The sequence below is a fragment of the Achromobacter agilis genome, assembly GCF_900496965.1.
GTDB lineage: Bacteria > Pseudomonadota > Gammaproteobacteria > Burkholderiales > Burkholderiaceae_B > Achromobacter > Achromobacter agilis.
Window position 1 is genome coordinate 165,088 of the sequence record NZ_UFQB01000006.1, and the last position, 53,917, is coordinate 219,004.

General features: G+C 65.7%; 56 protein-coding genes, 2 tRNA genes and 2 pseudogenes (2 of these 60 running past the window's edge). 33 read left to right on the forward strand and 27 right to left on the reverse strand.

Annotated features, from left to right (window positions below; all coding sequences use genetic code 11):
* Positions 1 to 9, reverse strand: the start of a protein-coding gene (locus AGI3411_RS09755; RefSeq protein ID WP_129527277.1) for a DMT family transporter. It extends 891 nt beyond the left edge of the window; the window shows 9 of its 900 coding nt (coding positions 1-9); the start codon lies at positions 7 to 9; its stop codon lies beyond the left edge, outside the window.
* Positions 10 to 300: 291 nt separating this feature from the next.
* On the opposite strand from AGI3411_RS09755, the gene AGI3411_RS09760 reads away from it, so the two are divergent.
* Entirely contained in the window at positions 301 to 1,569 is a 1,269-nt protein-coding gene (locus tag AGI3411_RS09760) for an MFS transporter (protein ID WP_129527172.1), read from the forward strand.
* Between the two features lie 5 nt (positions 1,570 to 1,574).
* Here AGI3411_RS09760 and AGI3411_RS09765 read toward each other — a convergent pair whose 3' ends face one another.
* Positions 1,575 to 2,447, reverse strand: coding sequence for an NAD(P)-dependent oxidoreductase (locus AGI3411_RS09765; protein ID WP_129527173.1), 873 nt, complete (start codon positions 2,445 to 2,447; stop codon positions 1,575 to 1,577).
* A 223-nt stretch (positions 2,448 to 2,670) separates the two neighbouring features.
* On the opposite strand from AGI3411_RS09765, the gene AGI3411_RS09770 reads away from it, so the two are divergent.
* The 8 genes and pseudogenes from AGI3411_RS09770 to AGI3411_RS09800 all read left to right on the forward strand — a co-directional run bounded on the left by AGI3411_RS09770 (position 2,671) and on the right by AGI3411_RS09800 (position 10,513).
* Complete coding sequence (locus AGI3411_RS09770; RefSeq protein WP_129527174.1) at positions 2,671 to 3,063, forward strand: Zn-ribbon domain-containing OB-fold protein; 393 nt, start codon at positions 2,671 to 2,673, stop codon at positions 3,061 to 3,063.
* A complete protein-coding gene (locus AGI3411_RS09775; protein ID WP_129527175.1) occupies positions 3,060 to 4,220 on the forward strand; it encodes a thiolase in 1,161 nt (386 codons plus the stop codon). The genes AGI3411_RS09770 and AGI3411_RS09775 overlap by 4 nt, the downstream gene beginning before the upstream one ends.
* 8 nt (positions 4,221 to 4,228) lie before the next feature.
* Positions 4,229 to 4,918, forward strand: a complete 690-nt coding sequence (locus AGI3411_RS09780) for a 3-oxoacid CoA-transferase subunit A (protein WP_129527176.1) — start codon at positions 4,229 to 4,231, stop codon at positions 4,916 to 4,918.
* Positions 4,915 to 5,577 (forward strand): 3-oxoacid CoA-transferase subunit B, encoded by a 663-nt coding sequence (locus AGI3411_RS09785; protein ID WP_129527177.1) that lies wholly within the window; start codon positions 4,915 to 4,917, stop codon positions 5,575 to 5,577. The genes AGI3411_RS09780 and AGI3411_RS09785 overlap by 4 nt, the downstream gene beginning before the upstream one ends.
* Positions 5,567 to 6,754: pseudogene (locus AGI3411_RS30360) on the forward strand (acyl-CoA dehydrogenase family protein); the annotation flags it as partial. The gene AGI3411_RS09785 and the pseudogene AGI3411_RS30360, both read left to right, overlap by 11 nt.
* Before the next feature lie 27 nt (positions 6,755 to 6,781).
* Positions 6,782 to 7,864 (forward strand): annotated as a pseudogene (locus AGI3411_RS30365) (acyl-CoA dehydrogenase family protein); the annotation flags it as partial.
* 24 nt (positions 7,865 to 7,888) lie between these two features.
* Complete coding sequence (locus AGI3411_RS09795; RefSeq protein ID WP_129527179.1) at positions 7,889 to 9,991, forward strand: 3-hydroxyacyl-CoA dehydrogenase NAD-binding domain-containing protein; 2,103 nt, start codon at positions 7,889 to 7,891, stop codon at positions 9,989 to 9,991.
* A 93-nt stretch (positions 9,992 to 10,084) separates the two neighbouring features.
* Positions 10,085 to 10,513 (forward strand): PaaI family thioesterase, encoded by a 429-nt coding sequence (locus tag AGI3411_RS09800; RefSeq protein ID WP_129527180.1) that lies wholly within the window; start codon positions 10,085 to 10,087, stop codon positions 10,511 to 10,513.
* 13 nt (positions 10,514 to 10,526) lie between these two features.
* On the opposite strand, the gene AGI3411_RS09805 is transcribed toward AGI3411_RS09800, so the two are convergent.
* Entirely contained in the window at positions 10,527 to 11,501 is a 975-nt protein-coding gene (locus tag AGI3411_RS09805; RefSeq protein WP_129527181.1) for a Bug family tripartite tricarboxylate transporter substrate binding protein, read from the reverse strand.
* 258 nt (positions 11,502 to 11,759) lie between these two features.
* On the opposite strand from AGI3411_RS09805, the gene AGI3411_RS09810 reads away from it, so the two are divergent.
* The 6 genes from AGI3411_RS09810 to AGI3411_RS09835 all read left to right on the forward strand — a co-directional run bounded on the left by AGI3411_RS09810 (position 11,760) and on the right by AGI3411_RS09835 (position 17,803).
* Positions 11,760 to 12,941: a CaiB/BaiF CoA transferase family protein gene (locus AGI3411_RS09810; RefSeq protein ID WP_129527182.1), complete on the forward strand. Its 1,182-nt coding sequence runs from the start codon at positions 11,760 to 11,762 to the stop codon at positions 12,939 to 12,941.
* Positions 12,942 to 12,960: 19 nt separating this feature from the next.
* On the forward strand, positions 12,961 to 13,932 hold the full coding sequence (locus AGI3411_RS09815) for a Bug family tripartite tricarboxylate transporter substrate binding protein (RefSeq protein ID WP_129527183.1): 972 nt from the start codon (positions 12,961 to 12,963) through the stop codon (positions 13,930 to 13,932).
* A 12-nt stretch (positions 13,933 to 13,944) separates the two neighbouring features.
* Entirely contained in the window at positions 13,945 to 14,736 is a 792-nt protein-coding gene (locus AGI3411_RS09820) for an enoyl-CoA hydratase (RefSeq protein ID WP_129527184.1), read from the forward strand.
* Between the two features lie 187 nt (positions 14,737 to 14,923).
* On the forward strand, positions 14,924 to 16,897 hold the full coding sequence (locus AGI3411_RS09825) for a hypothetical protein (RefSeq protein ID WP_129527185.1): 1,974 nt from the start codon (positions 14,924 to 14,926) through the stop codon (positions 16,895 to 16,897).
* An 11-nt stretch (positions 16,898 to 16,908) separates the two neighbouring features.
* Positions 16,909 to 17,379, forward strand: coding sequence for a type III secretion system chaperone (locus tag AGI3411_RS09830; RefSeq protein ID WP_129527186.1), 471 nt, complete (start codon positions 16,909 to 16,911; stop codon positions 17,377 to 17,379).
* 37 nt (positions 17,380 to 17,416) lie between these two features.
* Positions 17,417 to 17,803, forward strand: coding sequence for a type III secretion system chaperone (locus AGI3411_RS09835; protein ID WP_129527187.1), 387 nt, complete (start codon positions 17,417 to 17,419; stop codon positions 17,801 to 17,803).
* Positions 17,804 to 17,824: 21 nt separating this feature from the next.
* Here the strand turns inward: AGI3411_RS09835 and AGI3411_RS09840 are convergent, their stop codons facing one another.
* Positions 17,825 to 18,739 carry a LysR family transcriptional regulator gene (locus AGI3411_RS09840; protein ID WP_129527188.1) on the reverse strand — a complete coding sequence of 305 codons (915 nt, stop codon included), beginning with the start codon at positions 18,737 to 18,739 and terminating at the stop codon, positions 17,825 to 17,827.
* 32 nt (positions 18,740 to 18,771) lie between these two features.
* Positions 18,772 to 20,229 carry a cardiolipin synthase gene (gene cls, locus AGI3411_RS09845; protein ID WP_129527189.1) on the reverse strand — a complete coding sequence of 486 codons (1,458 nt, stop codon included), beginning with the start codon at positions 20,227 to 20,229 and terminating at the stop codon, positions 18,772 to 18,774.
* A gap of 184 nt (positions 20,230 to 20,413) precedes the next feature.
* On the opposite strand from cls, the gene AGI3411_RS09850 reads away from it, so the two are divergent.
* Positions 20,414 to 20,489, forward strand: a tRNA-His gene (locus AGI3411_RS09850).
* An 88-nt stretch (positions 20,490 to 20,577) separates the two neighbouring features.
* Here AGI3411_RS09850 and AGI3411_RS09855 read toward each other — a convergent pair.
* A complete protein-coding gene (locus AGI3411_RS09855; RefSeq protein ID WP_165359125.1) occupies positions 20,578 to 21,087 on the reverse strand; it encodes a tyrosine-type recombinase/integrase in 510 nt (169 codons plus the stop codon).
* Between the two features lie 54 nt (positions 21,088 to 21,141).
* Between AGI3411_RS09855 and AGI3411_RS30515 the strand changes: the two genes are divergently transcribed.
* Positions 21,142 to 21,273: a hypothetical protein gene (locus tag AGI3411_RS30515; RefSeq protein ID WP_279638346.1), complete on the forward strand. Its 132-nt coding sequence runs from the start codon at positions 21,142 to 21,144 to the stop codon at positions 21,271 to 21,273.
* 285 nt (positions 21,274 to 21,558) lie between these two features.
* On the opposite strand, the gene AGI3411_RS09860 is transcribed toward AGI3411_RS30515, so the two are convergent.
* Entirely contained in the window at positions 21,559 to 21,990 is a 432-nt protein-coding gene (locus tag AGI3411_RS09860; protein ID WP_129527191.1) for a hypothetical protein, read from the reverse strand.
* A gap of 436 nt (positions 21,991 to 22,426) precedes the next feature.
* Here AGI3411_RS09860 and AGI3411_RS09865 point away from each other — a divergent pair, with 436 nt between their 5' ends.
* Positions 22,427 to 22,633 carry a cold-shock protein gene (locus AGI3411_RS09865; protein WP_054453614.1) on the forward strand — a complete coding sequence of 69 codons (207 nt, stop codon included), beginning with the start codon at positions 22,427 to 22,429 and terminating at the stop codon, positions 22,631 to 22,633.
* Between the two features lie 660 nt (positions 22,634 to 23,293).
* A tRNA-Gly gene (locus AGI3411_RS09875) sits at positions 23,294 to 23,366 on the forward strand.
* A 366-nt stretch (positions 23,367 to 23,732) separates the two neighbouring features.
* Here the strand turns inward: AGI3411_RS09875 and AGI3411_RS09885 are convergent.
* Complete coding sequence (locus AGI3411_RS09885; protein ID WP_129527193.1) at positions 23,733 to 24,653, reverse strand: LysR family transcriptional regulator; 921 nt, start codon at positions 24,651 to 24,653, stop codon at positions 23,733 to 23,735.
* 129 nt (positions 24,654 to 24,782) lie between these two features.
* Between AGI3411_RS09885 and AGI3411_RS09890 the strand changes: the two genes are divergently transcribed.
* The 4 genes from AGI3411_RS09890 (at position 24,783) to AGI3411_RS09905 (ending at position 29,506) form a co-directional block, all read left to right on the forward strand.
* Positions 24,783 to 25,916 (forward strand): iron-containing alcohol dehydrogenase, encoded by a 1,134-nt coding sequence (locus AGI3411_RS09890; RefSeq protein WP_129527194.1) that lies wholly within the window; start codon positions 24,783 to 24,785, stop codon positions 25,914 to 25,916.
* A gap of 97 nt (positions 25,917 to 26,013) precedes the next feature.
* Positions 26,014 to 27,354 carry an MFS transporter gene (locus tag AGI3411_RS09895; protein WP_129527195.1) on the forward strand — a complete coding sequence of 447 codons (1,341 nt, stop codon included), beginning with the start codon at positions 26,014 to 26,016 and terminating at the stop codon, positions 27,352 to 27,354.
* Positions 27,355 to 27,402: 48 nt separating this feature from the next.
* Positions 27,403 to 28,989: an aldehyde dehydrogenase (NADP(+)) gene (locus AGI3411_RS09900; RefSeq protein WP_129527196.1), complete on the forward strand. Its 1,587-nt coding sequence runs from the start codon at positions 27,403 to 27,405 to the stop codon at positions 28,987 to 28,989.
* Between the two features lie 67 nt (positions 28,990 to 29,056).
* Complete coding sequence (locus AGI3411_RS09905) at positions 29,057 to 29,506, forward strand: GNAT family N-acetyltransferase (RefSeq protein ID WP_129527197.1); 450 nt, start codon at positions 29,057 to 29,059, stop codon at positions 29,504 to 29,506.
* A 21-nt stretch (positions 29,507 to 29,527) separates the two neighbouring features.
* Here the strand turns inward: AGI3411_RS09905 and pdxR are convergent, their stop codons facing one another.
* Positions 29,528 to 30,928 (reverse strand): MocR-like pyridoxine biosynthesis transcription factor PdxR, encoded by a 1,401-nt coding sequence (gene pdxR / locus AGI3411_RS09910; protein ID WP_129527198.1) that lies wholly within the window; start codon positions 30,926 to 30,928, stop codon positions 29,528 to 29,530.
* Between the two features lie 111 nt (positions 30,929 to 31,039).
* Here pdxR and AGI3411_RS09915 point away from each other — a divergent pair, with 111 nt between their 5' ends.
* The 3 genes from AGI3411_RS09915 to AGI3411_RS09925 are packed head-to-tail and all read left to right on the forward strand — an operon-like array spanning position 31,040 to position 32,242.
* Positions 31,040 to 31,459: a cupin domain-containing protein gene (locus AGI3411_RS09915; RefSeq protein WP_043547259.1), complete on the forward strand. Its 420-nt coding sequence runs from the start codon at positions 31,040 to 31,042 to the stop codon at positions 31,457 to 31,459.
* 18 nt (positions 31,460 to 31,477) lie between these two features.
* Positions 31,478 to 31,948, forward strand: a complete 471-nt coding sequence (locus AGI3411_RS09920; RefSeq protein WP_129527199.1) for a carboxymuconolactone decarboxylase family protein — start codon at positions 31,478 to 31,480, stop codon at positions 31,946 to 31,948.
* 33 nt (positions 31,949 to 31,981) lie between these two features.
* On the forward strand, positions 31,982 to 32,242 hold the full coding sequence (locus AGI3411_RS09925) for a hypothetical protein (RefSeq protein ID WP_129527200.1): 261 nt from the start codon (positions 31,982 to 31,984) through the stop codon (positions 32,240 to 32,242).
* Positions 32,243 to 32,761: 519 nt separating this feature from the next.
* On the opposite strand, the gene AGI3411_RS09930 is transcribed toward AGI3411_RS09925, so the two are convergent.
* The 12 genes from AGI3411_RS09930 to AGI3411_RS09980 all read right to left on the reverse strand — a co-directional run bounded on the left by AGI3411_RS09930 (position 32,762) and on the right by AGI3411_RS09980 (position 43,304).
* Positions 32,762 to 33,727, reverse strand: a complete 966-nt coding sequence (locus tag AGI3411_RS09930) for a Bug family tripartite tricarboxylate transporter substrate binding protein (RefSeq protein ID WP_129527278.1) — start codon at positions 33,725 to 33,727, stop codon at positions 32,762 to 32,764.
* A gap of 113 nt (positions 33,728 to 33,840) precedes the next feature.
* A complete protein-coding gene (locus AGI3411_RS09935; protein ID WP_129527201.1) occupies positions 33,841 to 35,019 on the reverse strand; it encodes a CaiB/BaiF CoA transferase family protein in 1,179 nt (392 codons plus the stop codon).
* A gap of 47 nt (positions 35,020 to 35,066) precedes the next feature.
* Positions 35,067 to 36,347 (reverse strand): TRAP transporter large permease, encoded by a 1,281-nt coding sequence (locus AGI3411_RS09940; protein WP_129527202.1) that lies wholly within the window; start codon positions 36,345 to 36,347, stop codon positions 35,067 to 35,069.
* A complete protein-coding gene (locus AGI3411_RS09945) occupies positions 36,344 to 36,937 on the reverse strand; it encodes a TRAP transporter small permease (protein WP_129527203.1) in 594 nt (197 codons plus the stop codon). Before AGI3411_RS09945 ends, AGI3411_RS09940 begins: the two co-directional genes overlap by 4 nt.
* Positions 36,938 to 36,940: 3 nt before the next feature.
* Entirely contained in the window at positions 36,941 to 37,963 is a 1,023-nt protein-coding gene (locus AGI3411_RS09950; RefSeq protein WP_129527204.1) for a TRAP transporter substrate-binding protein, read from the reverse strand.
* A gap of 85 nt (positions 37,964 to 38,048) precedes the next feature.
* Complete coding sequence (locus tag AGI3411_RS09955; RefSeq protein WP_165359126.1) at positions 38,049 to 39,020, reverse strand: SMP-30/gluconolactonase/LRE family protein; 972 nt, start codon at positions 39,018 to 39,020, stop codon at positions 38,049 to 38,051.
* Between the two features lie 10 nt (positions 39,021 to 39,030).
* Entirely contained in the window at positions 39,031 to 39,969 is a 939-nt protein-coding gene (locus AGI3411_RS09960; protein WP_129527206.1) for a hydroxymethylglutaryl-CoA lyase, read from the reverse strand.
* 185 nt (positions 39,970 to 40,154) lie between these two features.
* Positions 40,155 to 41,057, reverse strand: coding sequence for a LysR family transcriptional regulator (locus AGI3411_RS09965; RefSeq protein WP_129527207.1), 903 nt, complete (start codon positions 41,055 to 41,057; stop codon positions 40,155 to 40,157).
* A 99-nt stretch (positions 41,058 to 41,156) separates the two neighbouring features.
* A complete protein-coding gene (locus AGI3411_RS09970) occupies positions 41,157 to 41,585 on the reverse strand; it encodes a VOC family protein (RefSeq protein WP_129527208.1) in 429 nt (142 codons plus the stop codon).
* Between the two features lie 86 nt (positions 41,586 to 41,671).
* A complete protein-coding gene (locus AGI3411_RS09975; RefSeq protein ID WP_129527209.1) occupies positions 41,672 to 42,289 on the reverse strand; it encodes a YiiX family permuted papain-like enzyme in 618 nt (205 codons plus the stop codon).
* Positions 42,286 to 42,453, reverse strand: a complete 168-nt coding sequence (locus tag AGI3411_RS30080) for a hypothetical protein (protein WP_165359127.1) — start codon at positions 42,451 to 42,453, stop codon at positions 42,286 to 42,288. The genes AGI3411_RS09975 and AGI3411_RS30080 overlap by 4 nt, the downstream gene beginning before the upstream one ends.
* A 155-nt stretch (positions 42,454 to 42,608) precedes the next feature.
* On the reverse strand, positions 42,609 to 43,304 hold the full coding sequence (locus tag AGI3411_RS09980) for a DUF3313 domain-containing protein (RefSeq protein WP_129527210.1): 696 nt from the start codon (positions 43,302 to 43,304) through the stop codon (positions 42,609 to 42,611).
* 198 nt (positions 43,305 to 43,502) lie between these two features.
* Here AGI3411_RS09980 and AGI3411_RS09985 point away from each other — a divergent pair, with 198 nt between their 5' ends.
* Positions 43,503 to 44,135 carry an FMN-binding negative transcriptional regulator gene (locus AGI3411_RS09985; protein WP_165359140.1) on the forward strand — a complete coding sequence of 211 codons (633 nt, stop codon included), beginning with the start codon at positions 43,503 to 43,505 and terminating at the stop codon, positions 44,133 to 44,135.
* On the opposite strand, the gene AGI3411_RS09990 is transcribed toward AGI3411_RS09985, so the two are convergent.
* Positions 44,095 to 45,354: an MFS transporter gene (locus AGI3411_RS09990; protein ID WP_129527211.1), complete on the reverse strand. Its 1,260-nt coding sequence runs from the start codon at positions 45,352 to 45,354 to the stop codon at positions 44,095 to 44,097. The genes AGI3411_RS09985 and AGI3411_RS09990 overlap by 41 nt on opposite strands.
* 85 nt (positions 45,355 to 45,439) lie before the next feature.
* Here AGI3411_RS09990 and AGI3411_RS09995 point away from each other — a divergent pair, with 85 nt between their 5' ends.
* Positions 45,440 to 46,186 carry an ArsR/SmtB family transcription factor gene (locus AGI3411_RS09995; RefSeq protein ID WP_129527212.1) on the forward strand — a complete coding sequence of 249 codons (747 nt, stop codon included), beginning with the start codon at positions 45,440 to 45,442 and terminating at the stop codon, positions 46,184 to 46,186.
* A gap of 439 nt (positions 46,187 to 46,625) precedes the next feature.
* Positions 46,626 to 46,898, forward strand: coding sequence for a hypothetical protein (locus AGI3411_RS10000; protein WP_129527280.1), 273 nt, complete (start codon positions 46,626 to 46,628; stop codon positions 46,896 to 46,898).
* A gap of 8 nt (positions 46,899 to 46,906) precedes the next feature.
* On the opposite strand, the gene AGI3411_RS10005 is transcribed toward AGI3411_RS10000, so the two are convergent.
* The 3 genes from AGI3411_RS10005 to ypfJ all read right to left on the reverse strand — a co-directional run bounded on the left by AGI3411_RS10005 (position 46,907) and on the right by ypfJ (position 49,242).
* On the reverse strand, positions 46,907 to 47,671 hold the full coding sequence (locus AGI3411_RS10005) for a DUF1828 domain-containing protein (RefSeq protein WP_129527213.1): 765 nt from the start codon (positions 47,669 to 47,671) through the stop codon (positions 46,907 to 46,909).
* Positions 47,668 to 48,204 (reverse strand): hypothetical protein, encoded by a 537-nt coding sequence (locus tag AGI3411_RS10010; protein ID WP_129527214.1) that lies wholly within the window; start codon positions 48,202 to 48,204, stop codon positions 47,668 to 47,670. Before AGI3411_RS10010 ends, AGI3411_RS10005 begins: the two co-directional genes overlap by 4 nt.
* A gap of 183 nt (positions 48,205 to 48,387) precedes the next feature.
* Positions 48,388 to 49,242, reverse strand: a complete 855-nt coding sequence (gene ypfJ / locus AGI3411_RS10015; protein WP_129527215.1) for a KPN_02809 family neutral zinc metallopeptidase — start codon at positions 49,240 to 49,242, stop codon at positions 48,388 to 48,390.
* Between the two features lie 86 nt (positions 49,243 to 49,328).
* On the opposite strand from ypfJ, the gene AGI3411_RS10020 reads away from it, so the two are divergent.
* From AGI3411_RS10020 to bamC, 4 genes are all read left to right on the forward strand, one after another.
* Positions 49,329 to 49,955, forward strand: a complete 627-nt coding sequence (locus tag AGI3411_RS10020) for an L-threonylcarbamoyladenylate synthase (protein ID WP_129527216.1) — start codon at positions 49,329 to 49,331, stop codon at positions 49,953 to 49,955.
* Positions 49,956 to 50,024: 69 nt separating this feature from the next.
* Positions 50,025 to 50,672, forward strand: a complete 648-nt coding sequence (locus tag AGI3411_RS10025) for a site-2 protease family protein (RefSeq protein ID WP_129527217.1) — start codon at positions 50,025 to 50,027, stop codon at positions 50,670 to 50,672.
* An 87-nt stretch (positions 50,673 to 50,759) separates the two neighbouring features.
* On the forward strand, positions 50,760 to 51,665 hold the full coding sequence (gene dapA, locus AGI3411_RS10030; protein ID WP_129527218.1) for a 4-hydroxy-tetrahydrodipicolinate synthase: 906 nt from the start codon (positions 50,760 to 50,762) through the stop codon (positions 51,663 to 51,665).
* A 17-nt stretch (positions 51,666 to 51,682) separates the two neighbouring features.
* Positions 51,683 to 52,807: an outer membrane protein assembly factor BamC gene (gene bamC, locus AGI3411_RS10035; RefSeq protein ID WP_165359128.1), complete on the forward strand. Its 1,125-nt coding sequence runs from the start codon at positions 51,683 to 51,685 to the stop codon at positions 52,805 to 52,807.
* A gap of 187 nt (positions 52,808 to 52,994) precedes the next feature.
* Here the strand turns inward: bamC and AGI3411_RS10040 are convergent, their stop codons facing one another.
* Positions 52,995 to 53,192 (reverse strand): endopeptidase, encoded by a 198-nt coding sequence (locus AGI3411_RS10040; RefSeq protein WP_129527219.1) that lies wholly within the window; start codon positions 53,190 to 53,192, stop codon positions 52,995 to 52,997.
* A 217-nt stretch (positions 53,193 to 53,409) separates the two neighbouring features.
* Positions 53,410 to 53,917: the 3' portion of a ribosomal protein uL16 3-hydroxylase gene (locus AGI3411_RS10045; RefSeq protein ID WP_129527220.1), read on the reverse strand. The gene runs 686 nt beyond the window's last position; only the last 508 of its 1,194 coding nucleotides appear in the window; its start codon lies off the right edge, out of view; the stop codon is at positions 53,410 to 53,412.

Consider the following 53,917-nt stretch of genomic DNA (forward strand, 5'->3'; position numbering starts at 1 on the left):
GGCGAACATCGATGTCTTGGGTGTCACGGCTTGTTTCGAGTGCTACGAGTGTGGGCAATATACTGCGCCGCGCCAGCCTGGGTGGCCGTTCACCGAACAGGTTTTGGCGGCCTCCCTCTTTTCCGCATATAGCGGGGAGTAATATGACGCGTCCGGCGGTCGGTGGCCGCCGGAAAAAAAGCCGATTCGCGTCTTGTCCTTCCCGCTTGCCGTCAGCTGCGCCCTTGCGCGCGCTTCCGGCCTCGTTCACGAAGCCGGGCGCGCAAGCGGCCACAAAGAAGATATCGAGGAGAAGCACACGTGGACAAGCAAGAGTCGGGCGGCTGGTATTTCGGCTGGAATATCGTAGGCGCCGCTGCGGTACTCACCCTGTTGACCGTCGGCCTGCGCATGAGCATCGGGCCGTTCTTCCTGCCCATGGCGGAAAGCATGGGCTTCACGCGCAGCACACTGTCCGGCATCGTGGCGGTCGGCATGCTTTGCTATGGCCTGGGCATGCCGGTGGCGGGATACCTGGTCAACACGCAGGGAACGCGCTTCGTGCTGCTCGCGGGGACGGCCATCGTCGTCGCATCGTCCATCTGGGCTGTATTCGCCAGCGGGCCCATCGAGTTCCTGCTGTCCTTCGGCGTGGCCCTGTCGATCGGCCTGGCATTCACCAGCCCGGTGGCGCTGACGCCGGTGATCAGCCGCTGGTTCACGCGCCAGCGCGGTATGGCGCTGTTCTTCCTGTCCACCGGGTCCATGGCCGGCATCGCGCTGATGACACCCGCGCTGACCTTCTCCATCTCCGCGGTGGGGTGGAAGGAAACGCTGGTGGGGTTCTCGGTGCTGTTTGCCCTGCTGACGGTGCCGATGGCGCTTTTCGTCATGCGCGACGAGGCCCCTGAGCACACGGACCTGCTGCCTCACCAGATCGTGGGCAAGACGCGAGGCGCCAAGCCCGCTTCCAGGCAAGCCGCGCCCAATGTGCGCGCTGCCCTGCGTTCGCTGCCGTTCTGGCAGGTGGCGCTGGGGCTGTTCGCCTGTGGGTTCAGCATGAATCTGCTGGGCACGCATGGGGTGCCGATGCTGATGGACCACGGCTTCGACGCCACCACCAGTTCGCTGGGCATCGGCCTGATCGGCCTGGTGGCGATCTTCAGCACGCTGGTCCTGGGCCGGCTGTCCGACCAGGTCGAGCGCCGCAATATTCTCGCCACCATCTACCTGGTGCGGGGGCTGGGGTTCTTCGCGCTGGTCATGGTGGGCGCGCATTGGGAGCTCTACGCCGCGGCCACCATCGGCGGCGTCGTGTGGGCCGGCAGCATCGCCCTGTCGTCCGCGATCCTGGCCGACGTCTATGGCATCCGTCTGGTAGGGGTGCTGTACGGCCTGGCCTACCTGGGGCACCAGGTGGGCGGCATGATCAGTTCATGGCTGGGCGGATGGGCCTTCGAGGCCTTCGGCACGCATTGGGTCGCCTTCGGTTCGGCCGGGGTGCTGCTGCTGGCGGCGGCGCTGATTTCCCTGCGCCTGCCCGGGCGAGGCCTGCCGCGCGGGCAGGTGGCCGCCGCCGGCGGCAACTGATCCGGCTAGCGGTCTTTCAGCAGCGACACCAGTTCGGGCACGTAGCGTTCTCCGCCGCCCTGCGTTACGGCCTGGTCGAAGGTGTGCTGCACGGCCGCGCCGATTTCCCGCACCGCGCCCGTCTCGGCGGCCATGGTGTTGTAGTAGGACAGGTCTTTCTGCGCGTTCGACATGAAGAACCGCAGCGATGACGGGTCCTGCTCCAGCAGATAGGGCTTGATGCGCTCCAGCGCCACGCCGCCGCCGCCGCCCTTGGTCAGCACATCGGCGAACACGGCGGGATCGATATCCGCGCGCAACGCGCAGGCCGCGGCTTCCGACAGCAGGGCGACCACGCCCAGCGACACGTAGTTGTGCAGCAGCTTCATGCGGTGGCCGGCGCCGACAGGGCCGGCGTGCGTGATGTTTTCGGCAAAGCAGGCCAGCAGCGGCTTGCACTCCTCGAACAGGGCGGGTTCGCCGCCGACCAGCAGATTGAGCCGGCCTTCGGCGGCCTCTTTCGGGGTGCGCGTCATCGGCGCGTCCAGGAAGCGGCCACCGGCTTCGGTAACCGCCTGCGCCACCTTCACGGTGGAGGAGGGGATGGCGGTGGAGCAATCGATGATGACCGTGCCGGGGCGGATGCCTTCCAGCACGCCGCCCGGCGACAGCAGCACGGCTTCGACCTGCGGGCTGCCGGTGACGCACAGGATGATTACGTCGGACTGCGCGGCCAGCGTGGCGCCATCGGCGACGCTGGCCGCACCGGCGGCCTTGAGCGCGTCCAGAGGCTGGTTGCCCGGGTGCTCCAGTACTGTCAGCGCGTGACCGTGCTTGACCAGATTGCTTGCGATGCCATGGCCCATGAGGCCAATTCCAACCATGCCGACTTTCGCCATCTTCTAGTGCTCCTGCCATGTAAGGGTGCTTGTTATCGCGTAAATCTTACTCCGACTTGCGGGCGGCTCAGGGCCTGCTTCGAATATGCCGAAAGAAGCCTTCGAATCTTTCGGATGGTAAGGGGGGGGGACCCATTCCTAAAATCGTTCCACTGCCGCAGGCCTTGTCAGGCCCGGATCGAATAACAACGGAGACAGCTGCCCGCAGGGCGGACACATCAGCATGCCCAACACCGCAAACGAGCCGGCGTCCAGCGCCGAGCGCCACTATTTCGAGCAGCTCGCGCAGGGCCGCTTCGTCATCCCGCAATGCCAATCCTGCGCCCGGCACCATTTCTATCCCAGAGTGATCTGCCCGCATTGCGGCTCCGACGCCCTGCGATGGGTCGAGCCCAGCGGCCATGGCGAGGTTTATTCCACGACCATCGTGCGCAGCAAAGGCGGCGACTACACCGTGTGCCTCGTGGACCTCGATGAAGGCCCGCGCCTGATGAGCCGCGTCGTGGACATGCCCGTGGAGGCGGTACGCATCGGCCAGCGGGTCCGCGCCAGGATCGACGCCGTGGATGGCGCGCCGCTGCTGGTATTCGCGGGGCAACCGGAGGAACGGGCATGAGCCGGAGCTATCGCGGCGCGATCGCCGTCCTGGGAACCGGCATGGCCGGGCTGGGCGATTGCCAGGGCCGTTCCGAACAGGAAATCATCGCGCAGGCGTCCCACCGGGCCGTGACCGCCAGCGGCCTGAAGATGCAGGACATCGACGGCATCATCACCTCCAGCCTGACCTCGCCCTGGTGGGTGATGCGGATGGCGGAGTACCTGGGCATACGGCCGCGCTTTTCCGACAGCACTATGTTCGGCGGCTCATCATTCATTGCCGACCTGAAGATCGCGGCGATGGCCATCGAGGCCGGCCAGTGCGAACACGTGCTGGTCTGCTACGGCGCCAACCCGCGCAGCGCGCCCAGCAGCACGCAGATCAATCAGATGCGGGCCGCGCTGGACCCGCAGCCCTACGAGCACCCCTACAAACCGTTCAACCCGGTGTCCAGCTACGCCCTGGCGGCCGCGCGCCATATGCACCAGTACGGCACCACGCGGCGGCAGCTGGCCGAGGTGGCGGTGGCGGCGCGCAAGTGGGCGCAACTGAATCCGGACGCCTTCCTGCGCACGCCCCTGACGATCGACGACGTGCTCGGCGCGAAGATGATTTCGGATCCCTTGACCGTGCGCGACTGCTGCCTGGTGACCGATGGCGCGGGCGCGTTCGTGGTCACGCGGGCCGACCGGGCGAGCGATCTCCACCCGCGCCCCATCTACGTGCTGGGCACGGGCCATGCGCACTGGCACCGCCAGATATCGTGCATGCCGGACGTCACCATCACGCCCGCCGTGGATTCCGGCCGGGCCGCGTTCGCCGAGGCGGGCCTGACGCCCGCCGACATCGACCTGGTCGAACTCTATGACGCGTTCACCATCAACCCCATCCTCTTCCTGGAAGACCTGGGCTTCTGCGCCAAGGGCGAAGGCGGCGCGTTCATCGGCGGCGGACGCATCGAACCGGGCGGCGACCTGCCGATGAATACCAACGGCGGCGGGCTGTCGTTCACGCATCCCGGCATGTACAGCATTTTCCTCGTGATCGAGGCCGTGACGCAGTTGCGGCGGGAAGCGGGGGAACGCCAGGTGAGCAAGGCCGACGTCGCGCTGGTGCACGGCAACGGCGGCGTGCTGTCCAGCCAGGCCACCGCCATTCTTTCCCATACTTTGTGACGGACGCCATGATGAACAAGACTATCGATTCCGCCGCGCAGGCCGTGGGGGACATCCCCGACGGCGCCACCGTCCTGGTCAGCGGCTTCGGCCTGTCGGGCCAGCCGGTCGAGCTGCTGGACGCGCTGGTGGAGCACGGCGCCCGCGACCTGACCGTGGTGTGCAACAACAGCGGCGCCCGCGACAGCGGCCTGGCCCGCCTGATCCGGCTGGGCCGCGTGCGCAAGCTTATCGCGTCGTATCCGCGCGGCGCGGAGTCCCAGGCTTTCGAGTCGGCCTACGCCGACGGGCAGATCGAATATGAATGCGTGCCGCAGGGCACGCTCGCCGAGCGCCTGCGCGCGGCGGGCTCGGGGCTGGGCGGCTTCTTCACGCCCACCGGCTACGGCACGTTGCTGGCCGAAGGCAAGGAGACGCGAATCATCAAGGGCGTGGGCCATGTGTTCGAGGAGCCTCTGAACGCCGATTACGCGCTGGTGAAGGCCTATTGCGCGGACCCGATAGGCAATCTCGTCTACCGCAAGGCGGGACGCAACTTCGGCCCGCTGATGTGCATGGCGGCCGTCACCGCCATCGTCCAAGTCCATGCGCTGACAGAGACCGGCGGCCTGGATCCGGAGCGCATCGTCACGCCCGGCATCTTCGTGCAGCGCGTGCTGCGCATCCCCGACGCCCAATTGACCGGAGCCCTGCAATGATCCACCCCTATTCCCGCGAGGACATCGCGCGCCGCGCGGCGGCCGACATTCCCGCCGGTTCCTACGTCAACCTGGGCATCGGCCTGCCGGTCAAGGCGCTGGACCACTGGACGTCGGAGCACGGCGTCATCGTGCACAGCGAGAACGGCATCCTCGGCATGCGCGCCCGCACGGACGCCGATCCCGTCGATCCGGACCTGACCAACGCGGCCAAGCAGAACGTCGCCATGGCTGCGGGCGGCAGCTTCTTCAACCATGCGGATTCCTTTGCCATGATGCGCGGCGGCCACCTGGACTATTGCATCCTGGGGGCTTACCAGGTGTCCGAGACGGGCGATCTGGCCAACTGGTCGCTCGGGCAGCCCGGCGTGGCCGCCGCGGTGGGCGGGGCCATGGACCTGGCCGTGGGCGCCAAGCGCGTTCACGTACTGATGGAGCACCTGACCCGTGACGGCCGGCCCAGGCTGCGCCGCCAATGCGATCTGCCTCTGACGGGCGCGGCCTGCGTGGACCGCGTTTACACCGATCTCGCGACGCTGGACGTGACGCCCCAGGGCTTCCTGGTGCGCGGCATGGCGCCCGGCCTGACGCGCGAGGCCCTGCAGGCCGCGACCGATGCGCCGCTGCGTTTCGCGGAGGATCTTCTCGATGCCGCCTGACGTTTCGCTCGACGATTTCCGCGGCGAGGTCCGCGCGTTCCTGCGCGAGCGCCTGCCGGCCGACCTCCGGCGCAAGGTGATGGACCACCAGCGGCTGGACAAGCAGGATTTCCTGCGGTGGCAGGGCATTCTGCACGAACGCGGCTGGGCCGCGCCAAACTGGCCACCCGAGCACGGGGGCGCCGGCTGGAGCATCGGGCAGCGCAATGTGTTCGACGAAGAGTGCGCCCTGGAAGGCGCGCCGGAAACCGTGCCTTTCGGGCTGCGCATGGTGGCGCCCGTCATCATGGCCTACGGCTCTGCCTGGCAGAAAAGCCACTTCCTGCCGCGCATTCTGAGCGGGCAGGATTGGTGGTGCCAGGGCTATTCCGAGCCGGGCGCCGGGTCCGACCTGGCTTCGCTGGCCACCAGGGCACGCCGCGAAGGCGATACCTTCGTGGTGAACGGCCAGAAAACCTGGACCACCTACGCCCAGTACGCCGACATGATGTTCTGCCTGGCCCGTACCAACCCCGACGCCAAGGCGCAGGAGGGCATTTCCTTCCTGCTCATCGACATGCGCAGTCCCGGCGTGTCGCTGCGGCCGATCCGGACGCTGGACGGCGGCGAGGAGATCAACGAGGTCTTCCTGGACGAGGTGGTGGTGCCGGCATCGCACCTGATCGGCGAGGAGGACCGGGGCTGGACCTACGCAAAATACCTGCTGTCGCACGAACGCTTCGGCGCGGCGCGGGTCGGGCGCGCCAAGCGCGAGCTGGGCCACCTGCAACGGCTGGCGGCCCAGCGCAAGGTCGACGGCCGGCCGCTGGCCGAAGATCCGGTGTTCGCGCACCGGCTGGCGCAGCTGGAGATCGATACGCTGGCGCTGGAGCAGACCAATCTGCGGCTGATCGCGCGCGACCAGCGTGGCGCCGGACATGGCGCGGAAGCTTCAATCCTGAAATACCTGGGATCCACGCTGGCGCAGCGCATTAGCGAGGCGCTGGTCGACACCGCCGGCACGCATGGGCTCGCCTATTGCCCGGCGGCGCTGGAGCGCGGCTACGCGCAAGGCGGCCCGACTCCGGAGCAGGAGCTCGAAGCCATGCCCGGCTTCTATCTCAACCTGCGCAAGATCTCGATCTACGGCGGAACGGACGAGGTTCAGAAGAACATCATTTCCAAGCTCGCGCTGGGCGAAGCCGACGACTACACGGAAGACCAGCGTGCGCTCGACGACGCCGTCGGACGGTATCTGCAAGGGGAGTACCCGCTGCCCGCCGCCCGGGCGGCGCAGCCCGCGGATGCGGATCCGGCGGCCTCGCCGCACTGGCGCGCTTTCGCGGACATGGGGTTGCTCGGACTGGGGCTGCCAGCATCGGCGGGCGGCATGGATGCCGGGCTGGGCGACCTGTGCGTGCTGATGCAGCGCTTCGGCCGCCACCTGGTGGTCGAACCGTACGACGCCAGCGCGCTGCTCTGCGGCCAACTGCTGTCGCGCCTGCCGGACAGCGAACGGGCTCGCGCCCTGCTGGCAGGCATCGCGCAGGGGGCGGCGCCATTGCTGGCCCATGCCGAGCCGGATTCGGATTGGCCGCTGGACGGGCCCTGCGCGACGGCCGAACGCCAGGGCGGCGGCTGGGTGCTGAACGGCGCCAAGCGGCATGTTCCCTACGGCGCGGGCGCCCATCAATTGCTGGTCACGGCAAGAGACGCCGACGGGATGGCGGTGTTCCTGATCGAGGCCGGGGCGGCCGGGCTGCAACGCAGCGGCGCGCCCGGCCTGGACGGCCGCCCCTACGCGGACATCGTGTTGAAGGATTGCCGTGTCGACGCGGACGCCCGCCTGGGACTGGCGGGCGAGGCCCTGGAACAAGCGGCCGACGCGACGCGCGTTGCGTTGTGCGCGGAAGCCCTGGGCGCCATGCAGGCGCTTCTGAACGCCACCCGCGACCACGTGGCCGATCGCCGCCAGTTCGGCCAGCCGCTGGGCCGCTTCCAGGCCGTGCAGCACAGGCTGGTCGACATGCTGCTGGCGCTGGAGCAGGCGCGCTCGCTGACCTGGCTGGCCGCTGGCGTGGATCCGTCCGACGCGCGCCGGCGCGCCCGCCTGGTGTCGGCCGCCAAGGCCAGTTGCGGCACGGCGGCTCGTTACATCGGCCAGCAGAGCATTCAGTTGCATGGCGGCATGGGCATGACCGACGAGCTTCCCGTGGGGCACTACGTCAAGCGCCTGCTGGCCATCGAATACACGTTGGGCGATACCCGCCACCACCTCAACCGTTATCAGCGGCTGGTGACGGCCTGAGCCGCGCCGCCGAAAGGGTTCACCATGAGTCTGACCGCTACCTCGCCGTCCCGCGATCTTTCCAACACCGTCCGCTATGCCCTCCACGGGCGTGTCGCGGTGATCTTCCTCGACAATCCGCCAGTCAACGGGCTGGGCGACACCGTGCGCCGCGGTATCCATGAAGGACTGGCCCTCGCGCAATCCGATGCCGCGGTAGACGCCATCGTTATTGCCGGCGCTGGCAAGGCCTTCTGCGGCGGCGCCGATATCCGCCAGTTCAACACCCCGGCGGCGACCGCCAAGCCTATGCTGCGCGACGTGATCGCGGCCATCGAAGCCTCCGGCAAGCCGGTGGTGGCCGCCATTCACGGCTTTGCGCTCGGCGGTGGCCTGGAATTGGCCCTGGGGTGCCATTACCGCGTCGCCCAAGCGGGTTCCAGGCTGGCATTGCCCGAGGTGAACCTTGGCCTGGTGCCGGGCGGGGGCGGCACTCAGCGCCTGCCGCGGCTGATCGGCGTGATGCCCGCGCTCGACATGATCCATACCGGCAAGCCGCTGGACGCAGGGGCCGCGCTGGCCGCGGGCTTGGTGGATGCGATCGCCGAAGGCGATCTGCTGGCGTTCGCGCTGCCCTATGCCCTGGAACGCGCCGCGCAGGGTTCGCATCCGGTCGCCTCGCGCCGCGCCCTGAACGCGGACGGCGTGGATTTCGCCGCGACGCGCGCGCGGCTCAACCCCAAGGCCCGCAACGCGATTGCGCAGCGCGCCGCAATCGACTGCGTCGAGGCCGCGACACGGCTGCCGATCGAGCCCGGCCTGGACGAAGAGCGCCGGCTGTTCGACGCGTTGGTCGAGGGCGATGCCTCGAAGGCGCTGCGCCATCTGTTCTTCGCCGAAAAGGAAGCGCCGCGCGTTTCCGGCGGCGGCCGCGCCGGCCAGATCGGGCGCGTGGGCATTCTGGGTGCCGGCACCATGGGCGGCGGCATCGCCATGGCGTTTGCCAACGCGGGCTATCCCGTGACGCTGTACGAGCGCGATCAGGCGGCGCTGGACCGCGGTGTGGCGCTGATCCGCAAGAACTACGAGATCACCGCCGCCAAGGGCAAGCTCGACGCCGCTGGAGTCGAGGCGCGGATGGCGCGCATTGCCCCCAGCCTGGACGTCCAGGACCTCGGGCAGGCCGACCTCGTCATCGAGGCAGTGTTCGAGGACATGGCCGTCAAGCAGGCCGTGTTCCGGCAACTGGATGCCGTATGCAAGGCCGGCGCGATCCTGGCCACCAATACCTCGCGCCTGAATATCGATGAGATCGCGGCCTGCACGGTGCGCCCCGAGGCGGTGATCGGGCTGCATTTCTTCAGCCCGGCCAACGTCATGAAGCTGCTTGAGGTGGTGCGAGGCGCCGGCACCGGCGCCGATGTCATCGCCACCTGCATGGCCGTGGCGCAGAAGATCGGCAAGATTCCCGTGCTGGTGGGGGTATGCGAGGGTTTCGTCGGCAACCGCATGCTGACGGGCTATTGGCGCGAGGCGGGCTTCTTGCTTGAAGAGGGGGCCAGCCCGCAGCAGATCGACGGCGCCCTGACTCGCTTCGGGATGGCTATGGGGCCGCTGGCCATGGCCGACCTGGCCGGCATGGACATCAATTGGGCCACGCGCAAGCGGCTGGCGCCCACGCGGCCCGCGCACTTGCGCTATTCCAAGGTCGCGGACCGCATCTGCGAACTGGGCCGTTTCGGCCAGAAGACTCAGGCCGGCTATTACCGGTACGAGCCGGGCAGCCGCCAGCCGCTGCCGGATCCCGTCGTCGACGGCATCATCGAAGACTGCGCGCGCGAGGCCGGGATCGTGCGCAGGCCGGTAAGCGACGAGGAGATCGTCGAGCGCTGCATGCTGGCGCTGGTCAACGAAGGCGCGCTGATCATCGAGGAAGGCATCGCGCAGCGCGCCTCCGACGTGGACGTGGTCTATGTCCATGGCTACGGCTTTCCGGGCGCGCGCGGCGGCCCGATGTTCCATGCGCAGACCCTGGGACTGGCGGCGACGCTGGAGAAAATCCGCGCCCTGCGGCACGAGCACGGCGAGCATTGGAAGCCGGCGCCGCTGCTCGAGCGGCTGGTGGAGCAGGGCGCCACGGCATTCTGACGCGTCCGCGCCATGGCCAAGGCCGCGCCCGACGACATGCCGGCCGCGGCCTTCTTTGCGATACTGTAATTTCCCTAAACCTTGGCCCCAGCCATGACAGATTCCATTCCTTTCGGTTTTGCGCCCTGGCGCCCGAGCAGTCCCTTCATGACGCACCTGGCCGAGCTCGGCGCGCTCTACAAGCGCGACGCCGATAGCGTCCTGGCCCTGCGCGTGGGGCAGGCGCATACCAACATGCACTCCATCGCCCATGGCGGGCTGCTGGCCACCCTGGCCGACAGCGCGCTGGGCCATACCATCGCGCAGCAGGCGCAGGTGTCCGTCGTGACGGTGCAGATGTCGGTGGAATACCTGAATCCGGTGAAGCCGGGCGACTGGCTCGAGGCGCACGTACGGATCGACAAGCAGGGCAGGCGCCTGATCTACGCCACCTGCCTGCTGCAAGTGGAAGACCGCGTCATGCTCAAGGCCAACGCGGTCTTCGCCGTGCGGGCGGCGCTCACGCCGGCCTCGGACGGCTAGGAGCCCGCGGGGCTCACTCCACCTTGACGCCGGTGGTCTGGACCACGTTGCGCCACTTGGCCGTTTCTCCCGCCACGAAGTCAGCCACCTGCTTCGGCGTCATGGGGCCCAGCGGCTCGCTGTTCTGCCCGGCCAGCCGCTGCACCATTTCGGGCGAGTTCATGATTTCGTTCGTGGCCGCGTTCAGCTTGGCCACGATGGCCGGATCCGTGCCCGCCGGGGCGTAGAAGCCCAGCCAGGTGTAGACGTCCAGGCCCGGCGCTCCCGATTCGGCGAACGTGGGCAGGTCCGGGAACAGCTTGCTGCGTTCGGCGCTGGCGACGCCGATGGGACGGAGCTGGCCCGATTTGATGAAGGGCGCCACGCTCATCGCATCCTGCACGGCGACCTTGAGTTCGCCGGACACGACCGCGTTGGTGGCCGGCGACGCGCCCTTGTAGGGCACGTGCTCCATCGGCACGCCCGTGATCTTCTTCAGCCATTCCCCGCCCAGGTGGGTAGAGCCGCCGAAGCCTGCCGAGCCGTAGGGCACTCCCGGTTGCGACTTGCCCCAGCTGAGGAATTCGGGGATGGTCTTGATGGGCAGGCTCGCGTTGACCACCAGCAGGTTCGGCGCGCGCGCAAGAATGGAGATGGGCTCGAAGTCCTTGACCGGGTCATAGCGCACCTTGGCGTTGACCGCCGGGCCGATCACGTGGCCGGTGGCGCTGACGAGCAGCGTATAGCCGTCGTTCTTCTGGCGGGCCACCAGTTCGGTGCCTACCTGTCCCGCGGCGCCGGGCTTGTTCTCGACCACGAAGGTCTGATTGAAGCGTTTGCCCAGTTCGGCCGACAGCAGGCGGGAAACGATGTCGGTCATGCCGCCGGGCGCGAAGGCCACGACGACGGTGACGGGGTGGTCGGGGTATTCGGCGCGGGCGGCGCCCGCAGCCAGACTGCTCACGAGCAGCGCGCCGAGCGCGCCGTGTCGTAGGATGTTGCGGATCATGGTTTGTCTCCAGGAGTCTTATCGTGAGGGTGGCGCGACTGCCAGTGCGCCTCCGCGTGGGCAGTATGGCGGCGGCCCACGCATTACTCCATCCGAAATATTCGAACTCAACGTTCGCGATTCTCTAAAACACCGTGGCTGCACCGAGGGCGCGCCAGTCGCTTGAACGCCGGCGAACGCAGTGTTCGAAACATTCGACTCCTCACCGCGCAACGCGGCCCGCATAATTTTCCGGATCGTCTGAATCACGGAGACTCTATGCTTCACAATGCCCTGCGCGGCGTAAAAGTCGTGGACCTGTCGCGCATCCTCGCGGGTCCCTGGTGCACCCAGAACCTGGCGGATCTTGGCGCACAGGTCATCAAGGTGGAACATCCCGAACGCGGCGACGATACGCGCGGCTGGGGGCCGCCCGACCTGCGCTCGGCGGACGGCAGCGCATCGATGTCGGCCTATTTCATGGCCTGCAACCGCGGCAAGCAATCCGTCGCCATCGATTTCTCCACGGAGGAAGGCGCGGCCCGCGTGCGGGAACTGGTGGCCGACGCCGACGTCCTGGTCGAGAACTACAAGGCAGGCGGGCTGCGCAAGTACGGGCTGGATTACGCCTCGCTCGCCCGCATCAATCCGCGCCTCGTCTATTTGTCCATCACCGGCTACGGCCAGTCCGGCCCCATGGCCGGCAAGCCCGGATACGACTACGTGTTCCAGGGCATGGGCGGGCTGATGAGCTACACCGGGCAGCCCGACGGCACGCCCGGCGCCGGGCCGCTGCGCACGGGTGTCGCGGTGGTGGACCTGATGACGGGCATGTATGCCACGTCCGCCGTGCTGGCGGCCCTGCGGCAGCGCGACCAGACCGGGCAAGGCATGCCGCTGGATATCTGCCTGCTGGACGTCGCGGTGGCGTTGAACGCCAACCAGGGCGCCAATTACCTGGTGTCGGGCGAAGCGCCGAAGCGCAGCGGCAATGCGCATCCCAATTGCGCGCCGTACGAGGTCTTCGCCTGCGCCGACGGCCACCTGATCCTGGCCATCGGCAACGACGGCCAGTTCGCGCGATTCAGCGCCGCCGCCGGTCATCCGGAATGGGCGGCGGATGCGCGCTACACCACCAACAGCGCGCGCCTGGCGCACATGGACAGCCTGCGGCCGTTGATCGCCGCAACGCTGGCGGGCGCCGCGCGCAAGCGCTGGACGGACGCCTTCGACGCCGCGGGCGTGCCGTGGGGGCCGATTCACACGCTGGACGAAGTCTTCGCGCATCCGCAAGTCCTGCACCGCGGTTTGTTGCAGACCGCCACGCACCCTACGCTGGGCGCGCTGCGCCTGGTGCGCAACCCGCTGCTGGCCGGCTCGCCGCCCGAAGCGCTGGGCGCGCCGCCGCCGCTGCTTGGCGAACACACGGAAGCTGTGCTGCCGAACTCCGCCATTCTGTAAATCATCCGAGGAGACAATAATGAAACCCCTGCGATTCCATCTGGCCGCGGCATGCGCCTGCCTGGCCGTGCCGGCCATGGCCGCCGCCGAGTATCCCGACCGCCCCATCCGGCTGGTCGTTCCGTATGCCGTGGGCGGCACCACCGACATCATCGCCCGCGTGGTCGGCAACAAGCTCGGCGAGCGGCTGGGCCAATCCGTCGTCATCGAAAACCGGCCCGGCGCTGGCGGCAGTATCGGTTCGGCCTATGCCGCCAAACAGCCCGCCGACGGCTATACGCTGGTGATGGCCGTCGAAAGCTCCCATGCCGTCAATCCGAACGTTTATGCAAAGAGCGCCTACGACCCGGTCAAGGATTTCGCACCCATCAGCAACCTGGCCGACGTGCCCAACGTGCTGGTGGTGAACCCTGCGCTGCCTGCGCAGGACCTGGCCGGGTTCCTGCAGCTGCTGAAAGCCAACCCGGACAAGTACGCCTTCGGCTCGTCCGGCAACGGCGGCCTGAGCCACATGAACGGCGAGCTGTTCCTGAAGACCACAGGCACCCGCATGCTGCACGTTCCCTACAAAGGATTGGGGCCGGCGCTGAACGATCTGGTGGCGGGGCAGGTGCAGGTCGTGTTCGACAACATTCCTTCTTCCAATCCGCTGATTCAGGGCCAGCGCATACGCCCGCTCGCCGTGGCCGCGAAGCTGCGGCTCAAGGTGTTGCCCGACGTGCCGACCTACGCCGAGGCCGGCCTGCCGGCGATGAACAACCCTTCGTGGTTCGGCCTGGCCGCGCCGGCCGGAACGCCGGCTCCCGTGCTGGACAAGCTGAATGCCGCCGTGCGCGAAGCGTTGGCGGATCCTGCCACCGCGGCGGCCATCGAGAAGCAGGGCGCCGTGCCCAGTCCGATGTCGCGCGACGAGTTCGGCGCGCTGATCGCGCAGTCCTACGGCCACTGGAAGACCGTGGTCGAGGAAATCAAGTTCGAGAAAATGCAGTAACAAGGAACCCTTATGAGCACCAAGACCTTTACCGTTCCCCATGCCCACGCCGACATCGACGCGTCCGGCATCGCCACCCTGACCATGCAGGACGCCGGCGCGCTGAACATCCTGAGCACGCCGGTCATCGACGGCCTCCGGGAGGCGCTGGCGTGCCTGCGCGACGACGACTCGGTGCGCGTGCTGGTATTGCGCGGCGCAAGCGACCGCGCCTTCGTGGCCGGCGCCGACATCGCGGAAATGGCCGCGCTGGACGAACACAAGGCGCAGCGCTTCATCTCGAATCTGCGCGACCTCTGCAACGCGGTCCGCCATTTCCCTGTGCCCGTCATTGCGCGCATTCCGGGCTGGTGCCTGGGCGGCGGCCTGGAATTCGCCCTGGCGTGCGACCTGCGCATCAGCGCCGACCACGCCCAGTTCGGCATGCCCGAGGTGAAGGTGGGGATCCCCTCGGTGATCCACGCCGCGCTCATGCCGCAGCTGATCGGCGCCGCCAATAGCGCCTGGATGCTGCTGACCGGCGAACTGATCGACGCGCGCCGCGCGCTGGACTGGGGCCTGGTGAACGCCGCGGTGCCCCAGGCCGACCTGGACGCGGCCGTGCGCAAGCTGGCCGAAGGCTTCGCCGCGCTCGGCCCGGCGGCGCTGCGCCAGCAGAAGAAGCTGTTGCGCCGCTGGGAGACGATGTCGGTGGACGAGGCGATCGAGGACAGCGTGGCGGAATTCGGGGCCGCCTTCAATACCGGCGAGCCCCAGAAGTTCATGAACGCGTTTCTGGAAAGCAAGCGCCGCGCAAAAGCGTGATGGCGTCTCCGTCGCCAAGGCGCCGGCCTGGGTCCGTCCCGGGAGGGGGCTAATGGGGACGCATAAAGCCTGAACGATCAGGCGGGGACGCCGTTGGAACTTTCCTCGGCGTCCCGTTACTTAGACCATGAGCCTGGCGGGCCAGTCCGCGCCCGTCGCCCTTCGAACATTGATTCACGGGAACGCCATGGTTACGCAAGTGCAGGGAGCATCGGGTCAATTTCAAACGAGTCTGCTCGCCAGCATCGGGAATCAGTTCCAGAACTTCGCCGCGGCGATCGGGCAGGGGCTGAGCCGCGTCCTGGCCCAGGCGCAGGGCGCTCCCGTCCCCCAGTTCGGCCAGCGCTATGCTCCGGTCAATGGCAATGCTTTCCAGGGCAACGTGGCCGGGTACCGGGTCATGGGCGACAAGGCGAAGGGCGTCGAACCGGGTTTCATCGCCAAGCGCGACTGGACCCCTGGCGATGCTGCCAAGCTGCAGAATCCGCAGCACAAATTCCATGCCAAGGCCCTGGAGCTGGCGACGGGCTGGCTCGCCGCGAATCCCCAGCCGCAAGCGCCCAGCGACCAGGCCCTGGATGCCATGCTGCAGCGGGCGCTGGCGGTCATCGCCGGATCCGGTTCGCCCCATGCCGAATCCGCCGCCGAACTGCTGGAGCCCGATACGGACGGGGCCGCGCCGAACGTGTTGGCGGGCTTGCGGGCCAACAATGGCCTGGATGCCGGATTCGAGGCTGAGCTGGCCAGGGAACTGGTGCAGGAAGCCTTCGCCGGCAGCACGCAGACGGCCGACGCTACCCGCGCCGGCCAGGCCAACGAAATGCTGGACCGGCTGCGCCAGGGTGTCATGGACGCCATGCCGAAGTTCAACAAGAACCACTACATCAAGCTGGATTACTACGAAGCCGACAAGTCCGGGGACAAGTACCAGATTCCCCTCGACAAGTCGAAAGGCGTGCTGCACCGCTGGTACACGGGCGCTACCGCCAAGGACCGCAACGAAGGGGCGGTGCGCGAGGCGCTGGCCAACGACCTGATGCGCAGCCTGGGCATCCAGAGCCAGAAGCTCAAGATCGTGGAAGGCCAATACGCGGACGGCACGCCCAAGCTCATGCTGGACGGCACGCACGTGGACGGCGCGAACGGAAACTCTTTCAGCGACTTCGACGGCAAGCCCTTGCGCGGGGAGCGCTATCTGAAGGACGGCGTGCTGGTGCGCAATACGCAGGCACAGGGCGACGCGCCTGGCGTCTTCAGCGGGCCGCCGAGGCTGGATCCCACCATGGTGGAGTTTGGGCGTAACAAGATCTTGCTGTTGCTGATGGCCGACCGCGACGCGCTCGGCTCCAAGGGCGGCAACAAGGGCTACGTAGGCAATACCTTCGTGGGCATCGACCCCGGCCATGCGCTGGAAGGCGACCTGTTGGGCCGGCGCGGTGACATCAGATCCGATTTTTCGTTCAAGCAGCCTGGCGTCGTTCCGGGCCAGGGCTACAAGAACTTCACCATGTTCGACCAAAGCACGCTGTCCGAGAAGATGGAGGGCGTGCGCCAGATCGCCAGATTGAGGGAGTCCGGCGCCGACGGCCAGCTGTTCGACCTGTACTCCCAGCAATTCGGCAATGCGCGGCCCGCTGCCGCTAATTTCGACCAGCACATCCAGAACATCAAGGCGCAATACGAGGGGCGCCGCGACGACATCCTGCAGATTTTCCAGGAACGGCTGGCCGTGGACGATTTCGATTTTGGCGTGGCGCCCGCCAGTGACGCTCACACGAGCCTGCGCGACGTTTCCCTCAACCTGCTCGACGGCCTGGAAAAGTTCACCTCTCCCACGACCTCGAAGACCTCCAGCGGCATCCAACTCCTTTATCCGCAGATCACCGATTCCGCGAAACGCAAGGAATGGCATATCGGCCAGGACGCCGCTACCAACGAGGTGGTGTTTACGTGCCCCGCATCGAAGAGCGACGTCGCCAAGATGCGCAACGACCTTCAGCGCTATCTCCAGCCGATCATCGGGCGGAATGAGGACTTTCTGCAGATTTCCCCCGATAGAACGGTGCTTTCGCTGCGCGTGCCCGTGGATAGGCTGGCGGACTTCGGCGGGATGCTGTCCTCCCGTTCCATCATCGAGCACAAGCACCCATCGCGCACCTAAAGGAAATCAGCATGTCCATCTCTCTGCCCGCAAAATTGGCCGCCATGGCAAAGGCCATTGGCCAGGACGACACGCTTTTTGACGAGCACGGCGCGGGAGCGCTGCTTGTCGATGGCATTACCCTGCTCCTGCAGTATTTCGTCGAAGGCGAGGTACAGGTGCTGGTGCTGGCCGCCGACCTGGGCGCCGTGGCGCCGGAGGCGCGCGCCCGTATCTACCCCCTGATGCTGGCGGGCAATACCTCCTGGCGTTCGGTCGCAGGTGGCGCGCTGGCCCTGGACGATACGCGGCATCACGCGATGCTGATGTTGCGCCTGGATCTTGCCGACCTGGACGATGACGCGCTGGCGGGCAGGCTCCACGCTTTCAGCGACGCCGCCATGAGCTGGCGCGCCCGTCTCGAGCTGCCGCGCAATGCGAGCCAGGCCCAGCCCGCCATGCAGCCCGAGCAGCCGGTCTTCGCGCCGGCCAATTTCGCCTGATCTTCCGGCCTGACTCCTTCGCCAAACGCGCCGCCCCATGAACATCGACACATTTCTTGCACTGGTCCACACTTATTGCACGCAGGCCGGCTTGCCGCCCGCCGCCCTCGAGAATGAACATTGCGTGCTCCTGCCGCAGCCCGGGCAGGCGGTGATACTCGCCTGGGACGCGGAGGAAGAAGAGGTGCTGGTGCTGGCCCCCGTGGGCTCGGAGCCGGTAGCGCTGGATGGAGAGTCCGCCGCCGAACTGCTGCGGGATGCCTACCTGGGGCAGAACCTGGCCGGCGCCGCCGCCGGCATCGATCCCCAGACGGGCGGCCTGGTCCTGTGGCGCCGCCTGCCCGCCTATGGCCTTACCGCCGACCGGCTGGCGCGCAGCATCCAGCGCACCATCGTCGCGGCGCAGGCTTGCCAGGGCAATTGAACCGCTTGTGCGGGAAGACGTTCAGTCCGGTTCGCGCGTGGCCGCCACGATAGGGTCGTCCAGCAGGTATTCGGCCACTTGCTCGACGAAAGGCGAGGGCGGCACGCCGGCCTGGGTGACGAGCGTCAGCTCGCGCAGCGCCCAGGGCTCGCGCAGGGCCACGGCCGCGATCCGCTCTTCGCGCAGCGCAGCGGCCGCGACGCTGCGCGGCACCAAGGATACGCCCACGCCGGCCTCCACCATGGACAGCACTGCGTCGAAGGTATGCACGTGGATGCGCACTTTGGGCGTCTTGCCGGCCAGCTTCGCCATGTCGCGCAGGAAAATATAGTTGCTGCTGGTCCGGCTCATGCAGACGAAGTCCAGGTCCAGCACGGCCGGGAAGCGCACCGGCGAGCTCTCCACCATGGGGTGGTTCAACGGCGCTGCGATGATCAGCTCGTCGACCGCATAGCGTGTCGCGTTGACGCCGGCGGACTTGGCCCGGCCGGCGAAGATTCCGATGTCGGCCTCCTGGCCGGCGATGGCGGCTTCGATGGTGTTGCTGGACCGCTCTTCGAGCAGGATGTTGACGTTGGGGTTGGCCGACAGAAAACGGCTCAGGCTGGGCACGATGAATCCGTTGAGCGAGCTGCTGTTGGCGAACAGCTTGACGCTGCCCTTCAGCCCGCTGGCGAAGCCGCTGACCTCCCCGTGCATGCGTTCGACCCCTGCCAGGAGCGAACGCACGTGCTTGAGGACAAAGGCGCCTTCCGGCGTGAGCTCCATGCCGCGCGCCTCGCGCTTGAACAGCGGCACGCCCATCGCGAACTCCAGGTTCTTCAGGCGATAGCTGGCCGACGAGGCGGTCAGGTGGACCGCGTTGGCTCCGCCGGACAGGCTTTTTGCCTCGGCGATCGCGAGAAACAGGCGGAGATCGGTCAGTTCGTAGCGCATCGCGCAAGATTACCGTAGATGGGCAGGCAGCGTCACAGATAAGGGGTTGCCAGCCAGATCACCTTGTTGCGCAGGCGTTTGGCGAATGGCGCTTGCTGCAGGCCTTCCAGCGTTTCGCGCTTGGCTCCGCCGATCAGTTCGTCTACCCGTGCGGCGATCCAGCGCGCTACGGCGGGGTCGTAGATTTCGGTATCCAGCTCGAAGTTCAGCCGCAGGCTGCGGGGATCCAGATTGGACGACCCCACATAGGCCCAAGCGTCGTCCACCGTCATCAGCTTGGAATGGTCGAACGCGCCGTGCGAGCGCCAGACCCGGCAGCCCGTGCGCACCACCTGGTCCAGTTGCGCCGTCATCGCGTAGTCGACCAGCCGCAGATTGTTCTTGCCCGGGATGACGATATCCACGACCACCCCGCGGCGCGCGGCGGTCGCCAGCGCGCCGATCAGCGTCTGGTCGGGCAGGAAATAGGGCGACTGGATGCGGACGTGACGCTGCGCCACGGCGAGCGCGCCCAGCAGCATATTGTGCGAACTGCCCAGCGCGCGGTCCGGGCCGGACGGCACGCAGCGCATCGGCACGCTCCCGATGCGCGGCATGGCGCTGGGATCGAACCAGGGTTTGGCCGGGAGCGATTCGTGCGTGGTGAAGTTCCAGTCGTGCGCGAACACCGACATCAGTTGCGTCACGATCGGCCCTTCCACCCGAAAGTGCGTGTCGCGGTTGGTCGTGGCGCCGGCCAGGGCGCTTACGAAGGCGGCACGCACATTCATGCCGCCGGTGAAGCCCACCCGGCCGTCGATGACCAGCACCTTGCGGTGGCTGCGCAGATTGGCGTAGGGCATGCGCAGCACGCCCAGCGGGTTGGTCATGAAGCGCGCCACCGGCACGCCGCCCCGGGCCAGCATGCGGACGATGGGAGGGCGGGAGTACTTGGAGCCGATGGCGTCGATCAGCACGCGCACCTCCACGCCGCGCGCTTGCGCCTCGATCAGGGCCTGGGCCATTTCGCGCCCGATCGGGTCGTTGTCGAAGATATAGCTCTGCATCGCCACGGCATGGCGCGCGTCGCGGATCGCCTGCAGCATGGCGGGATAGGCCTCGTCGCCGCCGGCCAGGGGCTGCACCGCATTGCCGCCCAGCAGGCGGAACCGGCTGACGCGGTCGCCCAGCACCTTCAGCGACGCGAACTGTGGTCCGGAGATCGGCGCCACGTCCACGGGCGCCGTCTCGACCTGTTCCGCATCCACCACCATCGCTTCGTCGCGTTGCTGCGACAGCCGAGTCTTGCGGATGCGGTTGATCCCGGCCACGAAATAGAACAAGGCCCCGAACAACGGCGAGAACAGTGCCACCCCAACCCAGCCGATGGCCGCCCGCACGTCCTGTTTGGTCATTGCGGCATGCACCGCCGCGCCCGTCCCGGCCACGATGCTGATGGCAAATACCAGATGGGGCCAGTAATCGATCAAAATAGCGTGTATGCGGTCCATGGCGATGGCGTAAGCGACAGCCTCCAGAGGGGAACAATGCGCAAGGATATCAAGGCGGCACAGCCTGGCAAGTCGGGCGCCGCCGCCCGCTTTTACATCGCCTTAAAAAACGTGCTAGAATTCGGCCTCTTCGTTGATGACCTTCTCATTTCAAGGCGGCGCAGCGAAGAAAGCAGGACCAGTGGTGGCTGTAGCTCAGTTGGTAGAGTCCCGGATTGTGATTCCGGTTGTCGTGGGTTCGAGTCCCATCAGCCACCCCAAAAATTCCTTAGAAATCAGCCGCTTAGAGCGGCTGTTTTCTTTTGCGCGGGCATCATATTTCTAATAATTCGCGCCCTTTCTAATTGGTTAGAAGGTCGGAGTTACCTTCACCTTTCTGCGCCGGTCGTACACGCGACGAGTCGTTGCGGCGTTTTTGTGTGTTTCCGGGTTCTTGTCCCGGCTGACCATTTCCGTTACGTACATGGCCCGCAGATCGTGAGCCGTGAACCTTTCGCCTCCAGATTTCACGAAGTCGGCCATGATCTTTGACCAGTTGGCTTTGAAGCCGGAATCCGTATAGGGGGCGCCCGAGCGGGCAGCAAACACGTATGGGGTATCGTGTCTCTTCGATAGGCGTACGGCTTCTGCCAGAAGCTTGCTGAGGAGGGGCGACCACGCTATCAAGTACTCCCGGGAGGCGTCCGTCGCCTTTATCTTGGCCGCCTGAACCTTCACCCCATCTTGCGTGAGTGCAGATTCCTCCAGGCCAAGGATCTCGGCCCGACGACGCCCGGTGATGCCTACCATCAAGCCTATCAAGGCTGTCATGTAGCTGCCCTCACCGCGGGCCTTGGCGATTTCCAGGAAGGTGTTCACCTCTACATTTTCCGGCTTGCGAGAACGCGGCCGCTCGGGGTTTCGGCTGACCCCATGGCACGGGTTAACATCGGCCATGCCGTGGCGGATATCGTTGCGCGGTACTTCGGCAAGGACGTGAAGCTATCGGAGGCGGCGGAGCGAGCGGGCGTCAGCGCGGCTACAGCCACCAATCACAACGGCTAGATCAAGCTCTGGCTGTATGAGACACGCACTACGAAGCAGAAGGGGGCGAGCGTGGAGCGGGCCAGTAGGGAGTCGAAGCGCTCGCCATGGAGTACGCGGCGGACCTTCTGTCGGCGAAAGGACTGTGTGACTGACCCTCTTGCTGGGTTGAATTTTCTCTGCGAAAGTTCGTCCCGTTTAGTCACTTTGAATAAGTGCGTACAAAGAAGCCCGCCACGCGAAAGCAGGTGGGTTTTTTCTTGCGTCTTTTCTACATTGCTCGCTGGCTGTGAACTAACCCATGCTTCAACGCTTAACACGCATGGACACGTCCACATGCGTGCCACGATCCAAATCTGCTCCGGGTGTTTTATTCCACTCTGGAAGGGCAAGCAATTCGTTGCCAACTTCGCCAGCTTCGATTCGGCGAGCGATATCATCGAGCAATTCAGTGCGATTCGCGAACCCCCGACCGCTCAAGTCGCGAATGAAAAGTCGATAGGTGAGGTTGGGTATTTGTCCCTTCACGACCCCCAGGTCGAGTATTTGGCTTTGTTCATTTCGAATGAGCAGATGACCTGGGCGAGCATAGATGCGGTAGATGCGCCACGGTGACGAAATGGCTGCATGAATTGGTTTGGTTCTTGCAATTGCTGCTCTTTTCGCGTTTTGAGGCGGCGGTAGGAGCTTGACAAAGGCATGCGCGAATTTAGCAATGGACCTTCTGATCTCTCTCACGTGACTTTTGCCAATTGTGCGAACGTAACCCATTGCGTGTTAAGCAGAGAAGGTAGATTCTGTTGGCGTTGTACTCGGCGCATGTTTGCACTCCCAGATGGAAGACGGCGAGGTGACGCGCGTCCAATCTTTAAATGCTCAGCATACGCCACCTGTCATGTGCACATCGGCACAATGGAAGGTGGTTACACAAAACCTAGCGGAGGTGGTGCGCTATGCAAGATCGGCCCGCGCAGCCTAGACTCCAACCGCGGCTTGGTGCTAATTGGAAACGTAGGTTGACTTTCGGGGGACGCGCGCCCATAGTCGATTAGCGGCTTTTCGAGCATCGCGATTTTCGTCCGGTTTTGTGCCCTTCAGGGTGCTTCATTGTTCGCAGTCCTTTCCTTGACTAGCTCCTTTTTCGGGCGTTGCCCGCCATGTATGGAGTCGAAGAATGGAAACCGGAATAGTCAAGTGGTTCAATGATGCTAAGGGCTTTGGGTTCATCATGCCAGAGGACGGTGGCAAGGACCTATTTGCTCATTTCTCTGAAATCGTCAGCGGTGACGGCCATAAAGTTCTGGTCGAGAATCAACGTGTGAGCTATGTCACCGCGCAAGGGGCTAAAGGCCCGCATGCAACGCAAATTCGCGCGTTGTGAACAACGGCCCTGGACTGATGAAGAGGCGCGGAGGACTAATGTTTCATAACAACATGGTCTACAAAGGTTATCGACTGACGGCTAGCGTCTCGCGCATATCGGTTGGTGGCAGTCGACGGCCCGCCTTTACCGCAACAGTGGCATTGGAGGTCGTTTCGGATCAACATGACTTGAACGAACCGCAAGTGGTGCCGATTTTTGCCTCAGGAGGGTTTGTTTCAAGCCCCGTATTGGCGGTAGATGCCGCCATAAATCATGGGCGTTACTTGGTCGATGCTCACATGAGTCCTTCCTGAGCACGATCTGCCAGTCTGCCTGACGGTAGGCTTTTTCATGTGTATCGATAGGCGGCGCGATGCCGGTTCAGCAAATGAACAGGTACGATATGGCAAACCGACTGCGCGAGATGGCAGATGCGATAGAGCGAACGGGCTAATCCACTGGGCAACGCTTGAGATCAGTGCGATGTCTGTTGGGGAATTTGCGTCGGGTGCATGTCCCGGGACCGAAGAGACAATGCAATGCCCGATAGCCCCTGAGAGGCTGGTCGATCAAGTTATTACGATCAGGCTAACACGCTCAAGCTGAGCATCCGTCTGCCTAAACCATCATCATCCATCTGAATCCGCCTGGCGAAAGCCGGCGGGTTTTTGCATTTCTGCGGGCATGCTCATGGTGAGCCGCCGGCCTTCCAAGCCGCGCAGCGAGGGTTCGATTCCCTCTGTCCGCTCCACACAATCCAAAGCCCCGATACGGATATCCCGGTCGGGGCTTTTGCTTTCTCCGCCCTCCCGCTATCGACGGCCGCGCGCCGGGCATGGCGTGCGGGGATTCGGTCATCGCCGCCAGGCGGTGTGCAGTCGCGTGTCCAAGACTCTGGGCTCGCCGATTCCGATCACTGCGATCGCCAATGGGGTCGATCCTGAAGCCTAGAAGCTCGGTTTATTAGAATAATTTCCTCGGCAGGCGGCATAAACGCTGGAAAGTGCCCCGGATTGTGATTCCGGTTGTCGTGGGTTCGAGTCCCATCAGCCACCCCACCGAATTCAAATGAAATCAGGCACTTGCGCGAAAGCGGAGTGCCTTTTTTCTTTTCGGATCAGGCTTCGTGTGCGGCGCCTCCCTGGACCTTGCTCAACGACTCCAGCAGCAGATTGAGCGTGGGGCTGCGCTTGGCCCCTTTTCTCAGCACCAGTTCATAGGGTTCGCTGCGCGACTTGAGCTGCAGGGGCAGTACGCCGACGAGGTGGTGGCGGCAGAAGTAGTTCGCCACGTCGTCGGACACCAGGGCTACCAGATCGGTGTTGCGGCTGAGCAGGGACAGCGTCGTCAGGGTGGATGTGGTCTCGACCAGGTGCAGCGGGAAGTTGAGCTGCGCTTCGTGGAACTCTCGTTCCAGCAGCCGGCGCATGGGCATGTGGGCGCGATAGACCACCCAGCGGCTGTCCTGCAGCTCGGTCAACTCCACGGATTTCGCGCCCATGGCCGGGTGATCCACATTGGCGATCACCGAGAGCGCCTCGTCCTTGATGAAGAGCGATTCGTAAATGTCCGGATTCCGGCTGACCGAGGAGCGGCAGATGGCCGCGTCCAGGCGGCCGCGGTCCACCAGGTCCAGCAGGGTTTCGCTGGTGTCCTCCACGACCTCTACCGTCATGCGCGGCTGCTGCTGAAGCAGGTCGGAAATCACATCGGTCAGCAGGGGCACCGCGCCCATGATGGTGCCGATGGCCAGCCGTCCGCCCGCGCCGCTGGCGATCGCGTCCAGTTCAAACCTCAGGTTATTGATGTCGGCCTGGATCAGGCGCGCGAACCGCAACACGCACTTCCCGGCTTCATTAGGTATTAACCCTCGGTTGGTGCGCTCGAAGAGCTCGACCTGAAAGGTCTGTTCCAGTTCGCGCAAGGCTTTGCTGGCGCCGGGCTGGGTGAGTCCCACCTTGTCCGCAGCGCCAAGCAGGGAGCCGCTTTCCTCGATGGCGATGAGCAGCCGCAGCTGCTTGGCATGCAGCCGCGACATCACGGAATTCAGACTTGGGGCAGGGCTCACTATGAGGAAAAGTTATATCTCTATCGCAAGCTGTCAGTGTACCGAAACTGGCTGCCTCCCTAGACTGCCCTTCGCAAACTGTTTTAACGAAGAGGCAATATGGCTTTGATCAATTACGTGACCGAAGTGCGTTTCGGCGCAGGCGCCCTGGCTGAACTGAAAGAGGTCTGCGGCAAGCTGGGCATTGCGAAACCTTGCATCGTGACGGACAAGGGCGTGGAAGCGGCCGGCATCGTCGGCAAGGTCCAATCCGTACTCGGCCAGCAGGGCACCGTTTTCAACGAGACGCCGTCCAACCCGTCCGAATCGGCGGTACGCGCGGGCGTCGAAGCCTTGAAGGCGGGCGGTTGCGATGGCATTGTTGCCGTGGGCGGGGGATCGTCCATCGATCTGGCCAAGGCGGTGGCCGTCGCTGCGCGCCATGACGGGCCGCTGCGCCAGTTTGCGCTGATCGAGGGCGGGCTGCAGCGCATCACCGCCGCCACGCTGCCCATTGTCGCCATTCCCACCACCGCGGGCACGGGCAGCGAAGTCGGGCGCGGCGCCATCATCATCCTCGACGATGGCCGCAAGGTCGGCATCCTTTCGCCGTATGTGATTCCCAAGGTGGCGATCTGTGATCCGGCGCTCACGCTGGGCCTGCCCGCCGGGCTTACGGCGGCGACCGGCATGGACGCGATCGCGCATTGCATCGAGACCTTCCTGGCCCCGGCGTTCAATCCGCCGGCGGACGGCATTGCGCTCGACGGCCTGTGGCGCGCCTGGCGCCACATCGAGCGGGCGTTCCACGAGCCTTCCGATATCGAAGCGCGCACCAACATGATGAGCGCCTCGCTGCAGGGAGCGCTGGCGTTCCAGAAGGGCCTGGGGTGCGTGCACAGCCTCAGCCATTCGCTGGGGGGTATCAACCCCAAGCTGCACCATGGCACGCTCAACGCCATCCTGCTGCCTGCGGTGATCCGCTACAACCGCGGTTCTGAATCGGTGGCGCGAGAGGACAAGATCGCCCGCCTGTCGCAGGCCATGGGCCTGCCGGCGTCGGAATCGATCGAGGATGCATTGGTGGCCAAGTCCCGCGCGCTGCAATTGCCGACGGGGCTGGGGCAGCTCGGCGTTACGGAGGCCTTGTTCGACCGTATCGTCCAGGGCGCGCTGGCCGACCACAGCCACCGAACCAATCCGCGGGAAGCGTCGGCCGCCGATTACGTCGAAATGCTGCGGCAATCGATGTGACATCCATCCATGCACGCCCATGAGCGGCCGGAGCCCGGCCGCTCATGGGCGTGCGCGACGAAACCATAGCCAATCATAGAAAAATGCAGGTGGAGACATGAGCAGCACTGCTTTAAACGCACTGGATTCCCTGGATTCCCGGGATTCCAAGGAAGCCCTGGTTCCGGATGCCGAGCGTCGCCGCGCGCTCTTCGGGAGCGCCGTCGGCAGCACCATCGAATGGTATGACTATTTCCTCTACGGAACTATGTCGTCCATCATTTTTGCCAAGCAATTCTTCCCCAGCGACAACGCGCTGGTGAGCCAGATGCTGGCGCTGGCGACCTTCGCGCTGGCGTTCCTGATCCGGCCGTTGGGCGGTGTGATCTTTTCGCATATCGGCGATCGCGTTGGCCGCAAGAAGACGCTTGCGATGACGCTGTCCATCATGGGGCTGTCCACCGTGCTGATGGGGCTGCTGCCGAATTACGCGCAGATCGGCCTGGCCGCGCCCATCCTGCTGACGCTGCTGCGCCTGCTGCAGGGGCTCGCGCTGGGCGGCGAGTGGGGCGGCGGCGTGCTGCTGGCGGTGGAGTATTCGCCGCGCAACAAGCGCGGCTTCTATGGCGCCGTGCCGCAGACCGGCGCGGTGCTGGGCCTGGCCCTGGGCAACATCATCACGTCGATGCTCAGCGCCAGCATGAGCGAGGAAGCCTTCCTATCCTGGGGGTGGCGCATTCCCTTTGTGGGCTCCATCGTGCTGGTGATGATCGGCATGTGGATCCGCAACGCCGTGGGCGAGACGCCTTCGTTCAAGAAGATCCAGGCCACGCGCAGCAGCGCGCGCATTCCGCTCAAGGAGACGCTGCAGCACCACTGGCGCGAGGTGCTGATCGCGATCGGCGCGAAGGTCATCGAGACATCGACCTTCTTCCTGTACGCGACCTTCACCATCTCTTACATGATGGACCACGGCTTTGCGCGCTCGACGATTCTCAACATCGTGCTGGTCTGCGCGTTGATCGCGTTTCCCTTCATGCTGTTCTTCGGCCATCTGTCCGACAGGATCGGCCGCAAGAAGGTCTTCATCCTGGGCAGCCTGGCATTCCTCGCCTGGATCTTCCCGTACTTCTGGCTGCTGGACCAGAAGTCCGTCCCCGCCGCGGCGCTGGCCATCGTCGTGGGCCTGGGCATCATCTGGGCCAGTTACGGCGCCATGATCGGGACGCTGCTGGCCGAGGCGTTTCCGGCGTCGATCCGCTACACCGGGATGTCGCTCGGCTACCAGATCGGAGCTGCGCTCGTCGGCGGTCCCATGCCGCTGATCGCCACCGCGCTGATCGCCTATTTCAGCGGCAGCTACGTGCCCGTGGTGCTCTTCCTCGCGGTTTGCGCGCTGGTCTCCATTGTGGCCGTGGCCATGGCGCGCGACCGCAGCGGCCAGCCGTTGGACGACTGAATTCCGCCGCTTCTTCCCATCCCAACCCTCCAACAGGAACCCTCTCTCATGCAACTCACCGGAGAAATGCTGATCGGCCATGAAGCCGTCCGCGGCCAGGCTGGAAGCCAGCGCGCCTTCAATCCCGCGGCCAATGCCGAGATTGCCGAGCCGCCATTCGGCTTCGGCTCGCGCGAGGACGTGGACCGTGCCGTGGGCCTGGCCACCCGTGCCTTCGACCCCTATCGCAACCTGCCGTTGGAGCGCCGTGCCGCGTTCCTCGAAGCCATTGCCGACGAGATCATGGCGCTGGGCGACGCGCTGATCGAGCGCGCCCATGCCGAGAGCGGCTTGCCCGTGGCCCGCTTGACCGGCGAGCGCGCACGCACCACCGGCCAGTTGCGGCTGTTCGCGCAAGTCGTACGCGACGGACATTTCCTGCGAGCCACCGTCGATACCGCCCAGCCCGAGCGCCAGCCGGCGCCGCGCGCCGACCTGCGCCTGGCCAAGATCCCGCTGGGGCCGGTGGCCGTGTTCGGCGCCAGCAATTTTCCGCTGGCCTTCTCGGTGGCCGGCGGCGATACCGCCTCCGCGCTCGCCGCGGGCGCGCCGGTCATCGTGAAGGCGCATAGCGCGCACCTGGGCACCTCGGAGCTCGTCGGCCGGGCGGTCCAGAGGGCCGCGCAGCGACAAGGGATGCCCGAGGGGGTCTTTTCGCTGCTGATCGGCGCCGGCCGGGACATCGGGGAGGCGCTCGTCGCCCATCCCGGCATCAAGGCCGTGGGCTTCACGGGCTCGCGCCAGGGCGGCCTGGCGCTGCTACGCATCGCCAACAGCCGCCACGAGCCGATTCCGGTGTATGCCGAGATGAGCAGCATCAACCCCGTGTTCCTGTTGCCGCAGGCGCTGGCGGCGCGGCCGGAGGCGCTGGCCCAGGGCTTCGCCGATTCGCTGACGATGGGCGCAGGCCAGTTCTGCACCAATCCCGGCCTGGTGCTCGCCATCGACGGACCGGACCTGGGGCGTTTCGTGGACGCGGCCGCCAAGGCGCTTAGCGCCAAGGCTGCGCAGACCATGCTGACCCCCGGTATCCACGCCGCCTACCTGGACGGCCGGGCGCAGGTGGACGCCCTGGAAGGCGTCGAGCGCGTGGCGTGCGGCTCGGAGGCCGCCGGGCAGGCCAATGCCGCCCAGGCCGCGCTGTACGTGACGGATGCCCAGCGCCTGTTGCGCACCCCGGCGCTGCAGGCCGAGATGTTCGGCCCCGCGTCGGTGGTGGTGAAGGCGCGCAGTGTCGACGAGCTGCTGCAGGTGGCCGATCTGCTCGAAGGCCAGCTCACGGCGACCCTGCACCTGGACGAGGGCGATCACGACGCCGCGCGCCGCCTGCTGCCGGTGCTGGAACGCAAGTGCGGCCGGATCCTGGCCAATGGCTTTCCGACCGGCGTCGAGGTCTGCCATGCGATGGTGCACGGCGGCCCGTTCCCGGCGACCTCCAATCCCATGTACTCCTCGGTGGGGAGCAGCGCCATAGATCGGTTCCTGCGTCCGGTATGCTATCAGGACCTTCCGGACGGATTGCTTCCGGCAGCCCTGAAAAAAACCAATCCGCAGGGCATATGGCGGTTGGTGAATGGCGCGATGGCGCAGCCATGAATAGGGGCTAGAAGTCCGGCGGCAAAAATCCCGCCGCCATTTTCGACGCCTGTCGAGTCGAGGAATCATGCTCATCACCTATAGACCCGCGATCCCGCAGGACGCCGCCGCCTGCGTCATGCTGCGCGGCATGACTCGCGAAAATGCGGTATCCGAGGCCGAACTGGCCGCGGCCGGCATTACGGCCGAAACATGGGCGGCGGGAATTGCCGAGGGCCTGTACCCCGGTTTTGTCGCGTTGGACGGCGCCAAGCTCGCCGGATATTGCTTCGGCCACCGGGACACCGGTGAAATCGTCGTGCTGGCGCTGCTGCCCGAGTACGAGGCGCAGGGGGTGGGCAAGACGGTCCTGGAAATGGCGGCCAGCTTTTTGAAGGCGCTTGGCCACACCCGCTTGTTCCTGGGCTGCGCAACCGATCCGGCCGTGCGCTCGTATGGCTTTTATCGCCATCTGGGCTGGCGTTCGACCGGCGCGCTGAATGACGCGGGCGACGAGGTGCTGGAATACCGTTACTAGCGGGCGCGCCCGGCCCAGGCTTCAAGCGAACCTTTTGACGATATCGGCCAGGCGGTCGCAGGATCTTGCGAGTTCCCGGATGGGCGACGTGGCCACCCCCAGCAAGAGTCCGGATCGGCGTCCCTGCGGAGATGCGTACCAGACCGAAAGCGGGGTGGGGAACATGCCGAACGCCAGCGCCTCGCGCGCAATGGCGAGGTCCGGCGCGCCATCGGGCAATCGCAGCAGAACGGCCAGGCCCGTCGAGATCATGTGGTCGGCGTCGAAATGCCGGCGCAGCTGCGCCAGCAGGTCTTCCATCCTGGCGGCGTAGGCGCGCTTCGTGCGGCGGAGGTGCCGCAGATAGTGGCCTTCTTGCATGAACCTGGCGATCGCAAGCTGCACGGCGGGCCCCGGAGGCGGAGCAAGACAGGCCGCGGCTTCGGCGAACGTGGCCATGAGGCCGGCAGGCACGACGATGAATCCCAGGCGCAGCGCGGGCGTGATCGTTTTGCTGAACGATCCGATGTGGATGACGCGTCCCGCGCGGTCGAGCGATGCCAGCGCCGGAGCGGCGCGTCCGGTCAGCTGCAGTTCGCTGAGGTAGTCGTCCTCGATGATCCAGGCCCCGCTCGCCGCGGCCCAGTCGAGCAGCTTCAGGCGTCGCTCCAGCGTCAGGGTCGGCCCCAGCGGCGCCTGCTGGCCGGGCGTCACGACCGCGAGCTTGGCGTCGGCAGCCCGGCGCAGCCCTTGGTCGATATCGATGCCGCCGGCATCGACGGGAATGGGCGCCACGGACATCCGTGCGAGCTCGAGGCCCTTGCGCGCGAAGGGAAAGCCCGGATCTTCGATCCAGGCTTTCTTTCCTTCGACGCCGAGGACACGAAGCGCCAGGCCCAGTCCGGCGCCATACCCGCCGGTGACGATGATTTGCGATGGGGAGCAGTCGATGCCGCGGGCGACGGCGAGGTAGCCCGCGATCTCCTGCCGCAGCCCCGGTTCGCCGCGTGGATCCGGATAGATAGGCGCGGCGCCGATTTCCGCGCGGATGGCATGGGATCGGATGCGGGCCAGCAGCGTCTTGGGAAGGGTCTCGGCGGCCGGTACGCCCATTTGGAAGAAGGCGGGGCCTTGGGTCATTTCCCGGTAGGTCTCCAGGAAGGACCCGGGATCCGCCCGCTGCTCTTTCCTTGCCCTGGCCCGTGGGCGCTGGGCCACGAGCGTTCCGGTCGCGCGGGACGCCACGATCAGCTGCGCGGCGTCGAGCCGTTCGTAGGCGGTCCGGACGGTCCCGCGGGCAACGCCGAGCTGGGCGGCCAGGTCCTGCCAGGAGGGCAGGCGCGCGCCTGGCTCGAGGGCGCCGCTTTCGATCGCGGCGGCGATTCTTTGTCGGATTTGCTCGGCAAGCGGGGTCTTGGCCGAACGGTCGATGCGGAGGTCCATGGGCGGCGGTTTCGTTCGTGGTACACGATTATTTTATATTTTTGGTTCTTTTTATTGGCCTTGCCAAGGAATAAATTGGAAGGACTTTCCCTATGCAAGGAGCAAGTCCCGATGAAGATCAAATCCCTGGCCACGGCTGCATGGGCCTGCCTCGCGGTTGTGACCGCGTCCCCCGTTCTGGCCCACGGCGAAGCGGCGGAAACTGTTAGCAAGGTTTTCGACCAGCCCATCACCAATATCCCAGGCAAATCCATGGTCACAGTGGAAGTCGACTATGCGCCTGGCGCCGCGTCGGTGCCTCATTCCCACGCGAAGTCGGCCTTCATCTACGCCTATGTGCTGTCCGGCGCGATCGAGTCGAAGGTGAATGATGGCGAGACGCGCACCTACCGGGCTGGCGAAAGCTGGTTCGAACCGCCTAATGCCGTCCATTCCGTCAGCCGCAACGCAAGCAAGACCGAGCCGGCGAAGTTGCTCGCGGTCTTTGTGGTCGACACTGGCGACAAGGTCCTGACCACCCCGATCAAATAACCCTGGAGGATGAATACCATGAGCAAGCGAATCGACTACAACCAGGTTGCGCCGAACGGCGCGAAGGCCCTGGGCGGCGTCTATGGCTACGTCACGCAGAGCGGCCTGCCTGCCGATCTGGTGGCGCTGGTCTATCTGCGTATCTCGCAGATCAACAACTGCGCCTATTGCCTGGACATGCACACGCGCGATCTTGTGAAGCTGGGCGTGCCCATCGAGAAGCTCGCCCTGGTCCAGGCATGGCCGGAAGGCGGCGGCCTGTTCAGTGAGGCCGAACGCGCCGCCCTGGCCTGGGCCGAAACGGTGACGCTGGTGGACCGGACCGGGGTGCCCGATGTCGCTTATGAAGCCGCGCGGAAGGTGTTCGCCGAGAAGGAACTGGTCGACCTCACCATCGCGATCAGCCTGATGAATGCCTACAACCGGATGGCGATCAGTTTCCGGAATACGCCCCAGGCAGTTTTGAACAGCCCCGCAGGCTTGCTATAAAGACGGCTGCAGCTTTTTTGTAGGGGTAGGGCAATGTCGATTCAATTCCTGGGCCGCTTCGGCGCCGCACTGTGTCTGGCCGCGCTGGTTTCCGCGTGCTCGTCGACCAGCCCCGGCAAACCGGAACGGCAGGTGTCCAGCGCCTCCCGGGTCAGCGCCGAGTGCAAACCGAACCGCAGCAAATGCCTTTACGAAGGGGCGTACGAGTCGGGCGAGCGGGACTATGCCGAAGACGAAGCGAAGCGCCTGAACCTGGCCGAGGTCGAGCGGCTGCGCCGCAGCGCCGGCCGCTAGACGCATCGAGCGTCCATCAAAAAGCCCGCTGCTTTCTCCAGCGGGCTTTTGTTTTCAGCCTTCGTGATTGTTTTTCTTCCTGCGCCGGTCGACTGCCCGGAGTATTTCACCTGATTCCAGTCGGTACACGCCGTCACCCTCCCTAATTACGGTGCCGCCCGTGGATAGGCGGCAGCTCAAGACAGTGCATGCATCAACATTCGGATCCGTCGTGGGTTGTTGAACGAGATGTCTCTCGATTCTGTACTGGACTCCCGCTGCGGAGACCGCGATCACATCCTCCAATCGTCTACACGATATTGACATGATGAACCTCCCGTACTCGCGCCACGTTGAAACCTGTGGCACCGGGGTCATCGTCACAATTGGGTTTGACGCTGTCAATGCCGCAAACCCGCTGAAATTGCGGGTTTGCGGCGGCTCTCCCAGGGAGGCTCATGCATATGCACGAGGCGATGCATGCGTCTGATCTACGGCGTTTCTACCGATAATCCGGGGGTTGATATCGGTGCGCGCGGCCTATTCGAGCTTCACCTTGGCGGCCTGGATGACCGACCGCCATTTCTTGTGGTCCGCTGCGATCGTCTGCGAGAACTGCGTAGGCGTCGTCGGCATGGCGGTGGCACCCTGCGCGGCCAGGGCGTCCTGCACGTCCTTCTGCGCGAGGATGTCGTTCAATGCCTTGTTCAGGGTCTGGATGATGGGCTTGGGCGTTTTCGCGGGGGCAAGCAGCCCGTACCAGACGCGCACGTCGAAGTCGGGGTATCCCAGTTCCGCGACGGTGGGCACATCGGGCATGGCGGGGCTGCGCTTGAGCGAGGTCACGGCCAGGGGCACGGCGCTGCCGGCCTTGATCTGCGGCGCGGCGGAAGGAATGGACGTGAAGATCACGGGCACCTGGCCGCCCAGCAGGTCGGCCATGGCCGGACCCGAACCCTTGTAGGGCACATGGACGAGCTTGATGCCGGCCTGCAGTTGCAGCAGTTCGGCCGCAAGGTGAGTGATGGTGCCGGCTCCCGGCGAGCCGTAGTTGATCGTGCCGGGGGCCTTCTTGGCGGCCTCGATCAGGTCCTTCAGTGACTTATAGGGGCCGTTCTTGCCCGCGACCACGACCAGGGGCGCCTCGCCGACGATGCCGATGGGTTCGAAATCCTTGATCGGGTCGTAGGACAGCTTGCTGTAGAGCGACGGCGCCACCGCCAGATTGTCGACCTGGCCCATCACGATCTCGTAGCCGTCGGGCTTGGCGCGTGCCGCCGTGCCGATGCCGATGGTGCCACCGGCGCCCGGCCGATTCTCCGCGACGACGTTCCACTTGACCGTATCCGACAGCTTGGCGGCCACGGTGCGCGACAGGAAGTCGGTGCCGCCGCCGGGGGTGAACGGCACGATGACGCGTATGGGCTGGTTGGGGTAAGGATCCGCGGCCGCCGCGGGGGCGCTGGCGGCGAGCGCGCAGGCCGAGAACATCAAAGCACGTAGCATCATGGTTTTCGTCTCCATTACTTTGTGGGGCGCATCCGGTCATGCTTGCCGGACGTCGTTGACTGCGGGCAGATTCTTGACGCTGGCTGCGGAGCGGGGGGCGGACAGCCTCCCTAGGCGGCGCCTTTCGCGAGCAACTCCTGTATCCGGTCTTCCGGCAGGCCCAGTTCGCGGAGCACCGCCTCGGTGTCTCCACCCAGCGACGGCGCGGGCGTGCGGGCCTGGCAGGGCGATTCCGCGAACTTGATCGGAAACCCGAGCATGCGCACCTGCTGTCCGTCGGGATGGGGCACGTCGATCGCCATGTCCTGGTCGGCCACCTGGGGGTCGTCGAAAACTTCCCGCAGGTTCAGCACCTGTCCGCAGGGCACGCCGTACTGATTGAGGCGTTCTATCCAATAGCGGCTGCTTTCCTGGCGGGTGCGGGCCTCGATGACGGCCTTGATCGATGCGCGGTTGAGCATGCGGTCCGCGTTGGCCTGGAAGTCGGGATGCGAGCGCAGGGACTGCAGCGCCAGCGCATCCAGGAACTTGTCGTACATGGCGTCGTTGGACGGGGCGATCGCGACCTGGCCGTCCGCCGTCTCGAACAGCCCGTAGGGCGCGACGATCCCGTGGTCGTTGCCGGTGCGCGGGGGCAGCTCGCCGCTGGCGAAGTAGTTGGCGGCCTGGAAGCTGAGCAGGCCGATCATGCTGGACATCAGGCTGACGCTGATCGAATCTCCGCGGCCCGTGCGTTCGCGGCGCAACAGCGCGGCCAGCACGCCCAGCGCGCCGTTCATGCCCGCGACCAGGTCGCTGATGGGCGGGCCCGCGCGCATGGGCGGATCGTTCTCGCCGCCGTTCAGGCTCATGAATCCGCTCATCGCCTGGGCGATGAAATCGAAGGCGGGCCGGTCGCGATACGGACCGGAGGTGCCGAAGCCGTTGATGCTGCAATGAATGATGTCCGGACGCAGCGCTTTCAGGGCATCGTCGCCGAAACCCATCTTTTCCATGATGCCGGGACGGTAGTTTTCGATCACGACGTCGCAGGTGGGTATCAGCTGGCGCAGGATGTCCTTGCCCTCCTGGCTGTACAGGTCCAGCGCGACCGATCTCTTGTTGCGGTTGTAGTTTGCGAAGTACCAGCTCAGACCATTCTTGATCACGCCCTGGCGGCGGACCGGATCGCCTTCCCCGGGTGTTTCTATCTTGATGACTTCGGCCCCCATGTCGGCCAGGATGGAGGTGCAATAAGGGCCCGAGATGATGCGGGTCAGGTCCAGGATGCGGATTCCGGAGAGTGGCATAGCTTATGTCTGCGTCGTTGTCGGAGGTTGCCGGGCGTGAGCGGGCCCTAGCCGCCCAGGCCTGGCAGCCAGAGGGTTAGGGGCGGAAAGGCGCAGATCAGCGCGAGCACGATCAGCGACCAGATGAAGAAAGGGATGACCTCGCGCACGATGGGGCCGATCGGGGTCCGGCCCACGGCGGACGTGACGAACAGCAGGATGCCGACCGGCGGGGTCAGCATGCCCGTCATCAGGTTCAGGATCAGGATCATGGCGTACTGGATGGGATCCAGTCCCAGCTGGGCGCCGATCGGCAGCAGCGCGGGCAAGGTGATGATCATGGCCGGAAGCGGCTCCAGGATTTTCCCGACCAGGATGAGGAACACGTTTACCGTGAGCAGGACGACCCAGTGCTCTTCCGAAATGCTCAGGATGCTCTTGGCAATGGTGGCCGCGATGCGCGATTCGCTGATCAGCCAGCTGAACGGGCCGGCGGCGGCCAGCAGGAACAGGACGACGGCCATGGTGCGTCCGGCGGCATAAAAGGCCGAGCCCAATTCCCCCACCTTCAATTCCCGGTACACGGCCAGCCCGACCAGCAGCGCGTACACCGCGACGAAGGCTGCAGCCTCAGTGTCGGTCAGGAGGCCGAAGCGTATGCCGACGATGATCAGGACCGGCATCATCAGCGCCCAGATGGACGCGCGCGTCACCCGTGCCCGTTCGGGCCAGCTCGCCCGCGGGCGCGATTTGTAGCCATGGCGGCGCGCCTGCCAGGCGCAGATGGCCATGTAGCCGGTCAACAACATGAAGCCGGGAATGATACCGGCCAGGAACAGGCGGATGATCGACAGGTTGGCCAGCACCGCATAGACGATCATGGGGATCGAAGGGGGCAGGATGGGGCCTAGCATGGCGCCGCAGGCGATGACCGCCTCGGGATAGCCGCGGCGGTAGCCCTCGTTTTTCATCGAAGGGATCATCGCGGTGCCGATGGCGCTGGCGTCCGCCACGGCGGAACCGCTGATTCCCGCCATGACGAGGTTCGTGGTCAGGGAGACTTGCGACAGGCTGCCGCGCATGTGGCCGACCATGGCCATGGACCAGTTGATGAGCCGCAGCGTCACGCCGCCCCGGTTCATCAGTTCGCCGGCCAGGATGAAGAGGGGGATCGCGACCAGCGCCGTCTCGTCGATGCCCCCTAGCATCGAGAGCGGCGCCTGCACGATGTCCACGCCGCCGCCGCCCTTGAACAGCATGCCGATCATGGCCGCGGTGATCATGGCGAAGCCGATGTCCAATCCGACCAGGATCAGGACGATGAAGAGGACGACCGAGAACAGGATCATGGATGCGTTCCTGGCATATCGTTTTCGCCTTCCTCGCGCGCGAAGGCGTCATGGGGAGCCGGCGCGTCCGGAATCAGCAGGCGCAAGGCCAGGAACAGCATGAAGAGCGCCATGCCCGCTGTCAGCGCGGCATAGCTCACCGCGTAGGTGAAGGGCGTGCCGACGATGTCCTGGAAATGCCCCACCTCGACCACGTCCAGGCCCTTGTAGAAGAGAGTCGCGGCCAGCGCCAGCAGCGTGGCGTCGAACAGCCGGTCGCGCACGCGCCGCGCGCGCTCGGACAAATGGCTGTCGATGATGTCGATCACGACGTTGCGGCGTTCCCGCAGGGCCATGGCCGCGCCCAGGAAGGCGCACCACAGCATGCCGATGCGCGCGATCTGGTCCCAGGCGTCGAACTGCGACTTCAGCACGTAGCGGTCCAGCACTTGCGCAAAGCAGAAGACGAGCACGACGGCCAGCGTGAGCGCAACGCTCAACCTGCCGATCCAGCAGACGATGCGGTCCGCGCGCAGGAGCGCACCGCGCCAGGTGGATCCTTCGGACGCCGCGGCGCGGGTCCGGGCCGGTGCAGGCAGGGGGGCGCCCATGGCTTACTCTTGCATCTTCTGGATGCGTTCGACCATGCCGGCGGGCCAGTCCTTGCCCTCGTATTGCTGGTAGACGGTGGCGAGCGCCGCCTTGAACGCCGCCTTGTCCGGCTGCGTATACGTGACGCCGGCATCCTTCAGGAGCTTGACCGCGTTGTCGTCGAGTTCCTTGTCCAGCTTGGTGGCGACCTTTCCCCCCGCCTTGGCCGCATCGACCAGCGCCTGGCGCTGCTTGTCGTTCAGCCCCTGCCAGACGCGTTCGGAGATGAACCAGCCCGTCAGCTCGTAGGCATGGTCGGTGGCGGCCCAGAATTTGGCTTCTTCGTGGAAGCGCAACGGAATCGACAGGTCGAATCCGTTGTCCTGGCCGTCGATCATGCCGCGGCCCAGCGCCGTGTAGATTTCGGTCATTCCCAGGGGCACGACCTGTGCACCCAGCGTCTCGAAGGTGCTCTTCAGAATGGGAATGGAGGGAACCCGCAGCTTCAGGCCCTTGACGTCTTCGGGCCGGTTGACCGCGCGCGACACGGTTTGCAGCGCGCGGGGAGAGCGGATGCCGAATGCCGCGAACACGCGCACGCCGGACTTCTTGGCGACGTCGTCGAAGATCCTGGCGAACTCTTCGCTGTTGATGATGCGCTCCGCCTGCTCGCCGCTCTTGAACAGGTAAGGCGCATACAGGATGTTCAGGGGCTGAGCGCCCCGCAGCAATACAACGGATCCCAAGCCGAAATAGCCCATGTCCAGCGTGCCCAGCTGCATGGATGACAGGATCTTGCTGATGTCGCCCAGCTGCCCGTCCGTGTAGACGTGGACCTGCAGATCGCTGTTGGACTGTTTCGCGACCTCGTCGGCGAAGGCGCGCATGGCGTGGTCCCAGGGGCTGTTGGAGGCGGCGATGGTTGCGATTTTCATCTCGCGCGCCTGCGCGTCGCGAGCCGGCAGCAGCGTGCCCGCGACGCAGGCCGACAGCGCCAGCATGATGGCCGCGCCACGGACCAGAAACGGCGATAGCTTCTTGTTCATGATGTCTCCCCCGGAATTTTTGCGGTGTCCGGTTATGTGGACCCGCCAACCCAGGAGGGATGGCGGGGAATGCGGCCAAGGCGGGCTACCAGTTCCAGTGCACGGGTTTCAGCCCGGCCACCGGCGAATCGAACACCGCCAGGCTGGAGCCGTTGATGCAGCCCATGAAGGCGGTCTTGCGGTCGGGGCCGCCGAACGCGATGCTGGTGATGTTCTGCAGTTTCTTGCTGTGGTTGTCATAGACCATCGGGCGGCTTAGCCGGTTGGCCAGGTATTCGGCTTCCAGCCTGTCGATATGGGCGGCATCGCTGTCTTCAAGCACGATCTGCTGGCCGCCCTGGGGGCTGACGCGGATGACGCGGTTGGAGACGACGCTGATCACCCAGATATGGCCGGCTTCGTCGACCGCCATGCCGTCCGGATAGGTGCCTTTGCCGAACTCGGTAATCACTGTCCGTTCGCTGAGATCGCCGTTCGCCGCGACGCGGAAGCGCAGCAGGCGCCGGCCGAAGGTTTCGTTCACGTACAGGTACGTGCCGGTGGGATCCATGCGGCATTCGTTGGTCCAGTGCACGTCCTGCGCCACGACGCGCGTGCCATGGCGATCGTGCACGGCGATGAAGCCGTCGGCGATGTCGCGGCGGAACTGGTGATCGCCCTTGCGCACCGTGCTCACGCAGATCCACAGCCGTTCCTGGCCGTCCAGCCAGACGAAATTGACGCTGGGCAGCCCGACGCCGTCGATCTCCATGAGGTGGGGAGCGGCTGCGCCGTCGCGTTGCACGCGCCAGACCCCGCCATCGTCGGCCAGATTGGCGATGGCGAACGAACCGTCGCGCAGCAGGGCGAAGCCGTTGGGGATCAGGCCCGCCTGTGCGCCGATCAGGCGGGCGCTGCCGCCCGGCTGGATGTGGCGGATGCCGCCGGCCTTGTCGGAAACGTACAGGTCGCCCGCGGCGGTGCTGAGCACGCACTCCGGCCGGTTCAGATTGACGCCCGCTTCGCGCACGGCGCTCAGGGGAAGCTGGACGACCCCGGTGTTCGTTTTGCTGTCCATGCGCGATTCCTCAGCCGACCGCGCCGACAGCGCCGCCATAGTCGTGCAGATGCAGCCGCGGACCGGCCTTCATCAACTGGCCGGGCAGGTTGCGGCCGATCACGTTCTCCAGCCGTTGCGCCACGTTGATCAGGGCACGCAGGTCGATACCGCTGTCCACTCCCATTTCGTCGAGCAGGTAGACAAGGTCTTCGGTGCAGATGTTGCCTGTGGCGCCCGGCGCGAAAGGGCAGCCGCCCAGCCCGGCCAGCGACGATTCGTAGGAAGTGACGCCCGCGCGCAGACCTTCGACCACGTTCACCAGGCCGATGCCTCGGGTGTTGTGGAAGTGCAGGGAGATTTTCATGCCGGGGTGGTCGGCGCGCAGCGCCTCGACCGTGCGGCGCACCAACCGGGGCGTGGCCATGCCCGTGGTGTCGCCCAGCGTGACCGCGTCGAAGCCCAGGCGCGCGAAGTGGCCGAAGATGGTCTTGATGCGCTCCAGATCCACGTCGCCCTCGAACGGGCAGCCGAATGCGACGGCGATGGCGCCCTTGCGCTTGATCGGATGGTCTTTCAACTGTTCCGCGATTTCTTCGATATCGCGCAGGGACTGCTCGACGGGACGATTCAGGTTCTTGGTGTTGTGGCTTTCCGTGGCGGACAGGAAGACCACGATTTCGTCCGCTTTCGACCGCAGCGCGTTCTCGACGCCCTTGCGGTTCGGCGCCAGGACGCCCAGCACCACGCCGGCACGCTTGTGCACTTTCTCCAGGACTTCCTGGGCGTCGCGCAGCTGCGGGACCGCGCGCGGCGAGACGAAGGAAGTGGCTTCGAAATGCCTGACGCCCGCGTCGATCAGGGCGTTCAGTATCTCGGCTTTGGTATCGGTGGGCACGAATTCGGACTCGATCTGCAGTCCGTCGCGCATGCCGACTTCGACGATTTCAACCCGGTCTGGAAGGCTCACGGCGCTTGTCTCCTGGTGCCCGGACCGCGTGCCCGCAGAGACCTGCGAGGCGATGTCCGGGGCGGCGTTGTCGGTCACTATCTTCAGTGATCGGCATAGGCGGGACAATTCGTGAATGTTCGGCGGGGTATCGCGAAATGCGATGCCTCATGGCGCAAGCGGCCGGCCTTGGGAAACCGGCAGATTCATTGCTGCGTTGCGGCTTCGGCGATCAGATGGTCCAGCAGGAGCCGGACGGCGCCCGACAGCGATTCGTTGCTGCGCACGCACAATTTCAGTTGCCGGCGCGCCCAGGCGTCGGTCAGCGGAATGACGCAGAGTTCATCGCAGGCATACACGGACAAGGCCTTCGCGGGCACGATTCCGATCCCGAGGTCGGCGCGCACCATGGACACCAGGGCATCGTAGGAAGTGACCTGGAAGCGCAACCGCAGCGAGCGGTTCATGGAGGCAGCCTCGCGCGTGAAGAGGTAGTTCGCCGCGCTGCCCCGATGCATGCCGACATGGTCGTAGTCCAGGGTGTCGGCGAACGCCACGTGCTCGCGCCCCGACAAGGGATGCCCGGCGGGCGCGACCAGGGCCATGACGTCGCGGTGGTAGGGGAAGATGTCCAGGCCGTTCTCGTCGTCGGACTGCGTGTAGACGCCAATGTCGGCCGCGTTGTCCGCCACCGCGCGGGTGACGCCCGCGCTGACGGATTCTTCCAGGTCGATCTGTACGTGGGGATGCTGCAGCAGGAAGCGGCGCAGTTCCATGGGCAGGAACTGGGCGATCGACGATAGATTGGCAGCCACCCTGACGCGCCCGCGCAAGCCGGCCGAGTAGTCGCGGATTTCGTCGGCCAGGTCCTGGGTCTGGTGCAGCAGCGTGCGGGCGCGCCGGGCCAGCGCGCGAGCGGCGCTGGTGGGTTCCACGCCGCGCGCGTGGCGCTGGAACAGGGGCACGTCCAGCACGCGCTCGAGTTCGGACAGTCGCTTGGACAGGGCGGAGGGCGCGATATGCTCGCGGGTCGCGGCCGCCGTGATGCTGCCTTCTTCCAGCACCGCCAGGAAGACTTGCAGGGTGTAGAGATCAAGACGAAGGTTCATGCCGGCTTCCGGGACATATTTGCCCGCGAGGATAGCGGGTGTCCCGCAAGGCATGGCTAGGGGATTACACGTAGGGCTGGCGGCCCCTGGACGCAAGCCTCAGGCCTCGTCGTCCGTTTCCCAGGCCGGGTTCCAGACAGCTTCCCATACGTGGCCGTCGGGGTCCTGGAAGTAGCCGGCGTAACCGCCCCAGAACGTGTCATGGGCGGGCTTGAGGATGCGGGCGCCCGCCGATTTTGCCTTGGCCATGACGCGGTCCACTTCTTCGCGCGAATCGACGTTGTGGCCCAGCGTCAGATTGGTTGGCGAAGCGGCACCCAGGGGCAGGCCGGTGTCGTGGGCGATGCTGGCCCGCGGCCACAGGGCCAGCCGCAGGCCGGGCTGCATGTCGAGGAACACGACCGCGCCATGTTCGAACTCTTGGCCGATGATGCCTGGCGTGGGCAGGCCCAGGCCGTCGCGATAGAAGCGCAGGGCGGCGTCCAGGTCGTCGACGCCGAGGGTGATGACGGTGATGCGGGGGCGCATGGACAGTCCTCCCGGCGGGGGAAAAGTTCCAGTGTATCCCGCCGCCGATCGCGGCGACGGTCCGTGGCGGATGCAAGGGCGCGCGGCTATTGCTCGCCGACCGTCAGCAACAGCGCCGAATCGAACATGGCGGCAGGCGAGATGATGGGCTCATCCCAGGGGATGTCCGCGCCGTAGCGTTCCTGCATCTTGGCGCGCACGGCGGAAGAGCGCAGATCGAACTGCTTGAGCGGCGCCGTCGCCCCGATTTCCACGCCCAGTGCGCGCTGGTAGATCTTCCAGACCAGCTCCGAGCAGTAGATTTTCTCGTCCGACCAGGCGAACACCAGGTCGTACGGCTTGCCTGCAAATGCGGCGCCCGCCGCGGCAAGCTGTTCGCGCGCCGCTGGCGTCAGCCGGGCAGTGTCGCGCAGGCGCTTGACCACGTAATGGCCGCGTTCGCCTTGCGCCGCCCATTGGGCCAGCGGTGTGTAGCCGACCTGGGCCGCGGCTTCGAGCACGTAGGGACGCCCCTGGCGCATCACGATCATGCCCATGTGGCTGTAGGGCGAATGCGTGGCCTGCTGGATGGCCAGGCTTTGCGCTGACCGGGACTGCTGGAACACGAGATCGCCCGTCTGGACCGCGGGCGCCGCCGAGGCGGCCAGGGAAAGCATGGACAGCGCGGCCGCAGCGGCGGCGCGTGTCCATGCGAGCGGTGTCATGAGCGGGCCCGGCTTGCGGCCGGCGTCGCTTTCTTGGCGCGCGGCTTGGCCGCGGGTTTGCTGACTTGGGCGGGAGCGTCGAACTCCTGCTTGTTGCGTTCGCCACGCGGGGTGTTTTCCGGGTGGGGTTTGGGAAAAGCCCAGGGCTTGGTTTTCTGATCCATTGCATGTACTCCTTGCACAGGCGGAACAGTAGCATTAGCCGTGGTCATGGGTAAGTGAGGGTTGACGTCAATATTCATCACATCGTGTTATTGGAAAGCAAAGCGGGATCGCTTCGACCCGAACCCGCCCGCGATTGTTCCCGTCAAGGCGGGGCCTATCCGGCTTCGGGCCTTTCGTCCTGCCAGATGCGGTCGAATTGTTCGCGCACCTGGCGCGCCCATTCGTCAATAGCGCCGCGCACGTCGTCCGCCGTCGGCTTTTGGCCTGGCGGCAGATTGCCGCCCGTCACGGTGCCTACCGATGCGATCAGCAGTTCGTTGGTGTTGGCATCGCGCAGCGCGGCTTCGATCAGCAGGCGCGCGGATTGGTCCCGCAGTCCGGCAACCTTGGCGGTCTGTCCGATCACGTAGCCGATGGGGCTGTACTCCAGCGCCCGCGGGTCGCGATCGTTCCTGAAGGTGCCGGTGATGGCCGCGCGCAGGCGCATCGCGCGCGGCGCGGGAGAGGTCAGCAGTTGATAGCCGGACTGCGCGAACTCGCGCCGCAGCGCTTCGTTCATGTAGGCCAGCGCGCGTTCGCGCATGGCCGGGTCGCTGCGCATGGCCAGATCGTCGGGCCGGTCGCCCTGGATGTATTCCATGTTTTCCAGGATGAGCTTCTTGTCGTACTGGCTCCCGATCGACGGGCCGGGGCGCACCCAGACCCGGCCGGCGTTCCATTGAGGATCCTGCCTGAGCTGGCTCTGGCTTTCGCCCAGGGACGTGGAGTAGTCCTGGGCCTTGGGCAGGTTGGTGCAGCCCGCGAGCCCGATGGCCGCGCAGCAGGCGGCCAGGGCGAGATGGGTGTTCATGCGTTCTCCCTTCTGGAAAAATGACACCCGGGCATGGGCCGCCGGGTGGCACCACGGTGCAGACGGGAGCGTATCGCTAATTATCGCGGCTAGCGGGCGTCGCGCTGTTGGTGGCTCCATGAAAATAATTATCTCTGGCCCTGGCAATGGGGCCACGGCAGCGGTATGTTGTGGTTTTCCGTCACCGCCGATTCCGCCATGTACCTGCCGTCCGCCTTTCGTGAAGATTCCCTCGACGTCCAGCACGATTTCATCCGCGCGCATCCCCTGGGCGTGCTCACGACATCTGCTGAGGGCGGGCTGATGGCGAACCACATTCCCTGTCTGCTCTATCCCGAGGGGCCCTGCGGCGTGTTGCGCCTGCATGTGGCCCGCGCCAATCCGCAACTGGCCGAACTGGCGTCGGGGCGGGAATGCCTGGTCGTTTTCCATGGGCCGCAGGCCTATGTTTCCCCGTCGTGGTATCCAACCAAGGCAGAGACGCACAAGGTGGTGCCCACCTGGAACTTCGTCGCGGTACATGCCTGGGGCGTTCCGGTGATCCAGGACGATCCGGCGTGGCTGCGAGCCCAGCTCGACGCGCTGACCGACAGCCAGGAAAAGGCCCGCGCGCAGCCCTGGCGCGTGGACGAGGCGCCAGCGGATTTCATCGCTGCCCAGATGCGCGTGATCGTCGGCGTGGAGATCCGCCTGTCGCGCATCGAGGGCAAGTGGAAGGTCAGCCAGAACCGCCCGGTGGCCGACCGGCAAGGCGTGGTGGAGGGCCTGGTGAACGAGCGGGGCGATGCCGTCATGGCCGGGCTGGTCGCGCGCCGCGGCGGGCTGGCGTGACGCTGCCGAGCGCGAAGCTCGCGATTGCGGCCGCCTGCAGGCCGGCCGCAGTAGCCAAAAACCAGAACAACGAATGCCCGGCCTGTTCCGACAGCGCCCGCAATATGCCGAACAGAGCGGGCGCAAACGCATAGGCGCCTTGCGAGATGGCGACGATCAGCGGCACCACGCGCTGCGCGTCTTCGCGCGCGAACTCTGCCTGAGCGATCAGCGGCGGCAACGAGGTCGCGTTGCCGATGCCCGAGCCGAACAGCAGCACGCCCAGCCACACGGCCCATGTGTGCTCGCCGGCCAGCATCAGGACCATTGAGCCGCAGATCTGGATGGCGTATGCCAGGCCAGCCACCTTGCGCCGGTCGGCGCCGGGCGGCATCAGCCAGCCTACCAGCGAGCGTCCGGCGATGGCGCTGGCTGTGGCCAGGCCCATCGCGAGGCCGGCCGTCTGAGCGCCCAGCAACGGCGCCAGCAACGACAGCAGGTGCGCGATCAGTCCGATCTGCGCGAACAGGCCCAGCGCCATGCCCGCTGCCAAGGTCAAAAAGGCGCGGTTGCGCCATAGGTTGGGCACGGGCGCAGGCGAGGGCACCGCAGCGGGCGCCTGGCCCTGGCAGGCCGCGCCGTCGGGCGCCTGTCCGAGTTGCTGCGGCGTGACGGCGAATACCTTGAACGACAGCGCCGCGACTACCGCCACCATCGCCACGCCTACCCACAAGGCGGCCTGCGCGAAGCCCACTCCGCCGATCAGGTAGACCCACAGGGGAGAGAACACAATGCCGCCGACGCTGGCGCCGTTGTAGGCCATCCCCAGCGCGGCGGGCCGGCGCCGGACGAACCATGGCGAGATCAGGGCGTTGACCGCGGCGGCGCCGAGGGCTACCCATCCCATGCCGCTGAAAAGCGCGGCGGCATAGAGTTGCCAGGGCTCTCCCGCCCTGGCCCAGCCGTTTGCGCCCAGTGCGAGCAGTACGGCGCCACCCAGCGTCACCGCGGGTATGCCGAAACGGCGGTACAGGCGGGGAAGATTGGCGACGACGAACGTTCCGCACAGGAAATGCAAGGTGACGGCGCCGGACACGAGCGCGACACTCCAGCCGGTGCGCTGCGCCACAGCGTGCAGGAATACCGGCGGGCCGTAGAAGCCGACTCCCCAACCCAATACCGCCAGGACGAACGTGGCGTACAGGACGGTCCAGCCGAAGAATGCCTGAGGGGTGCGCATGGGTTTCCGGCGGGGCCGGCTGTCTTGTTTGGATGACTCGCAGTATGCTTGAGTCTGCACACGATACTTTGGTCAATCGCGAATTATGGAATCCACGTTCGCCGACATCAATCTTTCCGCGGTAGCCAGCGCCATCGCCGACCCGGCGCGCGCGCGCATGCTGTGCGTGCTGCTGGACGGCCGCGCCCGCACGGCAACGGAATTGGCGGCGGTGGCCGATATCGGCGCATCCACAGCCAGCGGCCATTTCCAGCGTTTGCGTGAGCAGGGGCTGGTCGAGATGGCCGTGCAGGGTAAGCACCGCTACTACCGGCTCGCCAATGGCGAGGTCGGGCATGCGCTGGAGGCCTTGCTGGTGGTGGCGGGTGCAGAGCGGACGCCATTCAAACCCAATACGCCTTCCGTGCTGCGCGAGGCGCGTACCTGCTACGACCATATGGCGGGCACGCTGGCCGTGCGCATCCACGATGCGATGCTGGGCCGGCGCTGGCTCGAGGCCGACGGCCGCGGCTACCTACTGACGCCTTTGGGTGAGGCCGCGCTGGCGCAGGTCGGCGTGGATGTCGCGCAGGCGCGGCAACGCCGTCGGCGCTTTGCCTGCGCGTGCCTGGACTGGAGCGAACGCCGTTCGCATCTCGGCGGCGCGTTGGGCGCGGCTTTGCTGGACGCGCTGCTGCAGCGGGGCTGGATCAGCAAGGACCTCGATTCGCGCGCGCTCAGCGTCACGAAGCGGGGAGAGCGGCAATTTCCCGCATTCTTCGGCAAGGCTGACGGGCAGTCCGCCGCGCCTGAGGCCGCCTGGCTGCCCGGGGAAAGCAACGTCGCCGCATAACGCCGTCACGCCCCCCTCGTTCGCGAAGCCGGCGGCAAGTGCCAGGTGTATGCGGCGGGCGTGCCGCGCAAGCAAGCAGCCGGCCATACGGTGTCCAACCGTCTACCGCTGGGGGCTGGACGCAGACCGGTGCATCATCGGCGGCGCGCGTCAGTCGACGGGCATGAATCCATCCGAAAGTGTGGATACGCAACAGCTTTAGGGTAATCCCCGTGAATCGGCGCGGGGAGGCCTTCCTGGCGCGTTCCGCGTTTGCGCGCAGACCGCGTCAGGCTTGACCGTCCGGGCGGGAGCCAGTCTCGTTTCCGCCGGAGCTGAAAAACGGGGACATAATTCCCGTGATGCAACAGTGTTTCTATTTTCTGCCCGGGTTACAAAACATATCTGAACTGTCATAGGTAGCCGGGGTATGCTGGATCGTAGACAGAGGGCATCCGAAGTGCATCAGAACAACTTGATCTACAAGGGATACCGGCTTACGGCCAAAGTGTCCCGGGGCGCCGGCGCAGAGGTTGAAGCGCCACCCAGCGGCCCCGTATTCATTGCGTCGGTAATGGTGGTCCAGGCGGGCGCCGTTCTCGAAGGCGGCGACGAATATCCCGTTCCGTGCTTTGCCGAGGGCGGCTTCGTCTTCAGCCCGCGCGAAGCGGTGCATGCGGCCATCCTGCATGGCCGCGAGATCGTCGACGGCCTGACCAACCTGCCGTCCTGACGCGGCGCCTAACCGGAAAAGACCTCGCGCCAGTCGCGCGTCTTGGCGAGCGTCTGCACGCTGGCGGATTGTTCGAGGATGGTCACGGCCTTCTTGAACTCGTCGGCCGAGGCGCCGTCTTCCAGAATGACCATGCGCGAATTGCGCGCATCGGCCATCTTCACGTCCGACATCTTGCCGTGGGTCTGGTAGACCTGGGTCCAGTCCATCTTCTTGCCGGCCTTCAAGGCGATCGGTTCGATGTAGGTCAGCGCCGTGCTGCCGGACGCGCGCACCGCGAACGCAAAATCCGCCGGGTGGCCGCTGCTACCCTTGGCGCGGGCGCCCTTGACCAGGCGGTTCGCGCCCACGCCTTCAGCCAGCGCGCGGCCCACCTGTGCGCGGAAGCGCAATTGGCTGAATCTGGGCATCCACTTGGCGCATTGGAACGACAGCGCCATCGCCAGCTTCACCGCATCCCACAGGGCTTCCTGGAGGTGTTCGTTGGGCCCGGATGCGACGATGGCGCCCGTGCGATCGAAGTGCGCCAGGCTTACGCCAGGCGTCTCGTTCAGCAGATCGATGCGCTTGGCCGGCAGCTCGATGCCGTAGCTCGATGCGTGCATCGCGGTTTCACAGGCATCGGTCAGGTAGAACGACGATTCATCGGGGTGCGCGATGAAGAACGCCGCATGCTGCCCGTCCAGGCCCAGTGTCATGGGCGATACGGCGCGGATGGCATGCTCGCCAGCCGGCAGGACAGTCCAGCCGGAGGCTTCCAGAAAATTGCTCATAGGATCAGTTCGATTTGGCGGCCTTTGAGCGGATGCGCGAAGCCGCCGTTCAGCGTCAGGTTCGCCCGCGGCAGGAAGTGCTGCATCAGCGCGCCGATGGTGTACAGGGCGGGCACGACGGGCTCGGCATAGCCTTCGCCGTCGTCCACCCAGATGTGTTCGTGGCTGCGGTCCGCAAGCGGCTTGCGGAATTGCGGCCGGCCTTCGCCCACCAGACTGGTGTGGAAGGAGTCGTCGGTGTCCACGCCGTACACGCGGTGCGGGCCCACGAAGAGGCTGGCGCAAAAGGCTTCGGCAAGGAAAATGGTGGCCTGGCCATGCACGACGGTGCGCGCGCCGCGATAGGTTGCGCGGAAGATCACGTCTTCGCGCACTTCCCCCTTGATCCGGCATGCGCTCGCGAATTCCATCCATTGGAGGTCAGTGGCGGCGGGCTTCGGAATCCAGGCGATCGGTTTTACGGTTTCCTTGGGTTCGGCAAGGATCTCTTGCACCTCATCAACGGTGATTAACGGTTCGAACTTCTTGGCCATGGAACTGATCTAGGGTCTGGGAAATGCGCACGCCGGCGAATTGGGCCGGGCGCGTGCCGCGCCGCTCGGCCGGGGCTGCGGAGAAACGCGCGCAACACGGCGAGGGGGCGTAATCTTACAAGATGGAGACACGGCCCTGCTGGAGACTGTATGGATATACAGGCATGGCGGGCCGGCGCGGGCCTACAAGGAGGAGGCGGAGAACGTGTCGCACTGCTTGATGTTGCCGCTTTCCAGGCCGCGCTTGAACCAGCGTACCCGTTGCGCCGACGAACCATGCGTGAACGCGTCGGGCACCACGTAACCCTGGCTCTGCTTCTGGAGGCGGTCGTCGCCGATCGCGGTGGCCGCGCCCAGCGCCTCTTCGACGTCGCCGCCTTCAAGTATGTTGCGCGCCGCGTTGGCGCGCTGCGCCCACAGGCCCGCGAAGCAGTCCGCCTGCAGTTCCATGCGCACCGACAGCGCATTGGCCTGCGAGGGGTTGCGCCGGCGCAGATTGTCCACCTGGTCCGAAATGCCCAGCAGGTGCTGAACATGGTGCCCGACCTCGTGCGCGATCACGTACGCCTGGGCGAAATCGCCCGGCGCCTTGAAGCGGTTCTGCAATTCATCGAAGAAGGCCAGGTCGATGTAGACCTTGCTGTCGCCTGGGCAGTAGAACGGCCCCATCGCCGATTGGCCGGTGCCGCAGGCCGTGGGCGTGGCGCCGCGGAACAGCACCAGCTTGGGCGGTTCGTATTGGCGGTTCAGGTCCTTCTGGAAAATGGCGCTCCAGGTGTCCTCGGTTTCGCCCAGCACCTTCGATACGAAGATGGCCTGGGGATCGTTGGCGGGCGGGCGCGCGGCCGGCCCTTCCTGCTGCGTGGCGGGCGGGCCTTCGGCCATTTGCAGGACCACGCTGGGATCGACGCCGAAGTACATGGCGACCAGGGCCAGTACTATCGTACCGATGCCGATGGTGCCTCGTCCGCCGATCCGCGGGCCGCTGGCGCGGCGGTCTTCAACATTGTCGCTCTGGCGCGAGTTATCAAGGCGCATTCTGTTTCTCCGGGCGGGTCGGCGTTCCCGCCATTTTGCATCGCCGTTCTTCACTGGGCGACCTTCAAGAGTGTTAGGATAAACCCATGGCTCTGTATTTCTCCATTCACCCCGCGAATCCGCAACCACGCCTGCTCAAGCAGGCGGCCCAATGGCTTACCGACGGTGGCCTCGTGGCCGTTCCCACAGACTCCAGCTACGCGGTCGTCGCCCGCCTGGACGACAAGGACGCCGCCGATGGATTGCGCCGGCTGCGGGGGCTGGATGAACGCCACCATCTCACCCTTCTTTGCCGCGACCTGGCCGAAATTGGCCACTTCGCACGCGTGGACAACCGCCAGTACCGCCTGCTGAAGGCCGCGACGCCCGGCCCCTGGACGTTCATCCTGGAAGCCACCAAGGAAGTGCCGCGGCGCGTGTCGCATCCTTCGCGCAAGACCATCGGCATCCGCGTGCCCGACCATCCGGTCATGCTGGGCCTGCTGGAGCAGGTGGGGGCACCGCTGCTGTCCACCACGCTCATTCCCAAGGACGAGTCCGAAGCGCTGAACGATGCGGAAGATATCCGCGAACGCTACGAACACTCCCTGGCGGCCATCATCGACGCGGGCGCCTGCCCGCAATCGCCGACCACCGTGATCGACCTCACCAGCGAAGAGCCGGTGGTGGTGCGCGTGGGTCGCGGCGATCCGGCGACGCTGGGCCTTGCCTGACCGCGCCGGCCGCAACGCCCCGCGAGCCGCTCTGCGCCGGCTCGCGCCTCATCTACAATCCGGTTCGCCATGAACGACATCATCCAAACCATTGCGGTCTACGCGATACCGGTTATCTTCGCCATCACCCTGCACGAGGCCGCGCACGGCTTCGTCGCGCGCATGTTCGGCGACCCGACGGCCCACCAGGCCGGCCGTATCAGCCTGAACCCCGCGCGGCACATCGATCCCGTCGGCACATTGCTGGTGCCGGTGGCGATCCTGCTGGCGTCCAAGCTGCTGGGCAGCCCGGGCATGCTGTTCGGCTGGGCCAAGCCGGTGCCGGTGGACTTCGGCCGTCTGCGCCGGCCCAAGCAGGACATGCTCTGGGTGGCGCTGGCCGGTCCCGCCGCCAACCTGCTCATGGCGATCCTGTGGGCGTTTTCGCTGCGCCTGTTCCTGGAATCGGGCCTGCAGGAAACATTCTGGTTCGAAATGGCCGTGGCCGGCGTGAACGTCAACCTGGTGCTGATGGCGCTGAACCTGCTGCCCATCCTGCCCCTGGACGGGGGACGTATCCTTTTCAGCCTGCTGCCCAACCGCCTGGCCTGGCAGTACTCGAAAATCGAGCCGTATGGCCTGGTGATCGTCGTCGTCCTGCTGGTGACGGATGTGCTCTGGCTTTTGATGCGGCCGGTGCTCGGTTTGGGAACGACAATCGTTCAATGGTTCTTATAAGATTTCGGCCAATATCCGTTAAACTCAGCAGTTTCACTGATTCTGGCCTTGGGGCATCCTGCCGCGGGGCCTTGGAGCCCTACATTTATGGCATCCCCTGCAACCGCCGCAGGCGTTAATTTCCAGGGCAGCATGGTGGCCCTGGTCACCCCAATGCAGCCCGACGGCAGCCTCGATTACGCTGCCTACCGGTCGTTGATCGACTGGCACGTCCAGGAAGAAACCGACGCGCTGGTGGTGGTGGGCACCACCGGGGAATCGCCCACGGTCTCCATGGAAGAACACGCGGAGCTGATCCGCGTTGCCGTCGAACACGCCGCGGGCCGCATTCCGGTCATCGCGGGGGTGGGCGCCAACTCTACCGACGAAGCCATCCACCTGACGCGCCATGCCAAGGCCGTCGGCGCGCAGGCCGGCCTGTCGGTCGTTCCGTACTACAACAAGCCTTCGCAAGAAGGCCTGTACCGCCATTTCCGCACCGTCGCGGAAACGGTCGATCTGCCCACCATCCTGTACAACGTGCCGGGCCGCACCGTTGCCGACATGAGCAACGACACGATCCTGCGCTTGGCGCAGGTGCCGGGCATCATCGGCATCAAGGACGCCACCGGCGACATCGCGCGCGGCGGTTTGCTGCTGCGCGAGGCGCCCGCCAGCTTCCAGGTCTTCAGCGGCGATGACCCCACCGCCGCCGCCCTGATCCTGCTGGGCGCGCGCGGTAACATCTCCGTGACGGCCAACGTGGCGCCGAAGCTCATGCGTGACCTCTGTGCGGCCGCTCTGGCCGGCAATGTGCCCACGGTGCGTGAACTTAATGCACGCCTGGCGCGTCTGAACAAGGCTTTGTTCGTTGAAGCCAACCCGATCCCCGTCAAGTGGGCGTTGGCCGAGATGGGCCGCAGCGCACTGGGCTACCGGCTGCCGCTGGTGGAACTGGGAGCGCAGCACCACGCAACGGTGCGCGACGCGCTTCAGGATGCGGGCCTGCTCTAATTATCGTGAGGATACGTATGAACAAACGTCATGCCGGTTTGTCGGCATTGATGTCTCTGGTGTTGTTGGCCGGCTGCAGCGAGGTCAACCAACTCCTGGGCAATGAAGAGTCCGTCAATTACAAGAGCGCCGTCACGCAGCGCGGAGAGCCCCTGAGCATTCCGCCCGACCTGACCCAGGCCAACAGCGATCCACGTTACCGCGCGCCCGCCTCGGGCTCGACGACGTATTCGCAGTTCCAGCAGCAGGGCGAGGCGCAAGCCAGCGCGCCCAAGACCAGCAACGTGCTGCCCGCCCGCACGGACATGCGTGTCGAGCGCGACGGCGATCTGCGCTGGCTCGTCGTCGACCGCGCTCCCGAGGACGTGTTCCCGCGCCTGGTCGACTTCTGGACGGAAACCGGCTTCACCGTGGCCAGCAACAATCCGAGCGCCGGCCTCATCGAGACCGACTGGGCGGAAAACCGCGCCAAGATCCCGGAAAGCTGGCTGCGCCAGGCCTTGGGCATGATTCTGGAATCGGCCTGGGATAGCGGCGAGCGCGAGAAATTCCGCACCCGCGTCGAGCGCGTCAACGGCCACACGGAAATCTACGTCAGCCACCGCCAGATGCTCGAAAAGCGCGTCGGCGCCGACGGCGGCCAGGTGCAATGGCAGAACGGCAAGGAAGATCCGGGCCTGAACGCCGCCATGCTGGCCCGCATGATGGTCTATCTGGGTTCCGACGTGGACAACGCCCGCAAGCTGGTGCAGCAGGCCGAGGCCGCGCCGCAGAAGCCCGCGGTGCAGCAGGACGTCCGCGCGCAGGGCGCGTCGCTTATCGTCGGCGAATCGTTCGACCGCGCCTGGCGCCGTGTCGGCGTGGCGCTGGACGGCGGTGGTTTTGCCGTCGACGATCGCGACCGTTCCTCCGGCGATTACTTCGTCCGTTACGTCGATACCGACACGGGCGAGAAGATCGAGCAGCCGGGCTTCTTCAGCCGCATGTTCTCGGGCGACAAGAAGGCCGAGGCGCCGCAGTACCGCATCCACCTGGCCGCCGCCGGCGACCAGACCACGGTGACGGTGCTGGACGCCAACGGTACCCGGGACAACAGCGCCACCGCCCAGCGTCTGCTGAGCGTGCTGAAGGACAAGATGTAAGGCACACGCCCGCCTGGCGCCATGGCGCCGGCTGGATGAAAAGAGGCCCCTTGCGGGGCTTCTTTTTTTGCCGCCGCAACGGCAGCCGGTTTTCAGGGCGGCGCGGCGGGCGACGTAAAAAGGCCCCGGCAGTAACTGCCGGGGCCTTTTTACGTCCTCTCAGGGCGGGGGTTCGCCTCGGAGCGGATCAGGAAGCGGGCGTGGTCGAACCACCCGGCGCGGGGGCCGGAGCCGGGGCCGGCGTGGTGGCCGGGGGCGTGGTGGGGGCAGGCGTGCTGGCGCCCGGAGCGGGGTTGGTCGCGGGCGCCGAAGCATCTTCCTTCTTGTTGCAGGCGCTGAGCGCGACGGCCAGCACCGAGGCAATAATCAAGGTTTTGCTCATCATTTTTAGACTCCTGTAGATGACGACTCTTGAAACCCCGTTAGGGGAAACCAGAATCCAGGCTACAGGATCACGCGGGCCGATCCGGTGTGAAAGTTAAAAAGGTGGCTTCCCAACGGCAACAAACCTTTCAGCTTCGTGTTATGTCTTTCTTGATGTGACTCGCCGAACAGACCTGATTTCGTTCTGTGCAAGACTGATACGGACCCGTTTCCAGATACTACGCCGCCCGGTAGTGGATCCAGCCGGAATCCAGCCAATCCGCGAGGCAGGAGCGCGCCTCGTCGGACAGCCGGGCGCAGGACGGATCGGCGCAGTCCAGGCTGCGCGCATCGGCAAGCCGGCGCAGGGCAGCGTCCGCCGGCGTCATCGCGGTCTCGCCGTTGATGAACAGCTGCTTGCCCCGATACAGCATGCGGGTGCGCCGATCCAGCGCCAGCCGGCCCGATGCGGGCCAGTCCTCTTCCAGGTCCACGTCCATGCCTTCGGGCGGGTCGAACACGCTGAGATTGCTGGGCTCGGTCAGCCAGCAGCCCAGGAAACGCGAGGCCAGCGCCTCGTCGAAACGCAGCTTCTCCACGGTTTCCAGCGTGGCGGCGACCAGCGCGTCGGGCAGGGCCGCCGGCGTGTCGACGGCGGGCTGGCCGGGATCGCGGTAGACCGCGGAGAGCTTCGGGCCGGGCAGAGCGGGTTCGCCGTAGGGGCCGCCCAGCAGGCCAACGCGCGCC

What these genes read in the sequence shown, in the direction of transcription:
- AGI3411_RS09955 (WP_165359126.1), bottom strand. Translation starts at nt 39,020, where the DNA reads ATGGACAGCAAAACGAACACCGGGGTCGTCCAGCTTCCCCTGAGCGCC.
- AGI3411_RS09900 (WP_129527196.1), top strand. Translation starts at nt 27,403, where the DNA reads ATGCAACTCACCGGAGAAATGCTGATCGGCCATGAAGCCGTCCGCGGC.
- AGI3411_RS09990 (WP_129527211.1), bottom strand. Translation starts at nt 45,354, where the DNA reads ATGCGCACCCCTCAGGCATTCTTCGGCTGGACCGTCCTGTACGCCACG.
- AGI3411_RS09980 (WP_129527210.1), bottom strand. Translation starts at nt 43,304, where the DNA reads ATGAACACCCATCTCGCCCTGGCCGCCTGCTGCGCGGCCATCGGGCTC.
- AGI3411_RS09885 (WP_129527193.1), bottom strand. Translation starts at nt 24,653, where the DNA reads ATGTCGCGGCTGCATGCCAAGCAGCTGCGGCTGCTCATCGCCATCGAG.
- AGI3411_RS09950 (WP_129527204.1), bottom strand. Translation starts at nt 37,963, where the DNA reads ATGAACAAGAAGCTATCGCCGTTTCTGGTCCGTGGCGCGGCCATCATG.
- AGI3411_RS09825 (WP_129527185.1), top strand. Translation starts at nt 14,924, where the DNA reads ATGGTTACGCAAGTGCAGGGAGCATCGGGTCAATTTCAAACGAGTCTG.
- AGI3411_RS10040 (WP_129527219.1), bottom strand. Translation starts at nt 53,192, where the DNA reads ATGATGAGCAAAACCTTGATTATTGCCTCGGTGCTGGCCGTCGCGCTC.
- AGI3411_RS10025 (WP_129527217.1), top strand. Translation starts at nt 50,025, where the DNA reads ATGAACGACATCATCCAAACCATTGCGGTCTACGCGATACCGGTTATC.
- AGI3411_RS10010 (WP_129527214.1), bottom strand. Translation starts at nt 48,204, where the DNA reads ATGGCCAAGAAGTTCGAACCGTTAATCACCGTTGATGAGGTGCAAGAG.
- AGI3411_RS09975 (WP_129527209.1), bottom strand. Translation starts at nt 42,289, where the DNA reads ATGACACCGCTCGCATGGACACGCGCCGCCGCTGCGGCCGCGCTGTCC.
- AGI3411_RS09800 (WP_129527180.1), top strand. Translation starts at nt 10,085, where the DNA reads ATGACAGATTCCATTCCTTTCGGTTTTGCGCCCTGGCGCCCGAGCAGT.
- AGI3411_RS09995 (WP_129527212.1), top strand. Translation starts at nt 45,440, where the DNA reads ATGGAATCCACGTTCGCCGACATCAATCTTTCCGCGGTAGCCAGCGCC.
- AGI3411_RS09810 (WP_129527182.1), top strand. Translation starts at nt 11,760, where the DNA reads ATGCTTCACAATGCCCTGCGCGGCGTAAAAGTCGTGGACCTGTCGCGC.
- bamC (WP_165359128.1), top strand. Translation starts at nt 51,683, where the DNA reads ATGAACAAACGTCATGCCGGTTTGTCGGCATTGATGTCTCTGGTGTTG.
- AGI3411_RS09940 (WP_129527202.1), bottom strand. Translation starts at nt 36,347, where the DNA reads ATGATCCTGTTCTCGGTCGTCCTCTTCATCGTCCTGATCCTGGTCGGA.
- AGI3411_RS09920 (WP_129527199.1), top strand. Translation starts at nt 31,478, where the DNA reads ATGAGCAAGCGAATCGACTACAACCAGGTTGCGCCGAACGGCGCGAAG.
- pdxR (WP_129527198.1), bottom strand. Translation starts at nt 30,928, where the DNA reads ATGGACCTCCGCATCGACCGTTCGGCCAAGACCCCGCTTGCCGAGCAA.
- AGI3411_RS09775 (WP_129527175.1), top strand. Translation starts at nt 3,060, where the DNA reads ATGAGCCGGAGCTATCGCGGCGCGATCGCCGTCCTGGGAACCGGCATG.
- AGI3411_RS09830 (WP_129527186.1), top strand. Translation starts at nt 16,909, where the DNA reads ATGTCCATCTCTCTGCCCGCAAAATTGGCCGCCATGGCAAAGGCCATT.
- AGI3411_RS09965 (WP_129527207.1), bottom strand. Translation starts at nt 41,057, where the DNA reads ATGAACCTTCGTCTTGATCTCTACACCCTGCAAGTCTTCCTGGCGGTG.
- AGI3411_RS10020 (WP_129527216.1), top strand. Translation starts at nt 49,329, where the DNA reads ATGGCTCTGTATTTCTCCATTCACCCCGCGAATCCGCAACCACGCCTG.
- AGI3411_RS09895 (WP_129527195.1), top strand. Translation starts at nt 26,014, where the DNA reads ATGAGCAGCACTGCTTTAAACGCACTGGATTCCCTGGATTCCCGGGAT.
- AGI3411_RS09945 (WP_129527203.1), bottom strand. Translation starts at nt 36,937, where the DNA reads ATGGGCGCCCCCCTGCCTGCACCGGCCCGGACCCGCGCCGCGGCGTCC.
- AGI3411_RS09930 (WP_129527278.1), bottom strand. Translation starts at nt 33,727, where the DNA reads ATGCTACGTGCTTTGATGTTCTCGGCCTGCGCGCTCGCCGCCAGCGCC.
- AGI3411_RS09935 (WP_129527201.1), bottom strand. Translation starts at nt 35,019, where the DNA reads ATGCCACTCTCCGGAATCCGCATCCTGGACCTGACCCGCATCATCTCG.
- AGI3411_RS09780 (WP_129527176.1), top strand. Translation starts at nt 4,229, where the DNA reads ATGATGAACAAGACTATCGATTCCGCCGCGCAGGCCGTGGGGGACATC.
- AGI3411_RS09915 (WP_043547259.1), top strand. Translation starts at nt 31,040, where the DNA reads ATGAAGATCAAATCCCTGGCCACGGCTGCATGGGCCTGCCTCGCGGTT.
- AGI3411_RS09970 (WP_129527208.1), bottom strand. Translation starts at nt 41,585, where the DNA reads ATGCGCCCCCGCATCACCGTCATCACCCTCGGCGTCGACGACCTGGAC.
- AGI3411_RS09905 (WP_129527197.1), top strand. Translation starts at nt 29,057, where the DNA reads ATGCTCATCACCTATAGACCCGCGATCCCGCAGGACGCCGCCGCCTGC.
- dapA (WP_129527218.1), top strand. Translation starts at nt 50,760, where the DNA reads ATGGCATCCCCTGCAACCGCCGCAGGCGTTAATTTCCAGGGCAGCATG.
- AGI3411_RS09815 (WP_129527183.1), top strand. Translation starts at nt 12,961, where the DNA reads ATGAAACCCCTGCGATTCCATCTGGCCGCGGCATGCGCCTGCCTGGCC.
- AGI3411_RS09925 (WP_129527200.1), top strand. Translation starts at nt 31,982, where the DNA reads ATGTCGATTCAATTCCTGGGCCGCTTCGGCGCCGCACTGTGTCTGGCC.
- AGI3411_RS30080 (WP_165359127.1), bottom strand. Translation starts at nt 42,453, where the DNA reads ATGGATCAGAAAACCAAGCCCTGGGCTTTTCCCAAACCCCACCCGGAA.
- AGI3411_RS09765 (WP_129527173.1), bottom strand. Translation starts at nt 2,447, where the DNA reads ATGGCGAAAGTCGGCATGGTTGGAATTGGCCTCATGGGCCATGGCATC.
- AGI3411_RS09820 (WP_129527184.1), top strand. Translation starts at nt 13,945, where the DNA reads ATGAGCACCAAGACCTTTACCGTTCCCCATGCCCACGCCGACATCGAC.
- cls (WP_129527189.1), bottom strand. Translation starts at nt 20,229, where the DNA reads ATGGACCGCATACACGCTATTTTGATCGATTACTGGCCCCATCTGGTA.
- AGI3411_RS09770 (WP_129527174.1), top strand. Translation starts at nt 2,671, where the DNA reads ATGCCCAACACCGCAAACGAGCCGGCGTCCAGCGCCGAGCGCCACTAT.
- AGI3411_RS09795 (WP_129527179.1), top strand. Translation starts at nt 7,889, where the DNA reads ATGAGTCTGACCGCTACCTCGCCGTCCCGCGATCTTTCCAACACCGTC.
- ypfJ (WP_129527215.1), bottom strand. Translation starts at nt 49,242, where the DNA reads ATGCGCCTTGATAACTCGCGCCAGAGCGACAATGTTGAAGACCGCCGC.
- AGI3411_RS09805 (WP_129527181.1), bottom strand. Translation starts at nt 11,501, where the DNA reads ATGATCCGCAACATCCTACGACACGGCGCGCTCGGCGCGCTGCTCGTG.
- AGI3411_RS09865 (WP_054453614.1), top strand. Translation starts at nt 22,427, where the DNA reads ATGGAAACCGGAATAGTCAAGTGGTTCAATGATGCTAAGGGCTTTGGG.
- AGI3411_RS10005 (WP_129527213.1), bottom strand. Translation starts at nt 47,671, where the DNA reads ATGAGCAATTTTCTGGAAGCCTCCGGCTGGACTGTCCTGCCGGCTGGC.
- AGI3411_RS30515 (WP_279638346.1), top strand. Translation starts at nt 21,142, where the DNA reads ATGGCACGGGTTAACATCGGCCATGCCGTGGCGGATATCGTTGCGCGG.
- AGI3411_RS09840 (WP_129527188.1), bottom strand. Translation starts at nt 18,739, where the DNA reads ATGCGCTACGAACTGACCGATCTCCGCCTGTTTCTCGCGATCGCCGAG.
- AGI3411_RS09890 (WP_129527194.1), top strand. Translation starts at nt 24,783, where the DNA reads ATGGCTTTGATCAATTACGTGACCGAAGTGCGTTTCGGCGCAGGCGCC.
- AGI3411_RS09835 (WP_129527187.1), top strand. Translation starts at nt 17,417, where the DNA reads ATGAACATCGACACATTTCTTGCACTGGTCCACACTTATTGCACGCAG.
- AGI3411_RS09985 (WP_165359140.1), top strand. Translation starts at nt 43,503, where the DNA reads ATGTACCTGCCGTCCGCCTTTCGTGAAGATTCCCTCGACGTCCAGCAC.
- AGI3411_RS09785 (WP_129527177.1), top strand. Translation starts at nt 4,915, where the DNA reads ATGATCCACCCCTATTCCCGCGAGGACATCGCGCGCCGCGCGGCGGCC.